Genomic DNA, 53,297 nt, shown 5'->3' on the forward strand with positions numbered 1-53,297 from the left:
GCCCTGAGCGGGCCCGGGTGGAGGGGGGCCAGATCGTGGTGGAGCCCTGGGCTAGAAGGTGAGGCCTCCGGTTTCCGCCCCGTAGCGCTTCAAAACCAGGTAGATGACCCAGCCCGTGAGGGCCACGTAGAGCCAGATGGGCACCAGGACCCTGGCCCAGCGCTTGTGGAGGACGAACTCCCCGCGAAGGGCCCGCCAGATCACGTAAAGGGCCAGGGGCCCGTTGAGGGCGGCGAGGAGGGTGTGGCTGAAGAGCACGAAGTAGTACACCCCCCGCCAGGCCTCGGGGCCCCCGTAGGCCGTGGTGCCGTAGAGCCCCCACTTGGCCAGGTAGAAGACCAAAAAGAGGGCGGCCAGACCCGTAGCGGTGAGCATGGCCCGGTGGTGCCCCACCCGGTTCCCTCTCCGGATAAGGGCCACGCCCCCGAGCAAGGCCAAACCCGAGAGCACGATGGACCAGACCGCCAAAAGCCCCAATAGCTCCTTCATACCCTTTCTCCCTGTTTCCTTCGCCCTACCGGCTCGGGGAAGCCCGCCTAGGGGCCCCCATGCTGGCCCAAGCCAGCATGGGGTGGTATCACTCTCCCCCCGGGGTCCCGGCCATCCGCTCGGCCATGAGCCGCACCGCCTCCACCCGGGCGGTGCGGGCGTAGCTATACCCCCTCAGGTAGTCCTCCTCTTTCCCTAAGGCCTGGTAAAGGCGCAGGTAGGCCACCGCCAATAGCCCGTCCCGCTCCCGGGAAGGCGGCAGGCGGTGCAGGAGCTTGACGATCTCCCGGAGCTTGGAAGAGGCCTCCCGGTGGGCGGGCGTCTCTCTCAAAGCCCGGGCCAGATGGGCCAGGGTCTCGCCGGCATCCGGCATACCGAGGGCAGTGTACCACGGGGATCAGGGAAGGCGGCGGGAGGAGCGGTTCCCGGCGGCGTCCACCGCCACCAAGACGGCCCCTCGAGGCGCCTCCACCGAGAAGGAAACCCTCGGCCCCTTGGGCAGGGATAGGGGGGTAAACCGCCCTCCCACCTGGAGGGTCACCCGGTCCACCCCCACGTTGTCCTCCACCCAACCGTAGACCCAGACCTGGTTCCCCTGCCCCTCCACCCGCTCTACCACGATCCGCGGGGGGGAGGCGTCTAGGACCAAGGGAAACCGCTTTTCCACCCGGTTGCCCCGGGTATCCTCCGCCTCCAAGCGCACCTCCACCTGCCCCGAGGCGGGAGCCCGCAGGCGGAAGCGAAAGCGGACCAGCTTCTTGCCCCTCTCCCCTTCCGGCAGAACCTCCTGGCCTCCCGCCCGCACGCTCGCCACCCCCGAGGGGTCAAAGGCGTAGCCCTCCACCAGGAGGTCCCGCCCGGGGGCCAGGCCCCCCCCGCTGGGCTCCACCAGGCCAAGCTCTGGGGGAGCCGTGTCGGGCCGGGCACAGGCGGCAAGCAAAAAGACAAGGAGGGGAAGCCAGCGCATCCCCTCCATGTTAGCGCACGCTCACCTAACGGAAGATCACCCCCACCCGACCAGCAAAGTCTGGATAGAATCCTAATAACGACAGAGTACCCAGCCCCACGGTGACACCCAAATTCAGCTCCCCATAGGCGCTAAAGGGCATTCCCGGGAAGCGGTACTCCACCCCCGCAAGCCCATGGGGAAACAGGGTAAAGCCCCCGGAGCCATAGAAGACCCACACCCCTACCCCGACACCAACCCCGTAGTACCAGTCCAAAGAAACCCCTTGCTCCGCAGGAACGGCACTCTTAGCCAAGATAAGCCCGGCATCCCCTGCCAGTCCAAAGGACCCCAACCCCGCACCAAGGCGGAGATTGCCCGTCTGGAACTGCAGGCCCAAATAAGTGGGCCAACCCGAATACACCCCGTAACCCGGGGACTGCGCCAAGGCAACAGAGGAAAAAACGGCGGCCAAGAGGAATACTACCCACAACCGTTTCATCATTTCTACCCCCTTTCACCACCCAGGATACACCCTTTTCCTCCTCAAGGGAAGCGGGATAAACTTCCCGCCACGCCCTCGCCCGCTAGGTGGTGTAAAGGGCGTTAATCCGCACGTACCCCTCGGTCAGGTCGCACCCCCAGGCCACGCCCTCCCCCTGGCCTTCCTGGAGGTCCACCAGAACCTCCACCTCCTCGGCCCGCATGGCCCGGCTCGCCCCCTCCCGGTCAAAGGGAAGGGCCCCGCCCTCGTAAAGGGGAATCCCCTGGAGAAGGATCCGTACCCGGAGGGGGTCAAACCGGGCCCCCGAGTTGCCCAAGGCGGCCAGGACCCTCCCCCAGTTAGGGTCGTTGCCGTAGAGGGCGCTTTTCCAGAGGGCGCTTCCCGCAATGGCCCGGGCCGCCCGCCTCGCCTCCTCCGCCGTGGCCGCCCCCACCACCCGTACGGTCATGAGCTTGGTGGCCCCCTCCCCATCGCGGGCGATCTTGCGGGCAAGCTCCCGGGCCACGGCCTCCACTCCTTCCCAGAAGGCCCCTAAGGGCACCTCCCCATAGGCCCCGTTGGCCATGAGGAGGGCTAGGTCGTTGGTGGAGGTGTCCCCGTCCACAGTGACCTGGTTGAAGGTCCGGTCCACCACCCCTCGCCAGGCCTCCCTTAGGGCCTCCTGGGGCACCTTGGCGTCCGTCACCAGGAAGGCCAGCATGGTGGCCATGTTGGGGTGGATCATGCCGCTTCCCTTGGCCACGCCCACGATCCTCGCTCCCCCCACCTCGGCCTCGGCCACCTTGGCCACCAGGTCCGTGGTGAGGATGGCCTCGGCGAAGGCCTCGGCGAAGGGGGTGAGCTCCACTTGGGGCAGGCCCGCCTCTATCCGCTCCACGGGAAGGGGCACCCCGATGACCCCGGTGGAGGCGGTGAGGACCTCCTCCGGAGCAAGGCCCAGGCGGAGGGCCGCTGCCTCGGCCATGCGCCGGTCGTCCCGGAAGCCCCTTTCCCCGGTGGCGCAGTTGGCGTTCCCGGCGTTCACCACCACCGCCTTCAGGGGCTTGCCGGAAGCGTAAAGCGCCCTTCCCCGGTGGATGGAGGGCGCGGCCGCCCGGTTCTGCGTGGCGGCGTAGGCCCAGGAAGCGGGGAGGCCCGAGACCAAAAGGGCGAGGTCGGGCTTGCCCGAGGGCTTGATCCCTGCCCGGGTGGCCCCGGCGCGGAAACCTAGGGGAAGCCTCACGGCCATATCCCCTCCTTGGGCAGCGCCGTCTCCTCGGGAAAGCCCATCATGAGGTTGAAGTTCTGCACCGCCTGCCCGGCCATGCCCTTGACCAGGTTGTCCAAGGCAGCGAAGACCAGGACCTTACCCGTTCTCTCCTCGTAGAGGGGCCTGAGGTCCACCCGGTTGCTCCCCAGGGTGCCCTTGGTCTGGGGAAGGCCTTCCAAGACCCTCACGAAAGCCTCTCCCGCGTAAAAGTCCCGGTACAGCTCGTCCAGGGACTCCTGGCTCCACGCTCCTTGCACCTCCGCCTCCGCGGTGAGGAGAATGCCCCGGGTCATGGGCACCAGGTGGGGGGTGAAGGAGAGGCGGACCTCCTCCCGGGCCCCGTGGGTGCGGACCGGCCTACCCTGGGCCAAGGCCCTCCCCAGGTTCTGCTCCATCTCGGGGATGTGCCGGTGGGCGCCCCCCGCCCTGTAGGGCTTGAGGTTCTCGTTCACCTCGGCGAAGGCGGTGCCCTCGGCCTCCCGCCCCGCCCCCGAGACGCCGCTTAGACCCACGAGGAAGCCCCCCCTGAGGACCCCCTCCGCCGCCAAAGGAGCCAGGGCCAGGGTGGCGGCGGTGACGTAACACCCGGGGTTGGCCACGAGCCTCGCCCCCCCAAGCTCCTCCCGGTGGAGCTCGGGGAGGCCGTAGACCGCTTCCCGGTAGAGGTCAGGGCTCTTGTGGGGGATGCGGTACCAGGCCTCGTAGACCCCAGGAGGCAGGCGAAAGTCCCCGGAGAGGTCCACCACCCGCTTCCCCGCCCTCAAGGCCCCGGGGACGATCTCCATGGCGAGGCCGTTGGGAAGGGCCAGGAAGACCACCTCTGCCCGCTCCAGGACCTCCTCCTGGGCGGCGAAGGGGCGCCCGTCCCAAAGCTGAGGCCAGGCGGAGGAAAGGGGTTCGCCCTCGTACTTGCGGCTGGAAAACCCCACCAGCTCCACCCCGGGGTGGGCCTTGAGGAGCCTTAGGAGCTCCGCCCCCCCGTACCCCGAGGCCCCGAGGATCCCTACCCTCACCACGGGGCCTCCAGGCTGGCCTCGGGGAAGGCCAGGGGCACCACCTTCTCCCCGGGTTTTACCCAGATCTGCTCCCGGTAGTGGTCTTCCTCCGGGGTGCGGAAGAGGAGGAGCCTTCCTCCCAGGAGGTCCTGCACCCAGACCTCCGGCACCCCGGCCTTGGCGTAGAGGGGGACCTTTTTGGTGAGGTCGTAGTCCAAGGACGCGTCCGCCACCTCCACCACAAGGAAAACGTCTTCCGGGCGGGGCAGGCGCTCGCGGTAGTCCCCCGGCCGAAGCAGGGCGAGGTCCGGTTCCAGGTAGGTGTCCGGGGGTAGGGCCAGGGGTCCCTGCACCTGGACGAAGACTTCGGGAAGACTAGAAAAAATCCGGTTCCAGCGGTTTACGGCGTAGGCGTGCCCAGGACCTATGGGCGCCATCTGGTAGACCTCCCCCTCGAGGAGCTCCACCCCCCTCTCCGGCAGGGGGAGCTTCAGGAACTCCTCCAGGCGGAAGCGGTAGGGCCGGACCATACCCCTACTTTAGCAGGGCAAGGAGCACGGCCTTGGCGGTATGGAGACGGTTTTCCGCCTGGTCAAAGACCCGGCTCCGCGGCCCGTGGACCGCCTCCTCCGTGGTCTCCTCCCCGTAGTGGGCGGGGAGGCAGTGGAGGAAGACGCCCTCCGGGTGGAGGAGCTTGAGCAGTTCCCCGTTCACCTGGAAACCCTGGAAGTCCCGAAGGCGCTTCTCCCTCTCCGCCTCCTGGCCCATGCTGGTCCAGACGTCGGTGTAGAGGGCGTGGGCGCCCAGGGCGGCCTCCCTGGGGTCGTGGGTGAGGTGGGCGCGGGCCCGGGCAAGAAGCCCCGGGTCGGGCTCGTAGCCCTTGGGGGTGGCCACCCGCACCCTGAGGCCCACCAGGGGGGCCACCTCCAGGAGGGAGTTTAGGACGTTGTTCCCGTCTCCCACCCAGGCCACCTCGAGGCCCGCAAGCCCGCCAAAGGCCTCCCTCAGGGTGAGGAGGTCGGCCAGGGCCTGCAGGGGGTGGGCCCGGTCGGAGAGGGCGTTCACCACCGGCACGCGGGCGTGGCGGGCCAAGGCCTCCACGGTCTCGTGCCGAAAGACCCGGGCGGCGATCCCCTCCACGAAGCGCTCCAGGTTCTTGGCGATGTCCCTCACGGGCTCCCTCTCCCCTATCCCCACCTGCTTCTGGTCCAGGTAGACCGCGTGCCCCCCCAGGTGGAGCATGGCCACCTCCAGGGTCGTCCTGGTGCGCAGGGAGGGCTTCTCAAAGAGGAGGGCGAGGACCTTCCCCTTGAGGTCCTCCCCCCGGTAGCCCTCCTCCTTCAGCCCAGCGGCCAGAGCCAGGAGGCGGGCCAAGTCCTCGGGGCCAAAGCCGGAAAAGTCCAGTAGGTCCTTGGGCCGGGTCAGGGCGTCTCCCGCCATGAGGCTTATAGGATAGCCCAGGGCTGCAAACTTATGCAAGGGGCGAGGCCGGGACAGGGTGGGGTAAAATGCCCTCGCCTCCGAGCCCGGAAGACCCTAGGGGCCTTCTGGGCCGGGCCTTCGGGCCCCGGGGTGGCGGGGGCGACCCCGCCGCCTGCCGCGGTCGCAAAGGAGGTGGCATGAGAAGGGCAAGCCTTTTGGTCCTCTTCCTCTTGGGTTCGGGTCTGGCACAGACGGTACGGGTGGTGGCGGCCTCAGACCTGCAGTACGCCCTCCAGGAGGTAGCGCAGGCCTTTACGGCGAAAAACCCGGGGGTAAAGGTGGAGCTCCTCTTCGGCTCCTCGGGCAAGTTCTACACCCAGCTCACCCAGGGCCTCGAGGCTGACCTCTTTTTCTCCGCCGAGAAGACCTACCCGGAACTCCTGGAACAAAGGGGCCTGGCCGAGCCCGGGACCCGCAGGCCCTACGCCCTGGGGCGCATGGTCCTCTGGGTGGACAAAAGCCTCGGCCTAAAGCCCGGCCCCCAGGCCCTCCTGGACCCCAGGGTGACCCGGGTGGCCCTGGCCAACCCGGTCCACGCCCCCTACGGCCGGGCCGCCGTCACCCTCCTGGAGCACCTGGGGCTCCTCAAGCGCCGCCCCATCCTCCTCCCAGGGCTCGCCAAGCCCTTCTCCCGGCTTTCCTGGGAGGAGATCCCCTGGGAAAGGCTCACCGGGGGAGTGGAGGCCTACTGGGACGCTGGCCCCTTAAGCCGGGGCAAGAGGGACTTCGCCTTCGTTTACGGGGAGAACATCGCCCAAACGGCCCAGCTCGCCCTCACCGCCACGCGGGTAGGGGTTTTGGCCCTCTCCCTGGCCGTCCACCCGAGCCTCTCGGGGCCCGGGGAGTACTGGCTCGCCCCCCTGGGAAGCCACCTCCCCCTGGAGCAGGACTACGTGGTCCTCAAAGGGCGCGGGCGTCCCGAGGTCATGGCCTTCTACGCCTTCATAGGAAGCCCGGAGGCCCGGGCCGTCTTCCGGCGCTACGGCTTCCTCCTGCCGGGGGAGTGAGGTGGACCCCCTCTTCTGGACCACCCTTAAGCTCTCCCTGAAGGTGGCCCTCTGGACCTCGGGCCTCCTCCTCCTCCTGGGGGTGCCCCTGGCCTGGGGCCTGGCCTTCCGCTCCTTCCCGGGGAAAGCCCTCCTGGAAGCGGTCTTCCTCCTGCCCCTGGTCCTTCCCCCCACGGTCTTGGGCTTTTACCTCCTGCTCTTCCTGGGGCCGGAGGGCCCCTGGTCCCGCATCACGGGGCTCTCCTGGGCCTTCCGCCTGGAAGGCCTCGTCTTCGCCAGCGTCCTCTTCAGCCTGCCCTTCGCCCTCACCGCCTACCGGGAGGCCTTCTTGGCCCTGGATCGGAACCTCCTGGAGGTGGCCCGCACCCTAGGGGTCCCCCGGTGGCGGGTCTGGACCCGGGTGGTCCTGCCCCTCACCTGGCCCGGCCTCCTCTCGGGGACCCTCCTCGCCTTCGCCCACACCCTGGGGGAGTTCGGGGTGGTGCTCATGGTGGGGGGCTCCATCCCCGGGAAGACGCAGATGGTGAGCATCTACCTCTACGACCTGGTCCAGGCCCTGCGCTTCCGCGAGGCGGCGGAGGCCGCCCTGGTCCTCCTCCTCTTAAGCTTTCTCCTCCTGGCGCTGGCGCGCCTTCTGGAAACCAAAGGACGGACATGGAAGTCCACTACCGCATAAGGAAGCCCATCCGCCTCGAGGCCCGCTTCCACCTAAAGGGGTTCACCGTCCTCCTGGGGGAAAGCGGGGTGGGCAAGACCACCTTGCTCAAGGCCTTGGCGGGCCTCCTCCCCGCCGAGGGGGAGCCCTTCTCGGGGCTTCCCCCCGAGAGAAGGCCCATAGGCTACCTGCCCCAGGACCCCGCCCTCTTCCCCCACATGACCGCCTGGGAAAACGTGGCCTTCCCCCTGAGGGGGCCAAACCGCAAGGAGAGGGCCCTGGCCCTCCTCCAGCGGGTGGGGCTTCTGGAACACGCCCACAAAAGGCCGGGCCAGCTCTCCGGCGGGCAGAAGCAGCGGGTGGCCCTGGCCCGGGCCCTGGCCCGGGAGCCTAAGCTCCTCCTCCTGGACGAGCCCACCAGCGCCCTGGACCCCCTGACCCGGGGGCAGGTGCTCTCGGAGCTCGCCGACCTCCTCCGCCGGGAAGGCCTCCCCGCCCTGGCGGTGAGCCACGACCCGGTCCTGGCGGGCATGGCCGACTGGCTGGCGGTGATGGGCCGGGAGGGCATCCTCCAGGAGGGGCCTCCCGAGGCCGTCTGGGCGGCCCCTGCCCGGGTGGAGGTGGCGAGGCTTTTGGGGTACGAGAACCTCTTCCCCGTGCGGGTGCGGGAGGGCGGGGTGGAGGCGGGAGGGGCCTTCCTCCGCCTCCCCCTCCCCCCATGGGCCAGGCCGGGAGGGGAGGCCTGGCTCGGGGTGCGGGCGGCGGAGGTCTTGGTGGTGCGCCAGGACCGCCCCCCACCCCCGGAAAACGTCCTGGAAGGCCGCCTAGAACGCCTGTACCCGGAGGGCCTGGCCTACCGGGCCCTCTTCCGCGGGCCCCTTTCCCTGGAAATCCTCCTGCCCCGGCACGTCCAGGAAAGGCTCCGCCTCCAGCCAGGCCAAGCCCTCCGCGTGGCCCTCAAGCCCCGCTACCTGCACCTGATGCCGGGCGAGGCGGAGGAGTAGCCCCAGGGGAAGCCCGAACTTGTTCCACACCCCCTTGAGGAAGAAGCGGGCCTGGGAGCGCTCCACCTCCAGGTACCGGGCGAGGCTTTTGGGCTCGGGGGGCACCCCCCGGCCCAGGGCCAGGAGGACCGCCACCTCCCCGGGAAGAAGCCGGGCACCGAAACGCCCCCTTAGGCCCCCGGGAAGGGTTTTGGGGTCGTCCTTCCGGGTGAGGAAGGCGTAGGCCCTAAGGTCATAGCCCCGAAGCCCCCTGGGGGTGAGCCAGAGGACCCCCTGGCCCTGCTCCAGCCGGTCCAGCCCCGAAAGGGGCAGGCCCGCACCCTGGTTCCAGGAAAGGGAGAAGCCCTGGGGAACAAGGGCCCGGTACGCCTGGGCGTAAAGGGCCAGATCATGGGTAAAGAGCACCACCTGCAACGCCGTACCTCCTTTCGCCAAAGGACCTTGGGCCGAAAGACCCCTCAGGCCAAGGCGAAAGGAGGGGCCCTGGGAACCAGGGCCTGGGGAAGGAGGAGGCGGTGCCCGGAAAGGGGGGCGGGGCGCTGGGGAAGGGTCTCGAGGGGACGGGGCGGCGCGGGGGCCGCCACCGGAGGGAGGCCCGGGGCCACCTGGAGGCCGCAGAAGAGGGAGTGCTCCAGGGGGCGCTCCTCCCCGGGGGCCTGGCAGAGGTCGGCCCGCAGACCGGGGTTCTGCACCCGCATGAGGTACATCTGCAGGGCCACCCCGGTGGAGGCCGCCAGGGTGAGGAGGAGGTAGAGGGCCACCCAAAGCCCCCTCTGGCGCATGCCTCCACCATAGGGCAGACCTCCCCCGGGCGCAAGGGGTTGTGTAGAGTGGAGGGGTATGGCTGTCCGGGGCACCAAGGACCTCTTCGGCCGGGAGCTCAGGCTCCACCAGCGCATCGTGGCCACCGCCAGGAAGGTCTTGGAGGCGGCGGGGGCCATGGAGCTCCTCACCCCCCTCTTTGAGGAGACCCAGGTCTTTGAAAAGGGGGTGGGGGCCTCCACGGACATCGTGCGCAAGGAGATGTTCACCTTCCAGGACCGGGGAGGCCGCTCCCTCACCCTGCGCCCCGAGGGCACCGCCGCCATGGTGCGGGCCTACCTGGAGCACGGGATGAAGGTCTGGCCCCAGCCCGTGAGGCTCTGGATGGCCGGGCCCATGTTCCGGGCCGAGCGCCCCCAAAAAGGGCGGTACCGCCAGTTCCACCAGGTGAACTACGAGGCCTTGGGCTCGGAAAACCCCATCCTGGACGCGGAGGCCATCGTCCTCCTCTACGAGAGCCTGAGGGAGCTTGGGCTCAAGGGGCTTTCGGTGAAGCTTTCCTCCGTGGGCGACCCCGAGGACCGGGCCCGGTACAACGCCTACCTCCAGGAGGTCCTCACCCCCCACCGGGAGGCCCTCTCCCAGGACTCCAAGGAGCGCCTTTCCCTCAACCCCATGCGCATCCTGGACTCCAAGGACGAGAAGGACCAGGCCCTTCTCCGGGAGCTTGGGGTAAGGCCCATGCTGGACTTCCTGGGGAAGGCGGCCAGGGCCCACCTCCAAGGGGTGGAGCGCCACCTGGAGAGGCTTTCCGTCCCCTACGAGCTGGAGCCCGCCTTGGTGCGGGGCCTGGACTACTACGTGCGCACCGCCTTTGAGGTGCACCACGCCGAGATCGGCGCCCAGTCGGCCCTGGGGGGCGGGGGGCGGTACGACGGCCTCTCCGAGCTCCTCGGGGGGCCCCGGGTCCCGGGGGTGGGCTTCGCCTTCGGGGTGGAGCGGGTGGCCCTGGCCCTGGAGGCCGAGGGCCTCGCCCCCCCGGAGGAAAGGGGCCCCGACCTCTACCTGGTTCCCCTCTTGGAAAGGGCGGTGGAGGAGGCCTTCTACCTGGCCGAGACCCTGAGGCCGAGGCTTCGGGTGGAGTACGCCCTCTCCCCCAAAAAGCCCGGCAAGGGGGTGGAGGAGGCCCTGAAGCGGGGGGCGGCCTTCGTGGGGTTTTTGGGGGAGGAGGAGCTGAGGGCAGGCGAGGTCACCCTAAAGCGCCTGGCCACCGGGGAGCAGGTGCGCCTGCCCTACGCCGAGGTGGCGGGCTTTCTCCTGTCCGGCCTGGCATGAGAATCCGGTAAGCTTTAGGGGATTATGCGCCGCACCCACTACGCTGGAAGCCTCAGGGAAGAACACGTGGGCCAGGAGGTGGTCCTCGAGGGCTGGGTGAACCGCCGTCGCCACCTCGGGGGGCTCCTCTTCCTGGACCTCAGGGACCGGGAGGGCCTGGTGCAGCTGGTGGCCCATCCCGATAGCCCGGCCTACGCCGTGGCGGAACGGGTGCGCTCGGAATGGGTGGTGCGGGCGAGAGGCCTGGTGCGCCTTCGCCCGGAGCCCAACCCCCGTCTGGCCACGGGCAAGGTGGAGGTGGAGCTCTCCTCCCTGGAAATCCTCGCCGAGGCCAAGACCCCTCCCTTCCCCGTGGACGCGGGCTGGCGCGGGGAGGAGGAAAAGGAAGCGGGCGAGGAACTCCGCCTCAAGTACCGCTACCTGGACCTCCGCAGGCGGCGCATGCAGGAGAACCTGCGCCTGCGCCACCGGGTCATCAAGGCCATCTGGGACTTCCTGGACGGGGAGGGCTTCGTCCAGGTGGAAACCCCCCTCCTCACCAAGAGCACCCCGGAGGGGGCCCGGGACTTCCTGGTGCCCTACCGCCAGGAGCCTGGCCTCTTCTACGCCCTGCCCCAGTCCCCCCAGCTCTTCAAGCAGATGCTGATGGTGGCGGGGCTGGACCGTTACTTCCAGATCGCCCGCTGTTTCCGGGACGAGGACCTAAGGGCCGACCGCCAGCCCGACTTCACCCAGATGGACCTGGAGATGAGCTTCGTGGAGGTGGAGGACGTGCTGGAGCTGAACGAGCGCCTCATGGCCCACGTGTTCCGGGAGGCCCTGGGGGTGGAGCTTCCCCTCCCCTTCCCCAGGCTTTCCTACGCGGAGGCCATGGAGCGCTATGGCTCCGACAAGCCCGACCTCCGCTTCGGCCTGGAGCTTAAGGAGGTGGGCCCCCTCTTCCGGGAAAGCGAGTTCAGGGTCTTCCGGGAAGCGGAGCGGGTGAAGGCCCTCGCCGTCCCCAAGGCCCTCTCCCGCAAGGAGATGGGGGAGCTGGAGGAGGAGGCCAAGCGGCACAGGGCCCAGGGCCTCGCCTGGGCCCGGGTGGAGGAAGGGGGCTTCTCGGGAGGGGTGGCGAGGTTCCTCGAGCCCGTGCGGGAAGCCCTCCTTAAGGCCACGGGGGCGAGGCCGGGGGACACCCTCCTCTTCGTGGCGGGGGCCTTTAGGGTGGCGGCGGAGGCCCTGGGGGCGGTGCGGCTCAGGCTCGCGGACCTGCTCGGCCTAAGGGAGGAGGGGTTTCGCTTCCTCTGGGTGGTGGACTTTCCCTTGCTGGAGTGGGACGAGGAGCGGGGGGGGTGGACCTACATGCACCACCCCTTCACCAGCCCCCACCCCGAGGACCTCCCCCTTCTGGAAGAGGACCCCGGGCGGGTGCGGGCCCTGGCCTACGACCTGGTCTTAAACGGCGTGGAGGTGGGCGGGGGGTCCATCCGCATCCACGACCCCGGGCTCCAGGCCCGGATGTTCCGGCTTCTGGGCATCGGGGAGGAGGAACAGCGGGAGAAGTTCGGCTTTTTCCTGGAGGCTCTCCAGTACGGCGCCCCGCCCCACGGCGGGATCGCCTGGGGGCTGGACCGGCTCCTGGCCCTCATGACGGGAAGCCCCTCCATCCGCGAGGTCATCGCCTTCCCCAAGAACAAGGAGGGCAAAGACCCCCTCACCGGGGCCCCAAGCCCCGTGTCCGAAGAGCAGTTTCGGGAGCTTGGGCTTCAGGTGATCCGCCATGGCTAAGATCCCCTACATCCTCGTGGACGCCTTCGCCCCCGCCCCGGGAGCGGGCAACCGGGTGGCCATCGTGCTGGACGCCCGGGGGATGGGCCTGGAGGAGATGCAGGCCCTTGCCCGGCGCCTGGGGGAGGCGGAAACGGCCTTCCTCACCGAGAGGAGGGAGACGGTCTTCGGGGTACGCTTCTTCACCCCCAAGGAGGAGGTGGAGTTCTCCGGCCACGCGGCGGTGGCCCTGGGCTTGAGCCTGGTGCGCCTGGGCCTGGCCCCCGAGGGGATAGGGCGGCTTTACCTCCACACCCCCACGGAGGCTCTTCCCGTGGAGATCGTCTACGAGGGAGGGGCGCCCGTGAAGGCCCTGGTGCGGGGCCCCTCCCCCCGCTTCCGCGACCTCCCCCCTTTTGAGGCCTTGCGGGCGGCCCTCGAGGCCCTGGGCACCAACGAGCGCTACCTCCACCGGGGCCTGCCCTATGGCATCGCCTACACTGGGCTCTGGAGCCTCTTCGTGCCCCTCATCGCCCCGGGGGTGGTGGACGCCCTGGAGCCGGAAACGCCCGCCCTTTTGGAGGTTTCCCGGAGGCTGGAGGTGGCCACGGTCCACGCCTACGCCCCCATGGGCCCAAGGAGCTTCTACGCCCGGGACTTCGCCCCCATCCTGGGCATCCCCGAGGACCCGGTGACGGGCTCGGCCAACGCCGCCCTAGGAGCCCTCCTCGCCCGGGCCGGGGTGGTGCCCAAGCGGGAAGGCAGGGTGCAGCTCACCGTCTACCAGGGCCACCGCCTGGGCAACCCCGGGGTGGTGGAGGTCTTGGTGGAGTACAGCCCCCAGGGCCAGCCCTACGCAGTGCAGATCGGCGGGGAGGCGGCCATCGTGGCCTCGGGGGAGCTCTAACCCATGGCAACGCGCTTGGTCTTCGTAGACGTGGACGGCACCCTGGTGGGCAGGGACGGGGTGCCCCCCTGCGTCTGGCCCAAGGCGGAGGCCCTCCGGGGCAAGGGGGTGCGCTTCGCCCTCGTCACCGGCCGTCCGGGCCGGGGGGAGACCCTGGGGTACGCCCAAAGGCTGGACCCCCAGGGCCTCCACATCTTCGAGTCGGGGGCCGTGGTCCTGGCCCTTTCCCAGGACGCCCACACCCCCCTTAAGGTGGAGGCCCTGCCGGAAGAGGCGGCCAGGGAGGCCGTTCGCCTGGCGCGCAGGCTCGGTCTGCCCCTGGAGGGGTACACCGCCGAGGGCGGCTTCTACGTGGAGGGGGAAAGCCCCCTCCTCCAGGACCACCAGCGGCTTCTGGGCCTTCAGGCGGAAGGGGCGGACCTCCTAGGCCTTCCCTCCCCCCTGGTGCGCCTCCAGGTCCTGGCAGGGCTCGAGGCCCCCCTGGGGGCGCTTTTGGACGGGCTTCCCCCGGGGCTTCAGGCCCACGTGGCGGAAAGCCCCAAGATGCCGGGGGTGCGCTTCGTCTCCCTCACCCGGCAAGGGGTGAGCAAGCTCACCGCCGCCCGGTTCGTGGCCGAGGCCTACGGCCTTTCCCTGGAAGAGGCGGCCATGGTGGGGGACGGGGAGAACGACCTGGAACTGATCCGGGCCGTGGGGCTGGGCATCGCCATGGGAAACGCCTCCCCTTCCGTGAAACGGGCCGCCAGGAGGGTGGTGGCCCCGGTGGAGGCCTGCGGCCTGGCGGAGGCCCTGGACCTCTTGGGGTAGACTACCCAGGGTATGCGGGTCTTCATAGAGGAGATCGCCCACCACCTGGACCAGGAGGTGGAGCTCAGGGGCTGGGTTTACCAGAAGCGCTCCAAGGGCAGGATCCACTTCCTCATCCTCCGGGACGGCACGGGCTTCCTCCAGGCCACGGTGGTCCAGGGGGAGGTGCCGGAGGAGGTCTTCCGGGAAGCGGACCACCTGCCCCAGGAAACCGCCCTTAAGGTATGGGGCCGGGTGCGGGAGGACCGGAGGGCCCCCGGAGGGTTTGAGCTTGCCGTGAGGGGCCTCGAGGTGGTGAGCCGCCCCCAAGGGGAATACCCCATCGGCCCCAAGGAGCACGGCATTGACTTCCTCATGGACCACCGCCACCTCTGGCTCCGCCACCGGAGGCCCTTCGCTGTGATGCGCATCCGGGACGAGCTGGAAAGGGCCATCCACGAGTTTTTCGGGGAAAGGGGCTTCCTCCGCTTTGACGCCCCCATCCTCACCCCTAGCGCCGTGGAGGGCACCACCGACCTCTTTGAGGTGGACCTCTTTGATGGGGAGAGGGCCTACCTCTCCCAGTCGGGGCAGCTCTACGCCGAGGCCGGGGCCTTGGCCTTCGCCAAGGTCTACACCTTCGGCCCCACCTTCCGGGCGGAGCGCTCCAAGACCAGGCGCCACCTCCTGGAGTTCTGGATGGTGGAGCCCGAGGTGGCCTTCATGACCCACGAGGAGAACATGGCCCTCCAGGAGGAGCTCGTGCGCTTCCTGGTGGCCCGGGTGCTGGAAAAGCGCTCTAAGGAGCTGGAGATGCTCTCCCGGGACCCCAAGGCCTTGGAGCCCGCCGCGGAAGGGAACTACCCCCGCCTCACCTACAAGGAGGCGGTGGCCCTGGTGAACCGGCTTGCCGAGAAGGACCCCGAGGTGCCCCCCCTCCCCTACGGGGAGGACTTCGGCGCCCCCCACGAGGCCGCCCTAAGCCGCCAGTTTGACCGGCCCCTCTTCGTGGAGCGCTACCCCGCCCGCATCAAGGCCTTCTACATGGAGCCGGACCCCTCGGACCCCGAGCTCGTCCTGAACGATGACCTCCTCGCCCCCGAGGGCTACGGGGAGATCATCGGGGGAAGCCAGAGGGTCCACGACCTGGAGCTCCTAAGGCGCAAGATCCGGGAGTTCGGCCTTCCCGAGGAGGTCTACGGGTGGTACCTGGACCTCCGCCGCTTCGGGAGCGTGCCCCACTCGGGCTTCGGCCTGGGGCTCGAGCGCACGGTGGCCTGGATCGCGGGCCTCGCCCACGTGCGGGAGGCCATTCCCTTCCCGAGGATGTACACGAGGATGCGGCCCTAGACCCCGGCGAGCTCCAGGAAGTAGCGGTGGAGGCGGGGGTCCTCCGTGAGCTCGGGGTGGAAGCTGCTGGCGAGGACCTTCCCCTGGCGGACCAGGACGGGAAGGTCCCCAAGCCTGGCCAGCATCTCCACCCCCTCCCCCAGCCTCCGGAAGACCGGGGCCCGGATGAAGACCCCGTGGAAGGGGCCGAGGCCCTTCACCTCCAGGTCTTCCTCAAAGCTTTCCACCTGCCGCCCGAAGGCGTTCCGCTCCACGGCGGCGTCCAAAACGCCAAGACGGGGCTGGTCGGGATAGCCCAGGATCTCCTTGGCGAGCCAGATGGCCCCGGCGCAGGTGCCGAAAAGGGCCAAGGAACCCTCCTCCACCCGCCTGCGCACCGCCTCCTCCAGCCCGTACTCCCGGGCGAGCTTGCCGATGGTGGTGGACTCGCCCCCGGGGACGATGAGGGCCTTAAGCCCCTCCAGGTGCTCGGGCTTCCGCACCTCCTTGGCCTCCACCCCAAGCCGCCTGAGGGCCTCCTTGTGCTCGCGGAAATCTCCCTGTAGCGCCAGTACGCCGACCACGCTCCCCATGCTGGACCCAGGACGAGGGCCTGTCAAGGGAGCGGGGCCCGAAGGAGGCGTAGGCTGTTGAAGGTAACCAGGAGCAGGGCCCCGCTATCCGAGAGCACCGAGGGCCAAAGTCCCGTGAGGCCGAGGAGGGTGGTGAGGAGGAAAAGCCCCTTGAGCCCAAGGGCGAAGAAAACGTTCTGCCAGACCACGGCCAGGGCCTTCCGGCTCAGGGCAAAAGCCCGGGGCAGGGCCTCCAGGGAAAGAAGGCCCACGTCCGCCGCCCGAAGGGCGGCCTCCGTCCCCTCGGCCACCGCCAGGCCCACCGTGGCCCGGGCCAGGGCGGGGGCATCGTTCACCCCGTCCCCCACCATGGCCACCCCGCCCTCCTCCGCCAGGGCCGCCACCCGCCTAAGCTTGTCCTCGGGGGAAAGCCCCGCCCCCACCTCGCCCGCCTCGAGGCCCAAGGCCCGGGCGAGGGCCAAGGCCGCCTCCTCACGGTCCCCGGTGAGAAGGTGAAGCCTAAGGCCCATTCCCCTCAGGGCCTGAAGGGCGGCCCTCGCCTCCTCCCGGGGCTCGTCCCGGAAGGCGAGGAGGGCGAGAGGCCTTTCCCCTTCCCAAAGGAGGGAGAGGGTGTGGCCCTCCTTCTCCAGGCGGGCCACCGCCTCCCCCACCCCCTGGAGCAGGGGGAGGGCCTCCGGGCGCAAAAGGCCCACCTCCTTCTCCCCCACCCGGGCGAAGGCGCCCTGGCCCGGGACCTCCCGGTGGTCCCTGGCCTCCCTGACGGGGCCTTCCGCCTCCCGCACCGCCCGGGCCAGGGGGTGGGCCGAGCCCTGGGCCACCCCCTTGGCGAGGGCCAGGGCCTCCTCCTCCCTCACCCCGAAGGGAACCACGGCCACGAGCCTGGGACGGCCCAGGGTAAGGGTTCCCGTCTTGTCCAGGGCCAGGTGGCGCACCCTCCCCAAGCGCTCCAGGGCCGCCCCGCTTCGGAAGAGGATCCCCGCCCTCGCCCCCCGGGCCACCCCGCTGGCGATGGCCGCAGGCACCGAGACCACCAAAGCGCAGGGGCAGGCGATGAGGAGGAGGGCGAGGGCCTTGTAGAGGTGGCCCCGGAAGTCCCCCCAAAAGAGGGGAAGCACGAAGGCCACGAGGCCCGCAAGAAAGAGGACCAGGGGCGTGTAGCGGCGGCTGAAGGCGTCTATGAGCCTTTCCACCTCCGCCTTCTTCAGGAGGGCCTCCTCCGCAAGGCGGGCCATCTCGGCGAGGAAGCCCTCCCTGGGGAGCCTCTCCACCCGCACGAGGAGGCTTCCCCCCTCCACCAGGCTTCCCCCATAGACCCGGTCCCCCTCGGCCTTGGCCTTGGGCAGGGGCTCCCCGGTGAAGGCCGCCTCCTCCACCCAGGCCGTCCCCGAAACCACCCTCCCGTCCGCCGGCACCCTTTCCCCCTGGGGCACACGCACCAGGTCCCCCACCCGGAGGGCGGAAAGGGGCACCTCCTCCACCCCCTCTCCCCTCACCCGGAAGGCCCGCCTCGGGAGAAGACTCCCCAGGGAAAAGAGGGCCTTCCGGGCCTGGGCCGTGGCCTGGGCCTCGAGGACCTCCCCCACCAGGAAGAGGAAGACCACCACCGCCGCCTCCGCCGCCGCGCCGATGGCCAAGGCCCCGAAGGTGGCGAGGCTCACCAGGACCTGGATGCTGAAGGGGTTCTTGCGGAAGCCGCGAAGCCCCTTCAGGGCCAGGGGAAGGACGCCCAAGGAAGCGGCAAGGGCGTAGGGCCAAGGGCCCAAGGGGAAGAGGCGGTCCAGGAGGAAGGCGAGGAGGAGAAGCCCCCCGCTTCCGAGGGCCCAGGGCCAGGGCCCGGAAAGCCTCCCCTCCCCCTCCCCGTCAGGACGGAGCCGGTAGCCCAGGGGGGCGAGGCGGGCCTCGGCCCTCTCTACCGCCTCCTCCCTCTCCAGGGCCAGGTAGGCCTTGCCGCTGGCGTAGCTCACCTGGACCCCCACCACCCCCGGCACCTCCTTGAGGGCGGACTCCACCTTGCGGGCGCAATCGGCGCAGTCCATGCCCTCTACCCGGAAGACGCGCACCCTGGAGGCCTTCATGCCCCTAGGGTAGCATCATTTGAGCAAATGTTCAAGTGTTTTCTTCCGCGTGGGCCAGGGCCTCCTCCAAAAGGACGCCCACGTGCCCGTCGGCGAGGCGGTAGTAGACCTGCTTCCCCTCCCTCCGAAAGGCCACGAGCCTCGCCTGGCGGAGAAGCCGGAGCTGGTGGCTCACCGCCGAGACCGAGACCCCGGCGAGGAGGGCTAGGTCGCACACGCAAAGCTCCCCCGCCTCCTTCAGGGCCAGGAGGAGGCGCATCCTCGTGGGGTCGGCGAGGGCCTTGAGGAGGAGGGAGGCTTCCCGGAGCACCCCTTCTCCGGGAAGGGCGGCCCGGGCCTTCTCCACCCTTTCCGGGTGGGTCTCGTACACCCCGCAGACCGCCCTACCAGCCCCGCTTGGCAAGCCTTTCCTCTTCCCTAAGCTGGTCCAGGTTGATGCCCACCATGGGCTCGCCCAGGTCCTCGCTCACCTCGGCCAGGACCTCGGGATCGTTGTAGTGGGTTACGGCCCGCACGATGGCCCGGGCCCTTTTCTTGGGGTCCCCGGACTTGAAGATGCCGCTGCCCACGAAGACCCCGTCCATCCCCAGGTGCATCATGAGGGCAGCGTCGGCCGGGGTGGCGATGCCGCCGGCGGCGAAGTTCACCACGGGCAGGCGGCCGTGCTCGTGAACCCACTTGACGAGCTCCAGGGGCGCCCCCATCTGCTTAGCGTAGGCCATGAGCTCGTCCTCCCTGAGGGACTGGAGGTAGCGGATCTCCTTCCACATGGTGCGGGCGTGGCGCACCGCCTCCACCACGTTGCCCGTCCCCGCCTCCCCCTTGGTGCGGATCATGGCCGCCCCCTCGGCGATGCGCCTAAGGGCCTCCCCCAGGTCCCGGGCCCCGTTCACGAAGGGCACCTTGAACTTCCACTTGTCAATGTGGTGCTCCTCGTCGGCGGGGGTCAGGACCTCGGACTCGTCGATGAAGTCCACCCCGATGGCCTCGAGGATCATGGCCTCCACGAAGTGGCCGATCCGCACCTTGGCCATCACCGGGATGGAGACCGCCGCCATGATCTCCTTGATCCGCTTGGGGTCGGACATGCGGGCCACCCCGCCTTGGGCCCGGATATCCGCGGGGACCCGCTCCAGGGCCATCACCGCCACCGCCCCCGCCTCCTCGGCGATCACCGCCTGCTCGGGGGTGGTCACGTCCATGATCACCCCGCCCTTGAACATCTCGGCAAAGCCCGTCTTGATGTGGAAGGTTCCCTTCTCCATCCCGCCCTCCATCCTCTAGCTTACGCCCCCCAGGGTCAAGGGCCCTGGGGCACAAAGCCGAGGGCACCGGGAAAGCCTCCCCCGGGGGCTCAAGGCAGGTAGGCCAGGGGGTTCCGGGCCACCCCGCCCACCCGCACCTCAAAGTGGAGATGGGGTCCCGTGGACCAGCCCGTGGAGCCCACGTAGCCGATCACCTGCCCCGCCTCCACCCACTGTCCCGCCCGCACGGCGATGCGGGACATGTGGGCGTAAAGGGTTTCCACCCCACCCCCGTGGTCCAGAATCACGTGGAAGCCGTAGCCCACCGAGCTCCAGCCCGCCACCTCCACCTGGCCCGCCTTGGCGGCCACGATGGGGGTGCCGTAGGGGGCGGCGAGGTCAATCCCGGTGTGGAAGCGCTGGAAAGCCCCCCGCTGGCCGAAGTAGGTGGTGATCTGGAAGCTCGAAAGAGGCCAGCGCATCCCGCCCTCCTGGTAGCTCACCCGGCGGACCTGGGGCTTGGGAGCCTGGGCCTGGCGAAGCCGGACCTGCCTCTCTGCCTCCTGCCGACGCCTCTCCTCGGCCAGCCGCCTAAGCTCCTCCTGGCGCCTGCGCTCGGCCTCGAGGCGGGCCTGACGCTCCTCCTCCTGCTTGGCCAGAAGCCGCTGGTAGGTGGTCTTGGCCTGGATCCCGGGTAGGAGGACAAGGTCCCCAGGCCTAAGCTCCGTGGGGTCCTTCACCCCGTTGGCCTGGGCCACCTTCACCGGGGAAAGGCCGAAGCGGCCCGCCAGGTCCACCAAGGTCTCCCCTTCGGGAAGGGACACGAGAAGCCCCTTGACCCCTTTGGGGATGTAGATCACGCTCCCCGCCACCAGCCGGTCCAGGCTCTCCAGAGAGGGGTTGGCCGAGACCAGGTCCAAGGGGGAAAGGCCGAAACGCTGGGACAAGGAGGCCAGGGTATCCCCCGGGCGCACCCGGTAGACCTCCACCCCGGGGGGCACGCGGGGTTCCCGCTCCTCGGCGGCCACCAGGGGGATGCGGAGCTCCTGGCCCACCTGGAGGCGGTCGTCCTTAAGGCCGCTGGACCACTGGATGTGCCTAGGGTCCACGCCAAAGCGGGCGGCGATCCCCACCAGGGTGTCCCCCGGCTTTACCCGGTAAAGGACCCAGCCCTTCCTAGGGGCCTGCCCCACCTCCACCGTGGCCTCCGGCAGGGGGATGCGGCTTAAAAAGAGGGGAAGGGGGCTGGCTTGCGCCCAAGCGAGGGCCACTGCGAGAAAATACGCGCCTTTGAATGCCCGCAACGATCACCTCCAACAAGGAGACCTCAAACTCTGGGGGATTATACCAGGCCCACCCGGTCCAAGGGCAAGGGGCAAAGGACCGGGGAAAGCACCCCGCCGCGACCCCCGCCCCCGGCCGGCTTCGCCCTGGCGTACTCCCCATGCTGGTTTGGGCCAGCATGGGGGCCCCAAGGAAAGGGTATTACCGGGCCGCCAAAGAGGCCAAAAACTCCTTGTTGCTCTTGGTGCGGGCCAGCCGGGCGAGGAGCATCTCCATGGCCTCGGCGGGGTCCATGTCCGCCAGGACCTTGCGCAGAAGCCACATCTTGTGGACCACCTCCTCGCCGAGAAGAAGCTCCTCCCGCCTCGTGCCGGACTTTAGGATGTCGATGGCCGGGAAGATGCGGCGCTCCTCCAGGCGGCGGGAGAGGTGGAGCTCCATGTTGCCCGTCCCCTTGAACTCCTCAAAGATCACGTCGTCCATGCGGCTTCCCGTCTCCACCAGGGCGGTGGCCAAAATGGTGAGGCTCCCCCCTCCCCGGATGTTCCGGGCCGCCCCCAGGAAGCGCTTGGGGAAGTAGAGGGCGGCCGAGTCCAAGCCGCCCGAGAGGGTGCGCCCCGTGGGCGGGGTCACCAGGTTGTTGGCCCGGGCCAGGCGGGTGATGGAATCCAGGAGGATCATCACGTGCCCCCCCTCCTCCACGATGCGCTTGGCCCGCTCGTGGACGAACTCCGCCACCCGGATGTGGTTCTGGGGCGGCTCGTCAAAGGTGCTGGCGATGACCTCGGCCCCCTGGACGCTTTCCCGGAAGTCCGTGACCTCCTCGGGGCGCTCGTCGATGAGGAGGACGATGACCTTGATGTCGGGCTCGTTCTTGAGGACGGCGTTGGCGATCTTCTTGAGGAGGGTGGTCTTCCCCGCCTTGGGGGGGGCCACGATGAGCCCCCTCTGGCCCCTCCCGATGGGGGCGAGGAGGTCGATGACCCGGGTGGAGAGCTCGTCCGGGGTGGTCTCCAGCTTGATCTGCCGGTCGGGGAACTGGGGGATGAGCTCGTCAAAGCGGGGGCGGTTCTTGGCGGTCTCGGGGTCCAGGTCGTTCACCGCCTCCACCTTTAGGAGGGTGCCGTAGCGCTCGTTCTCCCGGGGTGGACGCACCCGGCCCACGATGTAGTCCCCGCTCCTCAAGGCGTACTGGCGGATGAGCCCGGCGGAGACGATGGCCACCCGGGACTCCAGGTTGTAAAGGCTCTCCGTCAGGAAGCCGTACCCGTCGGGGCTGATCTCCAGATAGCCCCTGACCAGCTGTAGGCCCTCCCCCTGGGTCTGGCGCTCCAGGAGGGCCATGATGAGCTGGTCCTTCTTCATGCGCTTGTAGCCTTCAATGCCGGCTTCCTGGGCCAGGAGGTGCAGCTCGGGCAGGATCTTGGCCGAAAGCTCCTGGTAGGAAAGAGGGGCTTCTTGGATTTCCGCTCTCCGCTTCATGGCTTGACCTTCTCCCAGTCCTCCATGAACCGCTTGAGGCCGATGTCCGTGAGGGGGTGCTTGAGGAGCTGTTTAAACACCGCGTAGGGCATGGTGGCGATATCCGCCCCCAAAAGGGCGGCCTCGGTGACGTGCCGGGGGTGGCGGATGGAGGCGGCGATGACCCGCACCGGGAGGTCTTGCACCTGGAGAAGCTCCACGATCTCCCTGAGAAGCTCCCCCCCGTCCCAAGAGATGTCGTCCACCCGGCCGAGAAAAGGGCTCACATAAGCCGCTCCGGCCCTGGCCGCCAAAAGGGCCTGGTTGGCGGAGAAGATGAGGGTCATGTTGACCTTGATCCCCTCGGCGGAAAGCCTCTTGCAGGCCTTCAGGCCCTCCTCGGTGGTGGGGAGCTTGACCACGATATGGGGATGGACCTCCGCCAGGCGCCTCCCCTCGGCCACCATGGCGGGGGCCTCGAGGGCCGTCACCTCGGCGGAAACGGGCCCCCCTGCCGCCTCGCAAATGGCCCTGAGGTGCGCCCGAAGCCCTTCCCAGGTAAGCCTCTCCCCCCTTGCGGCAAACTCCTTGGCCACCAAGGTGGGGTTGGTGGTGACCCCGGAGAGCACGCCCCAACCGGCGATCTCCCGTATTTCCTCCAAGTTAGCTGTATCCAAGTAAAGCTCCATGCTGGGCTCCTTTTGACGGGAAGGGGACCGGCTTAGCCTGAGTCTAGCAGACCTTGCGGGGTGGTTGTCAAGGGAGGGGAAGGGCTGCTAGCATGGCCTTAGCCGCCAACGGGGGATTCTACCCCAGGGGGCACAGGTTGTAAAGGCGAGGATGGGGAGAGTACCCCTTCCCAAGAGCCCAAGAGCGAGCCGGGGAGGGTGGAAGCCCGGCGGTGAGGGAAGGCGGGAAGATCACCCCGGAGCCGCGGGAGGAAAGGGCCAGCCCCGAGTAATGCCCGCCGGGTGCGCCCGTCATAGCGCCAAAGAGGGCCTGGGGACCTTCCCCAGGAAGCGCGGTGGTACCGCGGAAGCGCAAGCTTTCGTCCGCGCCTTAGGGCGCGGGCGTCTTGCTTAGGAGGTGAGGGATGTTCAAGGAGGTCGGCGAGCCCAACTTTCCCCAGATGGAGGAAGAGGTCTTGGCCTTCTGGAAGCGGGAGAGGATCTTCCAGAAGAGCGTGGAAAGCCGCAAGGGCGGCCCCCGCTACACCGTCTACGAGGGGCCCCCCACGGCCAACGGCCTCCCCCACGTGGGCCACGCCCAGGCCCGGAGCTACAAGGACCTCTTTCCCCGCTACAAGACCATGCGGGGCTATTACGTGCCCCGGAGGGCGGGCTGGGACACCCACGGGCTTCCCGTGGAGCTGGAGGTGGAGAAGAAGCTCGGGCTCAAGAGCAAAAAGGAGATTGAGGCCTACGGCATTGAGCGCTTCAACCAGGCCTGCCGGGAGTCCGTCTTCACCTACGAGAAGGAGTGGGAGGCCTTCACCGAGCGCCTCGCCTACTGGGTGGACCTGGAAAACGCCTACGCCACCCTCGAGCCCTCCTACATCGAGAGCATCTGGTGGAGCCTGAAGCACCTCTTTGACCGGGGGCTCCTCTACCGGGACCACAAGGTGGTGCCCTACTGCCCCCGTTGCGGCACCCCCCTCTCCTCCCACGAGCTGGCCCTGGGCTACAAGGAGATCACCGACCCCTCGGTCTACGTGCGCCTGCCCCTCCGGGAGCCCGGGAAGCTCGGCCTAAGGAAGGCGAGCCTCCTCATCTGGACCACCACCCCCTGGACCCTGCCCGGGAACGTGGCGGCGGCGGTGCACCCCGGGTACACCTACGCCGCCTTCCAGGTGGGGGAAGAGGTCCTCGTCCTGGAGGAAGGGCTCGGGAAGAAGATTCTGGGAGAGGAAACCCCCGTCCTCAGGACCTTCCCGGGAAAGGCCCTGGAAGGCCTCGCCTACGCGCCCCCTTACCCCCAGGAGGTGGAGAAGGGGTACTTCGTGGTCCTGGCCGAGTACGTGAGCCGGGAGGACGGTACGGGCATCGTCCACCAAGCCCCCGCCTTCGGCGCCGAGGACCTGGAGACCGCCAGGGCCTACGGCCTTCCCATGCTGAAGACGGTGGACGAGGAGGGAAAGCTCCTGGTGGAGCCCTTTAGGGGCCTCTTTTTCCGCGAGGCCAACCGGGCCATCCTTAAGGACCTCAAGGAGCGGGGCCTCCTCTTCAAGGAGGAGACCTACCTCCACAGCTACCCCCACTGCTGGCGGTGCTCCACCCCCCTCATATACTACGCCACGGAGACCTGGTTCCTCCAGAACACCCGCTTCAAGGACGAGCTCATCCGCAAGAACCAGGAGATCCACTGGGTGCCCTCCCACATCAAGGAGGGGCGCTACGGGGAGTGGCTTAGGAACCTGGTGGACTGGGCCTTGAGCCGCAACCGCTACTGGGGGACGCCCCTGCCCATCTGGGTCTGCCAGGCATGCGGCAAGGAGGAGGCCATGGGGAGCTTCCAGGAGCTCAAGGCGAGGGCCACAAGCCCCCTCCCCGAGCCCTTTGACCCCCACCGCCCCTACGTGGACCAGGTGGAGCTCACTTGCGCCTGCGGCGGGACCATGCGCCGGGTGCCCTACGTGATCAACGTCTGGTACGACTCGGGGGCCATGCCCTTTGCCTCCCTGCACTACCCCTTTGAGAACCAGGAAGAGTTCCGGGAAAGTTTCCCCGCCGACTTCATCTCCGAGGGCATTGACCAGACCCGGGGCTGGTTCAACTCCCTGCACCAGCTTGGGGTCATGCTCTTCGGCTCCATCGCCTTCAAGAACGTCATCTGCCACGGCCTCATCCTGGACGAGAAGGGGCAGAAGATGTCCAAGTCCAAGGGGAACGTGGTGGACCCCTGGGACATCCTGCGGGAGTTCGGGGCGGACGCCTTGAGGTGGTACATCTACATCTCCGCCCCCCCCGAGGCCGACCGGCGCTTCGGGCCCAACCTGGTGCGCGAGGCGGTGCGGGACTACTTCCTAACCCTCTGGAACGTCTACAGCTTCTTCGTGACCTACGCCAACCTGGACCGGCCCGACCTCAAAAACCCTCCCGCCCCCAAGGAACGGCCCGAGCTGGACCGCTGGCTTCTGGCCCGGATGCAGGACCTCATCCAGAGGGTGACGGAGGCCCTGGAGGCCTACGACCCCACCACCTCTAGCCGCGCCCTGCGCGATTTCGTGGTGGAGGACCTCTCCCAGTGGTACGTGCGCCGGGGGAGGAGGCGGTACTGGAAGAACGAGGATGCCCTGGACCGGGAGTCCGCCTACGCCACCCTCTACGAGGCCCTGGTCTTGGTGGCCAAGCTCTCCGCCCCCTTCACGCCCTTTCTGGCCGAGGTGCTCTGGCAGAACCTGGTGCGAAGCCTTCACCCCGAGGCTAAGGAAAGCGTCCACCTGGCCGACTGGCCAGAAGTGGACCCCGCTTTGGCGGACGAGGCCTTGGTGGCCAAGATGCGGGCGGTGCTCAAGGTGGTGGACCTGGCCCGCTCGGCCCGGGCGAAAAGCGGGGTGAAGACCCGCACGCCCCTCCCCCTCCTCCTGGTCACCGCCCCCACCCCCTTGGAGCGGGAAGGCCTAAGGCACTTCGCCCCGGAGATCGCCGAGGAGCTGAACGTGAAGGAGGTGCGGGTCCTGGAGCCGGGGGAAGGGATCCTCTCCTATAGGGTCCTCCCCAACCTCAAGCTCCTCGGGAAGAAGCACGGGAAGCTCGTCCCCGAGATCCGGGAGGCCCTGGAGAGGGAGAGGGAGCGGGTTTCCGCCCTGGCCCTCAGGGGCGAGGCCATCCCCCTGGAGGTGGGGGGCGGGACCCTCGTCCTCCGCCCGGAGGAGGTCCTCCTCGAGGCCCAGGCCCCCGAGGGGTACCAGGCCCTGGAAAAGGACGGGTACGTGGCCGCCCTAAAGGTGGAGGTCATGGAGGACCTCCGCCTGGAGGGGCTGGCCCGGGACCTCCTCCGCCTCCTGCAACAGGCCCGCAAGGAGATGGGGCTAAGGGTCTCCGACCGCATCCGGGTGGGCTACCGGGCGGAAGGCGCCTACCTGGAGGCCCTGAAGCGCCACGGGCGCTGGATCGCCGAGGAGGCCTTGGCCCGGGCCTTCGAGGAGGGGCTCTTCGGGGGGTTTGAGGTGCGGGTGGAGGACGAGGAAGGGAAAGCGGTCTTCCACCTGGCCCGGCTGGAGTAGGGCCCGGGCCGGGCCCTTTACCTGGGGGCGGGCCCCGGGGTATAGTGCCCCCGTGCTTGCGCCCAAGGACCTCCTGGAGCCCCTGGCCCTGGACGCCCTCCTCGTCACCCGGCCGGAGAACGTCCGCTACCTCTCGGGCTTTCCCCACCCCGAGGACGCCCAGGTCCTGGTCACGGGGGAGGGGGCCTTCCTCCTCACCGACCCCCGCTACCCCGAGGCGGAAGGGGAAAGCCAAATCCCCGCCAAGGTCTTAAGGCGGGAGGAGCGGGAGGAACTCTACCGAAGGCTTTCCGGCCGCGTGGGCTTTGAGGCGGAGCACCTGCCCTACGCCGCCTTGGAGCGCCTCCGGGAGGCCTCCCCGGCGGAGTGGGTGCCCACCCGGGGGGTGGTGGAAAGGCTCAGGCTCAGGAAAACCTCGGGGGAGGTGGAAAGGATCCGCAAGGCCCAGGCCCTGGCAGAAGAGGCCCTGGCCCACGTCCTCCCTCTCCTGAAGCCCGGGGTGGAGGAGCGGGAGGTCGCCTTGGAGATTGAGTTCTTCCTCAAAAGGCGGGGGGCCGAGGGGGTGGCCTTTCCTCCCATCGTGGCCTCGGGGGAAAGGGGCGCCCTCCCTCACGCCCGGGCCTCGGAAAAGCGCCTTAGGGAAGGGGAGCTCGTCACCCTGGACCTGGGGGCCAGGGTGGAGGGGTACCACTCGGACATGACCCGCACCTTTGCCCTGGGCCGGGTGGACGGGGAGTGGCGCAGGGTGTTCCAGGCGGTCTTGGAGGCCCTCGAGGCCGCCCTCTCCGCCCTCGCCCCCGGGAAGAGCGCCAAGGAAGTGGACGCCCTGGCCCGGCAGGTCCTCCAAGGCCATGGCCTGGACCGCTACTTCGTCCACTCCCTGGGCCACGGGGTGGGCCTCGCCGTGCACGAGGGACCGGGGCTTTCCCCCTACGCGGAGGACGTCCTGGAGCCCGGCATGGTGGTCACCGTGGAGCCCGGGGTCTACCTCCCGGGGCTTGGCGGGGTGCGGATAGAGGAGCTCGTCCTCCTCACGGAAGACGGCGTGGAACTCCTCTCCCGCTTTCCCAGGGGCTGGCAGGAGGTCTAGGTGCGCCCCTTTATCCTCCCCTTCCTCCTTTCCCTGGCCCTGGCCCAGACCTACACCGTGAAAAAGGGGGACACCCTCTATGGCATCGCCAAGGCCCACGGCCTGAGCGTGAGGGAACTCATGCGCCTCAACGGTCTCACGGGGGAACGCATCTACCCGGGACAAGTCCTCCGGGTAGGGCGGGGGGAGGCTTCCTCGAGGCCGGGCCGCTTCCTCCAGGAAGGCCTGGCCGTCTGGTACGGCCCGGGCTTCCACGGCAGAAGGACGGCCAGCGGAGAGGTCTACGACATGCACGCCCTCACCGCCGCCCACCCCTCTTTGCCCTTCGGCACCCGGGTGCGGGTGACCAACCTGAAAAACGGAAAGAGCGTGGTGGTGCGCATCAACGACCGGGGCCCCTTCGGGGGAGGGTACATCATAGACCTCTCCTACGCCGCCGCCAAGGCCATCGGGGCCCTCTCGGCCACCCCGGTGCGCCTGGAGCGGGAGGAGTAATGGTCCGTTACGGCTTCCACCTCTCCATCGCCGGAAAGAAGGGCGTGGCGGGTGCGGTGGAAGAGGCCCTGCGCCTGGGCCTTTCCGCCTTCCAGATCTTCGCCAAAAGCCCGAGGGGCTGGAAGACGCGCGCCCTATCCCCCGCGGAAATAGAGGCCTTCCGCGCCCTGAGGGAGACGGCAGGGGAGCTCCCCGGGGTCATCCACGCCTCCTACCTCGTGAACCTGGGGGCCGAAGGGGAGCTTTGGGAAAAGAGCGTCATGAGCCTCGCCGACGACCTGGAAAAGGCCCGCCTCCTCGGCCTGGAGTACGTGGTGGTCCACCCGGGCTCGGGAAGCCCCGAGAGGGTGCGGGAAGGGGCCCTCAAGGCCCTCCGCCTCGCCGGGGTGCGAGAAAGACCCCGCCTCCTCCTGGAAAACACCGCAGGCGGGGGGAAAAGGTGGGGGCCCGCTTTGAGGAACTGGCCTGGCTCATCGCCGACACCCCCATGGGGGTCTGCCTGGACACCTGCCACGCCTTCGCCGCCGGGTACGACGTGAGGGGTGCCCCCTCCCAGGTCCTAAATGCCCTAGACCGGGCCGTGGGCCTGGAGAGGGTGCCCGTGGTCCACCTCAACGACTCCGTGGGGGGGCTGGGAAGCCGCATAGACCACCACGCCCACCTGCGCCAAGGCCAGATCGGGGAAGGGCTCAAGGGGGTCCTCCTGGACCCCAGGCTGCGGGGACGGGTCTTCATCCTGGAAACCCCGAGGAGCCCGGAGGAGGACGCCTGGAACCTCCGGGTCCTCCGGGGCTGGCTAGAGGAGACCGCCCCCCAGCAGTAGGCGCAAGGCGGCCACCCCAAGGACCAGAAGCCCGAGCTTCCAGGCCCTCTCCTCCCCAAAAAGCACCCCCAGACCCGCCCCCAGCAGGGCCAGGGGGATCACCAACCAGTTGAGCCAGCCCAGAAGGGGAAGGAGGGCAGGAAGGAGAAGCAAAAGGGCGAGGACCGAGAAAAGAAGGCTCAAGGAGCGCATGGAGCCATTCTAGCCGAAAAACACGCCGAAGAAGACCCGCCGGGCGAAGGCCAACACCTCCTGGATGGGCCCCCGGAGCACGGTGACGATGAGGAGGAAGGAGAGCCAGGCGTACTGCTCCAGCCGCCAAAGGAAGGGCTGCCAGGAGAAGGGCAGGAGGCTTTGCAGGATCTTGGAACCGTCCAAAGGGGGGATGGGCAGGAGGTTGAACACCGCCAGGACCAGGTTGAGGCTGCTGGCGTAGAAGAGGCCCAGGGCCAAGACCCCGGTGGCCGTCTGGGCCTCCCCCCGGAAGGTCTGGACCACGCCCCAAGGGTCCAAGGCGAAAAGCCCCCGCACGCAAAGGGCAAAGAGCACGGCCAGGGCCAGGTTGACGGCGATGCCAGCCACGGACACCACGAAAAGCCCCAAGCGGTAGCGGCGGAAGGCCCCGGGGTTCACGGGCACGGGCCTGGCCCAGCCGAAGCCCACCAGGAGGAGGAGGACCGTGCCCAAAGGGTCCAGGTGTCGGAGAGGGTTTAGGGTGAGGCGGCCCAAGCGCCGGGCGGTGGGGTCCCCGAAGCGGAAGGCGGCGTAGGCGTGGCCCCACTCGTGAAGGCTCAGGCTCAAGAGGAGGGCGGAGAAGGCGAGGGCGAAGGCCAGAGGGTCCTGCTGGAGAAGGCCGATCATGCCCACCCTCACGGGGCTCACAGGCCCAGGGCCCGGTACAAGGCCCCAAGAAGCCCCGCAAGCCCCTGGACCACGGAGCCCGTCACCCCGGTGTAGGAGAGGAGGAGGAAGATGAGGAGGAAGCCCAAGGGACCGTAGGAGGCCAACCGGTCCAGGAAGCGGCGGGTCTCGTACCCGCCCAGGGCGTAAAGGGCCTTAGCCCCGTCCAAGGGCGGCACGGGGAAGAGGTAGATGGCCGCGTGGAGGAGCATAAGCCTATGGGCCACGAAAAGGCCCTCGCCAAAGGGGTAGGGCAGAAAGCGGGCGAGAAGGCCAAAGAGGAAGGCGGCCACGAAAAACCCCACGGGACCCATGAGGGCCACAAAGGCTCCCTTGCGCCCGGGAAGGTTCGTGGGCACGAAGCGGGGCCAGCCGAAGCCCAAAAGGAGGAGGAGCAAAAGCCCCAAGGGCTCCAGGTGCACCCTCAGGTCCAAGGAAAGAAAGCCGTAGCGCCTGGGGGCCGTCTCCCCGTAACGGTCGGCCAGCCAGGCCTGGAAGAGGTTATGGAGGATGAGGCCTAGGACGGCCAAGGCGAAGGCCACCAGGAAGACCGGGGGGTCATTGAGGAGGGGGAAGAGTCCCATCGCCCACCAGTTTACGGGCTAAGGCCAGCTCTTCCTCAAAGGTGCGCACCTCTCCCCGGGCCCGGGCCTCGGCCACCCTTCGCAGGACCTCCCCCACCTTGGGGCCCGGGGAGAGGCCCATCTCCAAGAGGTCCCGCCCCCGGAGGACCCGCCGCTTTTCCCTAAGCCAGGCCTCCCGCTCGGGGAACAGGGCCAAGAAAACGCTTCGCAAGGGCTCCTTGTCCAGGGCCTCCCTGGGTACCTCCTCTCCCTTCTGAGCCTGCAACAGGAGGGCCAGGTCCTCCTGGAGGCGCCTGGGCACGGCCAGGGCCTGGGCTCGGGCCAGGGGGTCTTCCTGGAAGAAAAGCAGGAGCAAAAGCCTGGCCTCTTTTACCCCCACCCAGGCCCCTCCCAGGGCGTCCTCGGGAAGGCGCAGGCGGGCGAAGGGGGCCCTCCCGGGAAGGGAGAGGCCATAGAGGGGCTTTAGGGCCCCTAGCTCCTCCAGAAGGGCCAGGGCCTCGTAGAAGGTGTCCTCCTCGAGGGTCAGAAGGAGCTCATCGCGGAGGCGGCTCTTGCTGGCCGTGCGCAACACCTCGGGCAGGAGGGCGGGAGGGAGGATGCGCAAGGCCTCCTCGGCGAAGCGGAAGGCGAGCCGGGCCGCCAGGCGGGCCCCCCGGACGATGCGGCTGGGATCCTCCACGAAGGAAAGGGGGTGGAGGGGCCTCAAGAGGCGGGCTTCCAGGTCCTTGAGCCCCCCGTAGGGGTCCAGAAGCTCTAGGGTCGCCAGGGAAAGGGCCATGGCGTTCACCGTGTAGTCCCGCCTCTCCAGGTCCTTGGCGATGGGGGCCGGGCGCACCTGGGGCAGGGCCCCGGGGTAGGGGTAGACCTCCTCCCGGCTTTCCGCCAGGTCCACGGAAAGGCCGAAGGGGAGGCGCACCCGCCCGGTGCCGAAGGCGTAGTGGAGGGCGTAGCTTCCCCCGAAGCGCTCCGAAAGAAAGCGGGCCACCTCCCCCACCCGCACCCCCGGCTCCAGCACCAGGTCCAGGTCCGGCCCCGAGCGGGAGAGCAGGGCGTCCCGCACCGCCCCCCCTACCAGGTAAACCCCCTGGGGGAAGGCCTCCTTCAGGGCCAGGACCACCTGCCTCGCTCCCTCGGGCAGGGCCTCCAGGATCCTCTCCCCCAAGGTGGGCCTCGAGGCGGACCGCTTGCGGTAAAGGTCCGTGCGGGTAAAGATGCCCAAAAGCCGCCACCCCTCCCCCACCGCCTCCCCCACTAGGACCCGGCCTCCCCCCTCCTTCAGCCGGGCCTCGGCCTGGGAGAGCGGGGTATCCGGGGGAAGGATCACCGCCCGGGCCAAGAACCCCTCCACCGGGTGGTGGACCAGGCCCAGGCGCTCCGCCTTCCTGAGGTCCCGCCGCCGGGCCAGCCCCAAGACCCGCACCCCTCCCCCCTCCAGGGGCACCACCACGGGCATGGCCCCGTAGCCCCGTTCTTCCAGCCTGCGCAGGGCCTCCCCCACCGTGGTGGGGGAAAGGGTCTCCACCGGGGAGGTCATGGCCTCCCCCAAGGTGGGCTCGGGGTCCAGGAAGAGGGAGAGGCTGGAAAGGAGTCTATGCAAGGCGCCCCGCACCCCCCTTACCCGGGCGAAGGCCGCCCGGGGATGCCCCCCGCCTCCCACCTGGGCGAGCCAGCGGGCCACGTCCAAGCGCGCCTTGCTCCGGGCGATGAGGAGGACCTCTTTGCCCAGCCGGAGCACCAAGAGCACCCCGTCCGCCTCGTGCAGGTCCAAAAGGGTGTGGGCCAGGGGGGCCAGAGCGGGCACGTACCCTTCCTCCTTGGCCCGGGCCAGGAGGAGGCGGAAGCCCTCCACCTCCACCACCCGGGCGGTCTTTAGAAGCTCCTTAAGGACGCTCCGGGCCTCCTCCCCCAGATGGGGGCGCACCCAGGCCCTGACCCGGGGGATCTCCGCCCCCATGAGGGCCAGGTGGTGGGCGGCCTCGAGGTCCAAGGGGGTGGTGGAGGGGAAGCTGAACCCCCCGGTGTCCTCCCAAACCCCGGCGTAGGCCAGGGTGGCCTCCAGGGGGGTGAGGGCGAGGCCCCGCTCCTTGAGGAAGGGAAGGAGCAGGCTCACCGTGGCCCCCACCTCCTGAACCCTCCCCCCCACGGCGGGCACGTCCCCGGGCGCCCGCGGATGGTGGTCAAAGACCCAGAAGGGCACCCGGCCCACCAGGACTTTAAAGGGCCCTATGCGCTCGGGACGGGCGTTATCCACCAAGATCACCTCGGAAACCTTGCCCAAGGGGATCTCCGAGGCGGGAACCAGGTCCAAACGGTCCTCCAGAAGGGGGGCGATCTCCTTGAGGGGGCCCTCGAGGCCTCCCACCAGGGCGAGCAGGCTCCCCGGGAAAAGCCTCCCTGCCAGCACCATGGAACCCAGAGCGTCAAAGTCCAGGTTCTCGTGGGCCACCACTACCCGCACGGTTTTTAGCTTACTTGACGGATGGAAGCCCCCTTGCTAGACTCAGGCTTGGCACGTGGAGAGGTGCCCGAGCGGCTGAAGGGACACGACTGGAAATCGTGTAGGCGGGCTTAAACCTGCCTCGCGGGTTCGAATCCCGCCCTCTCCGCCAACCCCCCAGCCTCAAGGCTGGGGTTTTCCTTCGGGCCCCCCTTCCGCCTCCACCACCCGCCCCTCCTTGCGGGCCCTCTCGGCCAAGAAGACCAGGCGGTAGTGCCAGTGCCCCACGGGCTCCAGGTGCTGCACCGAAACCACCTCCCCGATGACCCCCTCCCCCAGCAAGGCCTTGAGCCTCCGGGCATAGGGAGTGTAGCGCAGCACGTGGGCCACCGGCACCGGCTTCCCTCCCGTGGGCAAAAAGCGCCCCCCACGCCGCCGTGGGGGGAGGAGGGCAGGCCTCACCTGGTGGAGCGGCGGGGATTTGAACCCCGGACCTCCCGCTTGCAAGGCGGGTGCTCTCCCTCTGAGCTACCGCCCCAAGCCTCCGGCAGTATAGCCCAAGAGGGGGGCTTACGCAAAGGACCCTTCCCCTCTATAATCGGAGAGGTGTGCCGCACCAGCCCTCGGGCAGGGGAAGGTCCCGCGGGAAGGAGGGCGGCACACGGGAAACGCCAAGCCCAACCTTCCCCGATGGGAGGAATATGCCTGTAAACATCAGCGTGAAGGAGCTCCTGGAAGCCGGGGTTCACTTTGGCCACGAGCGCAAGCGTTGGAACCCCAAGTTCGGCCGCTACATCTACGCGGAGCGCAACGGCATCCACATCATTGACCTGCAGAAGACCATGGTGGAGCTGGAGCGCACCTTCCGCTTCCTCGAGGACCTGGCCATGCGCGGGGGGACGGTGCTCTTCGTGGGCACCAAGAAGCAGGCCCAGGACATCGTGCGCATGGAAGCGGACCGCGCGGGCATGCCCTACGTGAACCAACGCTGGTTGGGCGGGATGCTCACCAACTTCAAGACCATCTCCCAGCGGGTGCACCGCTTGGAGGAGCTGGAAAACCTCTTCGCCTCCGAGGACATCCACGAGCGCCCCAAGAAGGAGCAGGTGCGTCTGAAGCACGAGCTAGAGCGCCTGCAGAAGTACCTCTCCGGCTTCCGGCGGCTGAAGCGGCTTCCCGATGCCGTCTTCGTGGTGGACCCCACCAAGGAGGCCATCGCCGTGCGGGAGGCCAGGAAGCTCTTCATCCCCGTGGTGGCCCTGGCAGACACCGACTCCGACCCCGACCTGGTGGACTACATCATCCCCGGCAACGACGACGCCATCCGCTCCATCCAGCTCATCCTCTCCCGGGCGGCGGACCTCATCATTGAGGCCCGGGGCGGGGTGGTGGAGCCCTCCCCCTCCTACGCCCTGGTGGAGGAGGCCGAGCGGGCCGAGGCCCGCGGGGCCCTGGACGAGGGCCTGGAAGGCGAGGACGAGGTGGAAGCATGAGCCAGATGGAACTCATCAAGAAGCTTCGCGAGGCCACGGGGGCCGGGATGATGGACGTGAAGAAGGCCCTCGAGGACGCCGGCTGGGACGAGGACAAGGCCGTCCAGCTCCTGAGGGAGCGGGGGGCCATGAAGGCCGCCAAGAAGGCGGAGCGGGAGGCCCGGGAAGGCCTCATCGGCCACTACATCCACCACAACCAGCGGGTGGGGGTGATCCTGGAGCTCAACTGCGAGACCGACTTCGTGGCCAGGAACGAGATCTTCCAGAACCTGGCCAAGGACTTGGCCATGCACATCGCCATGATGAACCCCCGCTACGTCTCCGCCGAGGAGATCCCCGCCGAGGAGCTGGAGAAGGAGCGGCAGATCTACATCCAGGCCGCCCTCAACGAGGGGAAGCCCAAGGAGATCGCCGAGAAGATCGCCGAGGGCCGCCTGAAGAAGTACCTGGAGGAGGTGGTCCTCCTGGAGCAGCCCTTCGTCAAGGACGACAAGGTAAGGGTGAAGGAGCTTCTGCAGCAGGCCATCGCCAAGACCGGGGAGAACATCGTGGTGCGGCGCTTCTGCCGCCTGGAAGTGGGAGCGTAGGCCATGGGAACCGCCGGGGCCCCTACCCAAGCGGGCCCCGGTTTTTCTTAGAGCCATGAAGTACAAGCGCGTCCTCCTCAAGCTTTCCGGCGAGTTTCTGACGCAAAACGGCTTTGGCATAGAGCCCGAGGCCACCCGGGCCCTGGCCCAGGAGATCAAGGCCGCCTACGACACCGGGGTCCAGCTGGCCATCGTCATCGGGGCCGGGAACCTCTGGCGGGGGGCCCGTCAGGGGGTGGGGATGGACCGGGCCACCGCCGACTACATCGGGATGCTGGCCACCATCATGAACGCCCTGGCCCTCCAGGACGCCCTCGAGGCCCTCTCCATCCCCACCCGGGTCCAGACTGCCCTCACCATCCCCCAGGTGGCCGAGCCCTACATAAGGAGGCGGGCCCTGCGGCACCTGGAGAAGGAGCGCATCGTCATCTTCGGCGGGGGGACCGGCAACCCCTTCTTCTCCACGGACACCGCCGCCGCCCTCAGGGCCCTGGAGGTGGGAGCGGAGGTGGTCCTCATGGCCAAGAACAAGGTGGACGGGGTCTACTCCGACGACCCCCGCAAAAACCCCAAGGCCCAGCGCTTTGACGAGCTCACCTACCTGGAGGTCCTAAACCGCGGCCTCCAGGTCATGGACACCACCGCCATCACCCTCTGCATGGAGGCGGGCGTGCCCATCGTGGTCTTTGACATCTTTAAGCCGGGAGCCCTGGTGGGTATTATCCAGGGGGAAAAGGTGGGCACCCTGATCCACTCGTAGAAAGGAGGGACCATGACCCTGAAGGAGCTCTACGCGGAAACCCGAAGCCACATGCAAAAGAGCCTCGAGGCCCTGGAGCACAACCTGGCGGGCCTGCGCACCGGGCGGGCCAACCCCGCCCTTCTCCTCCACCTCAAGGTGGAGTACTACGGCACCCACGTCCCCCTCAACCAGATCGCCACCGTCACCGCCCCCGACGCCCGCACCCTGGTGGTCCAGTCCTGGGACCAGAACGCCCTCAAGGCCATTGAAAAGGCCATCCGCGACTCCGACCTGGGCCTGAACCCCGCCAACAAGGGGGACGCCCTCTACATCAACATCCCGCCCCTCACCGAGGAAAGGCGCAAGGAGCTGGTCAAGACCGCCCGGCACCTGGCCGAGGAGGGACGCATCGCCATCCGCAACGTCCGCCGGGAGGCCCTGGAAAAGCTCAAGAAGCTGTCCAAGGAGCTCCACCTCTCCGAGGACGACACCAAGCGGGCCGAGGGAGAGATCCAGAAGATCACCGATGAGTTCATCGCCAAGGTGGACGAGATGGCGGAGAAGAAGGAACAGGAGATCCTCCACTAACCACGGCCCTGGGGGCGGAGGAGCCCGGCCATGAGCACCCCCAGCGCCAGGCCTTGCGGCCTCGGAGGAGGCCAAGGGTGAGGGACGACCTTCCCACCCGCGCCCTCTCCGCCCTCATCGGAGCGGGCCTCCTCCTCCTGGTGCTCTGGGCGGGGACCCCCCTGATCCTCCCCACCCTTGGCTTCGTCCTCTGGCTGGGAGGCCTGGAGCTTAAGGGCATGCTGGCCCGCCGAGGGGTGGCCCTCCCCCTGCCCCTCTTTCTCCTCGGGGGGGTCCTCCTCGGCCTCTTCTCCCTGCCTTCCCTCTCCTGGCACTTTCCCCAGGTGCCCTGGCGGGAGGTGGCCCTGGGCCTCTTCCTCATGGCGGCCTTCAGCTACGAGCTCCTGAAGGGGGCCGACCTCACCCGCCTGGCCTTCACCCTCCTGGCCTTCCTCTACCTGCCCTGGAACCTGAGCTACGTCCTCCTTCTGCGGGAAATCCCCGATGGGACCCTGGGGCTTTGGACCTTAAGCCTCCCCATCGTGGCCAGCTTCGCCACCGACATCGGGGCCTACTTCGCAGGCCGCCTCTTCGGCCGGAAGAAGCTGGCCCCCGAGATCAGCCCCGGGAAAACCGTGGAGGGGTCCATGGGAGGCATCGCCTTCAGCTTCCTGGTCCTCTTGGTCTACACGGGGCTGGTGCGGGAGGTGTTTCCCTTCGGGCTTCTGGAGCTCTGGCTCTTAAGCCTCCTCCTCTCCCTGGCGGCCCAGCTTGGGGACCTGGCGGAGTCCATGCTCAAGCGCTACTGCGGGGTGAAGGACTCCGGGCACTTCCTCCCGGGGCACGGGGGGCTTTTGGACCGCATAGACAGCCTCCTCTTCACCTTTCCCCTAACCTACTACCTGGTGGTGCTCTTCACATGAAACGGGTGGTGGTCCTCGGCTCCACGGGTTCCATCGGAAGGCAGGCCCTCGAGGTCTGCCGCTGGCGGGGCTTCCGGGTGGTGGGTCTGGCCGCCGGGAAGAACCTGGAGACCCTCGCCCAGCAGATCGCCTTCTGGAAGCCCCTCCTGGTGGCGGCGGAAGAGGGCCTCCACGCCGAGCTAAAGGAGCGCTTTCCCGGGCTTAAGCTGGCCACGGCGGAGGAGGTGGCGGCCCTGGAGGCCGAGGTGGCCGTGGCCGCCATCCCGGGCCTGGCGGGGCTTTCCCCCACCCGGGTAGCGGTGCGGACGGGCAAGCGGGTAGCCCTGGCCAACAAGGAGGCCATGGTGGCGGCGGGCCCCCTCCTCTGGCAGGAGGCGGAGGCCTCGGGGGCGGAGATCCTCCCCGTGGACTCGGAGCACTCCGCCCTCTTCCAGGCCCTCCTGGGGGAGAGGCGGGAGGACGTGGCCGAGCTCATCCTCACCGCCAGCGGTGGGCCCTTCCTGAGGGGCCCCGAGGACCTCTCCCAGGTGACCCCGGAGATGGCCCTCCGCCACCCCCGCTGGCGGATGGGGCCCAAGGTCACCGTGGACTCGGCCACCCTCTTCAACAAGGGGCTGGAGGTCCTCGAGGCCAAGGAGCTTTTCCGCTTTCCCCTGGAGAGGATCAAGGTCCTCATCCACCCCCAGGCCTACGTCCACGGCCTGGTGCGCTTTGTGGACGGGAACCTGAAGGCCCAGCTTGGCCCCACGGACATGCGCCTTTTCATCCAGTACGCCCTCACCTACCCCGAGCGGGCGGAAACCCCCTTAAAGGACCTCCCCCTGCCCGGGGCCCTGGAGTTCTTGGAGCCAGACCTAAAGCGCTTCCCCGCCCTGGCCCTGGCCTACGAGGCGGGAAGGCGGGGGGGCTTGGCCCAGGTGGCCGTCTCCGCCGCCGACGAGGTGGCGGTGGAGGCCTTCCTCCGGGGAAAGATCCCCTTCCCCCGCATCCCCGAGATCCTGGCCCGGGTGCTGGAAGCCACCCCCCAGGACCCCCTAACATGGGAGAGCCTCTTCGCCGTGGACGCCTGGGCCCGGGAGGAGGCCAAGAGGTGGGCATGAGCCTGATCTGGTTTCTGGTCATCATCGGCATCAGCATCTTCGTGCACGAGCTGGGCCACTACCTGGCGGCCCGCCTCCAGGGGGTGAGGGTCAAGGCCTTCAGCCTGGGCTTTGGCCCGGTCCTCTGGCGCCGCCAGGCCTGGGGCACGGAGTGGCGGCTTTCCGCCATCCCCTTGGGGGGGTACGCCGACATAGAAGGCCTCCTGCCTGAGGAAAGGGGGCGGGGCTACGACGCCCTCCCCTTCCCGGGCAAGCTTCTGGTGCTCCTCTCCGGGGTGGTCATGAACGTCCTCCTGGCCTGGGGCCTTTTAGGCTACCTCTTCAGCGCCCAGGGCGTGCCCGAGGCCACGGGCCGGGCGGTGATCCTGGAGGTCCTTCCGGGGAGCCCGGCCGAGGAGGTGGGCCTAAGGCCCAAGGACCTCCTCCTCGCCGTGGACGGGAAGCCCCTCTCCCGGCCCCAGGAGATTGAAAGGCTCAAGACCCCAGGCACCCACACCCTCACCCTCTTGCGGGAGGGCCAGGAGGTGGTCCTCCGCCTCACCTGGCGGGAGGGCATGGAAAAGCTGGGGGTGGTCTACCAGCCCGAGGTGCGCTTCCGGCGGGTGAGCTTCCCGGAGGGGCTCCTCCTGGCGGTGGGGCGCACCCTATCCTTCGGGCCGGAGATGGTGCGGGCCCTTTTAGGGGGTCTTCTCGGGGTCCTCTCCGGCAACCCCAATAGCGGGGTGGTGGGGCCCTTGGGCATCGTGGCGGAAACGGGCAGGGCGGCCCAGGAAGGCGCCTTCCGGCTTCTTGAGCTCATGGTGTCCATCAACCTTTCCCTGGCCCTTTTCAACCTCCTCCCCATCCCCGCCCTGGACGGCGGAAGGATCCTCCTCCTCTTCTTCTCCCGCTTCCTGCGCATCCCCCCGGAGCGGGAGGCCATGGTGCACTACCTGGGCTTCCTCTTCCTCATCCTCTTGGTGATCCTGGTGACCTTCCAGGACCTGAGGAGGCTTCTCGGAGGCTGATGACGGCCACGGTCCTCATCCCCGCCTACAACGAGGAGGCCACCATCGCCAAGGTGGTGCGGGTGGCCAAGGAAGCGGGCTTCCCCGTGGTGGTGGCGGACGACGGCTCAAAGGACCGCACCGCCCAGGAGGCGGAGAGGGCGGGGGCGAAGGTGGTGCGCCTGGGGGAGAACCGGGGCAAGGGGGGGGCCATCGCCGAAGGGCTTAAGGCGGTGGCCACGCCCCTGGTTCTCCTCCTGGATGCCGACCTTCTGGGCCTGAAGCCCGAGCACCTCCACGCCCTCCTGGCCCCGGTGGCCCGGGGAGAGGCCGAGATGACCGTGGGGGTTTTCCGAGGGGGGCGGCTCTCCACGGACCTGGCCATGCGCCTCACCCCCTTCCTCTCGGGGCAACGGGCCCTGGCCACAGAGGCCCTCAAAGGGGTGCCCGGCCTGACGGGTGCCCGCTACGATCTGGAACTCCTCCTCACCCGGCACGCCCGGGCCCGGGGCTGGCGGGTGCGCTACCTTCCCCTTCCCGGGGTGAGCCAGGTGATGAAGGAGGAAAAGCGCGGCCTCCTCAAGGGCTTCCTCCACCGGTTGCGCATGTACTGGGAGATCCTGCGCTACCGCCTCAAGGCGGGCTAAAGCGCAAAAGCTCCACCCAGGCCTCCCCCGCCCGGTAGGCCACCACCCCCAGGCCCGGCACCAGGTAAAGCTCCTTGAGATCGGTTCCCCCCCTCTCCGTGGTATAGGCCACCCGCACCCGGTAGGCGTTGAAGGCCCCGGCTTTGACCCTCACCCCCTCCCACCCCTCCACCCGGGCGGAAAGGGCCACCCGCTGGCCGCGGAAGCGGGCGCTCCCCCCCCAGGCCGACCCCAGCTCCAGGCGGGCCGGGTAGAGGAGAAGGGGAGGTTCAAAGGGGAAGTAGCCCTCCGGGAGCCCCACCCCTAAAAGGTAAAGCCCTTCCGGGGAGGCCCGCAGGCGGTCCTCCCGGAGGAGCCTGCCCTCCTTGTGGTAGCGCAGGCGGAAGCCCTCCGAGGTGGGCCTCAGCTCCTGGAGGGTACCGTCCGTGTAGGCGTAAACCCCCCCTTCCTTGGGGAAGACCTGGGCCGAGGCCAGGGCGAGGAGGCCCAGGGCCAGCCAGGAAAGGCGCCGCCTCATTCCACCTCCCCCAGCTCATGCCCCCGGCGGGTGGCGGCCTCCACCGCCTCGTAGAAGGCGGCCCGGAGGGCCCGGGCCTCGAGGGCGTGGAGGCCGTGGATGGTGGTGCCCCCGGGGCTCGCCACCTCGTCCTTCAGGGTGGCGGGGTGGCGGGTCTTGAGGAGTTCCCCCGTGGCCGCCAGGGCGTCCGCCGCCAGGCGCAGGGCCAGGGCCCGGGGCATGCCCATCTTCACCCCGGCGTCCGCCAGGGCCTCGGCCACCACCGCCAGGTAGGCGGGCGCCGAGGCCGACATGGCGGTGAAGGGGTCAAAGAGGTGCTCGGGGATCTCGTACACGTCCCCCACCGTGGCGAAAAGGGCCCGGGCGAAGTCCAGGTCCCCCGCCTCCTGGGCCTCCTTTAAGGCGGTGAGGGCGGTGGAGCTCTCCCCGATCATGGCCGCCAGGTTGGGCATGGCCCGCACCACCCGCCGGGTGTCCAGCCTGCGGGCCAGCACGGCCGTGGAGACCCCCGCCATGATGGAGAGGAAGCCTATCCCGGCCCGAGGGATCTCCGGGGCCAGCTGGGGGAAGTCCCGTGGCTGAACGGCGAGAAGCACCCGCTCGGCCTCCGCCAGGTCCTTCAGGGTGAGGGGGCGGATGCCGAAGGGCTCGGCCAGGACCCGGGCCCGCTCCGGGGTGCGCCCCACCACCCCCACCTCCTCTCGGCGCAGAAAACCCCGCTCCAAAGCCCCTTTGAGGATGCTCCGGCCCATCTTGCCAAGGCCCAAGAAGGCGAGCTTCATGCCCTTGAGTCTACCTTCCGGAGGCGAAGGTAATAAAACCCGTCCAGGCCCCCCTCGGGGGCCACGTAGACCCCAAGCCCCTGCCGAAGAAGGGGCAAGGGGCAGGAGAAGGGCTCCGGGCGGAACTCGGGGTGCCTCGCCAGAAAGGCCCGGGCCACCCCTTCCCCTTCCTCCTCGGTGAGGGAGCAGACCGCGTAGACCAAAAGCCCCCCCTCCTCCGTGGCCCGGGCGGCGGTTTCCAAAAGCTCTAGCTGCAAAAGGGCCATCTCCTTGGGGTCCTTGGGGGCCAGGCGGTAGCGAAGCTCGGGGTGGGTGCGGAAGGTGCCCGTACCGGTGCAAGGGGCATCCAGGAGCACCTTTTTAGCCCTTTCGGGAAGGGGTTCCCGCAGGTCCTGGGTGCGGTAGGCCACCTTTAGGCCGAGGCGCCTGGCCGTTTTCGCCCCCGCCTCCTGGCGCCTGGCGTTGAGGTCGTAGGAGACCACCTCCGCCCCCTTGGCCGCCAGGTAAAAGGCCTTGAGCCCGGCCCCGCCGCAAAGGTCCAGCACCTTCTCCCCGGGGGCTGGCTCCAGGAGTTGGGCGGCGAAGAGGGAGGCGGGGTTTTGCGGCTGGAGGCCCAAAGCGGGGAAATCGGTCTTGGGGCCCTCAAAGAGGTAGCTCCCGGGGACGGGGCCCGGCCTCAGGTCCACCTCCCGGTAGGCGGTGACGAAGAGGGGGGCGGGCTCGTTGAAGGCCTCGGCGAAGCCCACCTCCCCGAAGAAGTCCCGCCAGGCCTGGCAGAGCCAGTCGGGAAGGGAAAGGCGCACGCACTCCGGGGCCTCCCGCGGGCGCAGGCGGCGCAGCACGGCGTTCACCAAGCCCGCAAACCCCGGGTAACGGCGCTTCGTCTCCTCCACCCAGGGGCTCACCCGGGCGTGGTCGGGCTTCCCCGCAAGCCACTCCCAGGCCCCCAGGCGCAGGGCCCAGCGCACCTCCTTGGGAAGCCTCCCGGGGGCCTTAAGGTGGGGCTCCAGGAGAAAGTCCAGAAGCCTCAGGCGGCGCAAGGCCCCGTAGACCAGGTGGGTGGCGTAGGCCTTATCCCGCTCGGGCCAGTCCACCCGGTCCAGGGCCCGGTCCAAAAGGTGCTGGGCCCGACCCCCTTCCTCCACCCGAAGGAGGATGGCCAGGGCCAGGCCCCTCGGCGTGTGGGCCCTCAAGACTCCAGGGGATGGGCCTTGATGCTAAACTTCAGGGCGGTCCGCTCCTCGTTCTCCAGGTCCAGCTTGACGAAGGCGGGCTTGACCACCAGGTCCAGGTTGTCGGGGGCGATGTAGCCACGGGCGATGGCGATGGCCTTTACCGCCTGGTTCACCGCCTGGGGCCCGATGGCCTGCACCTCCACCTCCCCCTTGGTGCGCAGGAGCGCCGCGATGGCGCCGGCCACGGAGTTGGGGCGGGACTTGGAAGAGACGCGCAACGTTTCCACTTTGACCTCCTGAAAACCCTTGGGCCACCCCTCGGGAAAGACATGGGCGGCTCAAGGCCCATGCTAGAGCAAGCGGGGCCCTTTGGCAACTAGCCGGCCAGGACCCTTTCCTCCAGGCCCTTCAGGAGGCTTTCCACGTTTTCCTGCATGAGCCTTTGCACCAACTTCTGCAAAAGTCCTCCAAAGATGGGGATGGTGAGCTCGTAGTCCAGGGTGAGGACCACCCGGGTGCCCTCGCCCTCGGGCTGGAAGACCCAGGTGCCCTCGTAGCGGTCAAAATCCCCCTCCGGGGAAAAGAAGCGGTTCCTCAGGCGGGCGTCGTCCCACTCCTCCTCCTCCAGCCAGCGGACCTTCTTGCCCATGGCCACCGCCACCCACTGGCTCCGGGTGCGGTTGCCCTCCCGGGAAAGCACCTTTAGGCTTTCCACCTCCTTGAGGTAAGGCTTCAGGCCCTCCAGGTCCTTGGCCAGGGCGTAGACCTTTTCCGGCGGGGCGGGGATATAGCGCTCGGCGCGCACCTCGGGCATGGGCTCTTTTTACCCTTTTTCCTCCTCCTTGGCAAGCTCGTAGGCCCGGAAGGCCAGGGAGAGGGGGAAGCCCCGCCCCACCAAAAACCGCACCGCCTTGGCCTTGTCCCGGCGCCGGGGGTAGCGGCGGAGGGCCTTAAGGGCGGCCTCGAGGGCCTCCTCCTCCCCCAACGCCCCCAGGACCACATCCACCACCTCCTCCCCCACCCCCTGGGCCCGCAAGAGGTGGCGGAGCTTCAGGGGACCGTACTTGCGCCGGGCCGCCACGAAGGTCTCCGCAAAGGCCCGGTCGTCCAGGTAGCCCAAGGCCAGGAGGCGCTCCAGGGCCCGGGCCACCTCGGCCTCGGGAAAGCGGGCCAGGAGCTTCTCCCTAAGGCGGGCCTGACTCATGGCCCGCCGGGCGAGGAGGCGCAGGGCGTAGGCAAAGGCCTCGTCCATAGGTTTAGGGTACGCTATGGCCCATGCGGGTCTTCGCCATCGCCGACCCCCACCTCTCCCGCGTCCACCCCAAGCCCATGACCGTCTTCGGCCCTGGCTGGCAAGGCCACCCCGAGGCCTTTTTCCGCGGCTGGCGGGAGGTGGTGGGGCCCTCGGACCTGGTGATCGTGGCCGGGGACATCTCCTGGGCCATGCGCCTCGCCGAGGCCATCCCCGACCTTCTGGACCTGGCGGCGCTCCCGGGGAAGAAGGTGCTCCTCAAGGGCAACCACGACTACTGGTGGCCCTCCATCTCCAGGCTCCGCGCCGTCCTTCCCCCGGTGATGTACGCCCTGCAAAACGATGCCCTGGTCCTGGACGGGGTGGCGGTGGCGGGCACCCGGGGCTGGCAGTATCCTCCCGAGACGCCCGAGGACGAAAGGGTCCTGGCCCGGGAGGTGGAAAGGCTCAAGCTTTCCCTGAGGGCCCTGGAGGGGAGGCCCTACCGCCACCTCCTGGTGGCCTTCCACTTCCCCCCCTTCGGGCCCGGCGGGGAGGCCACCCCCTTGCTGGAGCTGGCCGCCCAGGCCAGCCCGAAGGCGGTGGTCTACGGCCACCTGCACGGGGCCGACCCCGCCAGGCTTCCCCAGAGCTACCAGGGCATCCCCCTCCACCTGGTGGCGGCGGACGCCCTCCGCTTCCGGCCCAAGCTGGTGCTGGAAGCGAACTAAGGATATACTCAGTATATGCTTTGGAAACCCGTAGGGGAAAGCGTGGGGGCCCTTTACCTCACCACCCCCGTGGGACGGTGGGTGGGGTACGGGGTTTACGTCTACCGGTACCGGGGCCTCCTGGTAGACACGGGCCCCCCCAAGGCCCGGCCCTTCACCCCCAGGGCCGAGGCCGCCCTCCTCACCCACGCCCACGAGGACCACGCCGGAGGAGCCCCGCGCCTCGGCCTCCCCATCTACGGTGGGAGGGAGACGGCTGCCCTCCTCTCCGCCCCCAAGCCCCTCCGCCTCTACCGCCGCCTGGTCTGGGGAAACCCCCGCCCCGTGCGGGTGGAGGTGGCGCAGCGAGTGGGCCCCCTCCACCTCCTTCCCACCCCGGGACACGCCCCCGACCACGTGGCCCTCTACGACCCCGAAGAGGGCCTCTTCTTCGGGGGCGACCTCTTCCTGGGGGTGAAGGCCAGCCTGGCCACCCCAGGGTTTGACCTCTCTGCCCTCCTGCAAAGCCTACGGACGGCGCTGGCCCTGAAGCCCCGGGCTTTCTACTGCGCCCACGCCGGGCCTGTGGAAGCCCCCCTGAAGGCCCTCCAGGCCAAGCTGGACTTCCTGGAGCGCAAGCGGGAGGAGGCCCAAAGGCTTAAGGCCCAGGGCCTCACCCCCAAGGAGGTCCTCAAGCGCCTCTTCGGCGGGGAAAGCCCCCTGGCGTACCTCTCGGGAGGGGAGATGAGCCGCCTCGCCTTCGTGAAGGCCCTTATGATGGAAGGGTGATCACCGCCTTCGTTCTCATCCGCGCCCGGGGGAACCGCATCCAGGCCCTGGGGGAAGCCATAGCCGAGCTGCCGCAGGTGGCGGAGGTCTACTCCGTCACCGGGCCCTTTGACCTGGTGGCCCTCCTGCGCTTAAAGGACCTCGAGGAGCTGGACGAGGCCGTAACCCAAGGGATCCTGGGCCTGGAGGGGGTGGAGCGCACGGAAACCCTCCTGGCCTTCCGGGCCTACCCCAGGAAGCTCCTGGACCAGGGCTTCTCCCTAGGGCAGGAGTAGTGCCCAGGCCCTTCCACCTTCTCCTTCTCCTGCAGGGGGGGCTCCTCCTCCTGGGGGGAGGGGGAATGCTCCTTGGGGGCTTTCCCATGGTGGGGAAGCACCCCTTTGGGGAAGGGGTTCTGGGGCTTTTCCTCCTCTTGGGCCTGGGGGGCCTCGAGGTCCTTTTCCGCCACCTCTTCCCCCAATCCTTCCAGGAGGCGGAGCGCCTCCACCGGGAGCTGGGCCTGGCCCTGCGCCAGGCGGGGGCAGGCCCCCCCTTCCTCCTCCTCCTGGCCTTCCTCTCGGGCCTGGCCGAGGAGGTCTTCTTCCGGGGCTTTGTGCAAAGCCTCCTCACCCTGAAGCTGGGCCCCTGGGCGGTGCTCCTCCAGGCCCTCCTCTTCGCCCTCCTCCACCCCGCCCCCAAGGGGGCCTTGGCCTACACCCTCTACACCGGGGCGGCGGGCCTCCTCCTGGGCCTCGCCTACCTCCTCACGGAAAGCCTCCTGCCCGGGGTCCTGGCCCACTTCCTCCACAACGCCCGGGGCTTCTACGAGTTCGGGCGCTGAAGAGGCGCCCAGAAACCTTCGCCGGAGGCGGGCCCAACCCCTTAGGTTGCCCCGCCTTTCCCCTCCCGGCCAGGGCCGAGGCCACATTTTCCCTCCCGGGCCTGGTATAATGGGCCTGTAGCTATCCAAAGCGGTGCCCGGCCCTATGAAGGAGGGTCTCCATGAGCGAGCTGGAGCGCATCCGCCGTCTTCAGGACCTCGAGGCCTACCGGGCCCTTAGCTGGGAGGGTTCCTTCGCCGACTACCTCCGCCTCCTTAAGGAGGACCCGAGGCCCTTAAGGACCAGCTTCCAAAGGGTTTACGACATGATCCTCGCCCAGGGGGTGGAGGAGTACACCCTCTTCAAGGAGAGGCTCCTCCACTACCGCTTCTTTGACGACCCCTTTGAGGGGGGCAAGGACGCCATCTTCGGCCTGGACAAGCCCCTCATGCGCCTGGTGGCCACCTTGAAGGCGGCGGCCCACCGGCTGGGCCCCGAGCGGCGCATCCTCCTCCTCCACGGCCCCGTGGGCTCGGCCAAGAGCACCATCGCCAGGCTCCTCAAGAAGGGCCTCGAGGCCTACAGCCGCGCCGAGGAGGGGAGGCTTTTCACCTTCTATTGGCACACGGAGGAGGGCCCCCTCCCCTGCCCCATGCACGAGGAGCCCCTCCACCTCCTGCCCCCGGAGATCCGGGCAGACTTCCTGGCCGAGCTCTCGGCCCTCCACCCGGACTACCCCTACCCCCTGGAGGCGGAAGGGGACCTCTGCCCCGTCTGCCGCTTCCAGATGCGGGAGGCCCTAAGGAAGCACGGGGGGGACCTGGCGGCGGTCCTGGAAAAGGAGGTGAGGGTAAAGCGCCTGGTCCTCTCGGAGAAGGACCGCATCGGCATCGGCACCTTCCAGCCCAAGGACGAGAAGAACCAGGACGCCACCGAGCTCACCGGGGACATCAACTACCGCAAGGTGGCCCTTTACGGCTCCGACTCCGACCCCCGGGCCTTCAACTTTGACGGGGAGCTCAACATCGCCAACCGGGGCCTGGTGGAGTTCATCAGAGATCCTCAAGCTGGACGTGGCCTTCCTCTACGACCTCCTCACGGCGAGCCAGGAGCACAAGATCAAGTCCAAGAAGTTCGCCCAGACGGACATAGACGAAATCATCCTAGGCCACAGCGTGGCAGGGTGGACCCCCATCCTCTACCGGCACCGGGGGAGGCTCGGCTGGACCACGCTGGAGGGGCTTTACGAGCGCTTTGGCAAGGACCCTGAGGGTCTGGAGGTGCTGGCCTACGACACCGAAGGCAAGGAGGTCCGCTGGACCAAGGTCTTGGGCCTCTACCGCCACCCCTTCCACGGGGAACTCCTCACCTCGGCCCAGAAGTGGGGGGTAGTGGAAACCACCCCCAACCACTCGCTCTACGACCGGGAAGGGCGGGTCTTCTACCCCGAGGAGGGACGGGAGATGCTGGGCCTAAGGCACCTGCCCACCCCTCTTGTCCCTCCGCCCCGGATGGTGGACGTGGTGGAGGGTATACCGGGCTTTGCCGCGGAGGAGGAGCTCGCCCTGGCCCTGGCCGCCCGCCGGTTCACCCGTCCCATCCCCCCGGGGTATGCCCGGCTGGCCCTTCCCCGCCACGCCACCGCCCTGAAGGCCCGCTACCACCTGCCCCAGGACGAGGAGGACTTGAAAGCCCTCCTCACCGTCCTCATCTGGTACGCCACCGAAGGGCACGGCAACGCCCGCAACGGGGGCATCGTCATCTCCTCGGCCAACCGGGAGGAGCTGGAGCGGGTCAAGGCCGCCTACGAGCGGATCTCCGACGCCAAGGGCTACATCCACTCGGGCTCCAAGCGAGACTCCGCCTGGCGGCTTTACCTGGGAGCCGAAGCTATCCGGGTCTTGGCCGAGCATCACTGCGGCAAGGGGGCAGCGCAAAAACGCCTCCCCGACTTTCTCTTCGCCCTTCCTCGCCCCTACCTGGAACACGCTTGGGAAGAACTCCTTAAAATCGATGGCTCCCGGCGGCTGAGCAAAGAGCAACAGAAGGGCTCCGAGGACTACCGGCGGCTTTATGGGGAGTTCAAGACCATTTCCCCCATGCTGGCCGCCCAGGTGGGGGTGCTCCTGAGCCTACTGGGGCACGACTACAGCGTCTATTTCTACCCCAGGCCCGGAAAAGCCCCCGCCTACCGGATCCGCTATGTTTCCGGGGAGGGCAAGCCGGGGGGCCGGCACAAGCGGTACACCCACCGCCTCTTCCACCGCCCCGCCGGGGGCGAATGGGTCTACGACATCGCTTGCGAGGGCCTCCACAACTTCATCTGCGGCGTGGGGAGCATTGTCTGCCACAACACCAACGAACCCGAGTACCGCAAGCTCCAGGCCAACGAGTACATGGAGGCCCTCCGGGACCGCACCATCAAGATAGACGTCCCTTACATCCTCCGCGTGTCCGACGAGGTGAAGATCTACCAGAGGGACTTCGCCAAGGCGCGGGCCAAGCACATCGCCCCCCACACCCTGGAGATGGCCGCCACCTGGGCCGTGCTCACCCGGCTGGAGCCCCCGAGGCGGGCGGGCCTCACCCTCATGCAGAAGCTCAAGCTCTACGACGGCAAGCTCCTCCCCGGCTGGACGGAGGAGGCGGTGCGGGAGCTCATGGGGGAGGCCAAGCGGGAAGGCCTGGAGGGGATCAGCCCCCGCTACATCCAGGACAAGATCTCTAACGTCCTCGTCACCAGCGAGGAGCCCTGCATCAACCCCTTCATGGTGATGAACGAGCTGGAGGAGGGCCTCAAGCACCACTCCCTCATCGCCGAGGAGAAGACAAGGGAGCGCTACCGGGCCCTTCTCCAGGAAGTGAAGGCCGAGTACGCCGAGATCGTCAAGAACGAGGTGCAAAGGGCCATCGCCGCCGACGAGGAGGCCCTAAACCGCCTCTTCCACAACTACATTGACCACGTGAAGGCCTACGTCCTGGGGGAGAAGGTGAAAAACCCCTACACCGGGGCCCCCGAGCCCCCCAACGAGCGCCTCATGCGCTCCGTAGAGGAAAGGATTGACATCCCCGAGTCCCGCAAGGACGACTTCCGCCGGGAGATCATGAACTACATTGGGGCCCTGGCCCTGGAGGGGCGGCAGTTCACCTACAAGGACAACGACCGCCTGCGCCGTGCCCTGGAGCTCAAGCTCTTTGACGACCAGAAGGACACCATAAGGCTCTCCGCTCTGGTCTCGGGGGTGGTGGACCCGGAGACCCAGGCCAAGATTGACGTGGTGAAGGCCCGGCTCATCCGCGACCACGGCTACTGCGAGCACTGCGCCAGCGGCGTCTTGGAGTTCGCCGCCTCCCTCTTCGCCCGGAGCGAAAAATGAGGCCCATAGAGCGCGACCTGCTGCGCTTCAAGGAGATCGTCCGGGGGGAGGTGAAAAAGCGGGCCCGGGAGTTCCTGACCCGGGAGGAGTTTTTCGGCCAGGTGGAGGGACGGGTGGTCTCCATCCCCCTGCCCCAGCTGGAGGTTCCCAAGATCGTCTACGGGGAGCCCCTGGGGGAAGGCCTGGGCCTGGGGGGGCCCGGGGAGGAGGCCTTGGGCCCCGGGGGGCACATCCCGGTGGCCGAGCTGGAGCTGGAGGAGTTCTTGGACCTCATGGGAGAGGCCTTGAGGCTTCCCCGCCTCAGGCCCAAGGGGGAGGGGGAGGTCACGGAGGAGGCCCTCCGCCACACCACCATCGCCCGCAAGGGGCCAAGGGGCCTCCGCCACGTGCGCCGCACCCTTAGAGAGAGCCTGAAAAGGGCCCTGCAAAGCGGGGAGTACCGGCCGGAGGACCCGCTCTTGGTGCCCGAGCGGGAGGACCTGCGCTACAAGGCCCCCAGGCACAAGCCCGTCCCCCACGCCCAGGCAGTGGTGGTCTTCGCCCTGGACGTCTCCGGGAGCATGCGGGAGGAGGAGCTTAAGCTCGTCAAGACCCTCTCCTTCTGGATCACCCTCTGGATCAAGCGGCACTTCCCCCGGCTGGAAAGGCGCTACCTCCTCCACGACGCCGAGGCCTGGGAGGTCCCCGAGGAGGAGTTCTTCAAGGCCCGGGAGGGCGGGGGGACCAGGCTTTCCAGCGCCCTCCTCTTGGCGGAAGAGATCCTCAAGCGCTACCCCGAGGCCTTCTACAACCGCTACCTCTACCACTTCTCCGACGGGGAGAACTGGCAAGGGGACACGCCCTTGGCCCTCGAGGCCCTAAGCCGCCTCCTCCCCTCCCTCGCCCTCTACGGCTACGCCCAGGTCCAGGGCCCCTACGGCCAGGGGCGGTTCTTAGAGGAGGTGCAGGAGGCCCTGGGGGGGCGGGAGGGGCTGGCCCTCACGGAGGTCCGGGGACGGGAGGACCTGCCCCTCGCCTTAAGGCGGCTTCTGGGAGGGTAGGGTGCAGAGGGAGCTACGCCGCTGGGCCAAGTTGCTGAAGGAGCGGGCGGAGGCCGAGGGGCTGAGCTTTGCCCCGGTGCTCTTTGAGGAGGTGGGACCCGAGGAGATGGCCATGCTGGCCGCCTACGGGGGGTTCCCCCGCCGCTACCCCCACTGGCGGTGGGGGAGCGAGTACCTGCGCCAGCGGGAGCTTTACCGCTATGGCCTTGGGCGCATCTACGAGCTGGTGGTGAACACCGTCCCCGTCCAGGCGTACCTCTTGAAGGGCAACACCCTCTTGGCCCAGAAGCTGGTCATGGCCCACGTCTACGCCCACGCCGACTTCTTCCACAACAACCTGGCCTTCAAGCCCATCCCCAAGGACATGCTCTCGGAGATGGCCCACCACGCCGCCTATGTGGAAAGGGCCATGGAGCGCCACGGGGCGAGGAGCGTGGAGGAGTTCTTGGACATGGCCCTCTCCCTAGAGAACCTCATTGACCCCCACGCCCCCTACATCCAAAGGCCCCTGGAGGAAGAGGAGGGGGCGGAACCCCAAAGGCGCCTTCCCGTACGCCCCTACCTGGACCCCTATGTGAACCCGCCCCCCGAGCCCCCCAAGGAAGCGGAGGAAGGGGCAAGCCCCAAACCCCTGCCCCCCAAGCCCACCCGGGACATCCTGGGCTTCCTGGCCCGGCACGCCCCCCTGGCCCCCTGGCAGAAAGGCATCTTGGAGATCCTGCGGGAGGAAAGCCTGTACTACGTGCCCCAGGGGGCCACCAAGATCCTCAACGAGGGCTGGGCCACCTACTGGCACACGAGGCTCCTCCTCCCCCTCCTCACCCCCGAGGAGGCCCTGGAGTTCGCCGAGATGCAGGCAGGCCTCCTCGCCCCTCACGGCCTGAACCCCTACCGCCTGGGCTACCTCCTCCTCCAGGAGGTGGAGGAGCGCTGGGACAAGGGGCGCTTTGGCCCCGAGTACGAGGCCCTCCCCCTGGGGGAAAGGCTCCGCTACGAGAAGCCCACGGGGGAGGGGCGGCGGAAGCTCTTCCAGGTGCGCACGGTCTACACCGACCTGAGCTTCCTGGAGGAGTTCCTGGCGCCGGAGTTCGCCCTAAGGCGCGGCCTCCTTTCCCCCGAGGACCTACCCCGCTTTGAGGAGGCCAAGAGGGCCCTCCTCTTCCGCCTCACCAACCTGGGCTACCCCCTGGTGGAGCTGGTGGACGCCAACTACCAAAACCGCGGGGAGCTCCTTTTGGTCCACGCCTACGAGGGGGTGGGGCTGGACCTCAAGCGGACCCAGGCGGTCCTGGAAAACCTCCACCGCCTCTGGGGCCGCCCCGTGCACCTGAAGACCCTGGTGGAAGGGAAGGAGACCCTGCTTTCCGCCAGCGCCTAGCGGAGGGCCCGGAGGTAGCCCAGAAGGAGGGCCTCGGAAAGCTCCCCCAGGTGCCGGGCCACCAGCCTCCCCTCCCCGTCAAAGAAGAAGGTGGTGGGTAGCCCCTGGATGCCCAGGGCCTGGGAGAGACGGGTCTCAGGGTCCAGGAGGACCCACTGGACCTCGAGGCCCCTCTCCTGCAGAAACTGCCGCACCACCAATGGGCCTTCCCCCTGGCTCACGAAGAGGAAGTGGACCCCGGGGTTCTCCTGGGCGAGGCGGGCCATCATGGGCAACTCCCTCCGGCAGGGCGGGCACCAGGTGGCCCAGGCGTTGAGGACCACGGGCCTCCCCCGGAAGCTCTCCAGGTTCACCTCCGTCCCGCCCAGGGTGGACAGGATCAGGGCGGGAAGGCGCCCCTCCTCCACCCTCCCCTGACGGGTGAAGAGGACCCCCGCCACCAGCCCCGCCGCCAGGGCCGCCCCCAGGGCGTACCGCCAAAGGTGTCTGGGCAAGGTCATGAGCGTATACCCCCCTCCTGCCAAAATACCCCACCAGGGGTCAAACCCCCCTTGCCAGAAGTAGAAGACCGAAAGGGGGTCCCTGGCGTAAACGGAAGCATTTTCCAGAACGAAACCAAGCCGCGCCCCCAAAAGCCCCACCAGAACGGCACCCTGGGCCCAGGGGGAAAGCCTTTTGTCCACCCGCCGGGCCAGGACCTCCGCCACCCCCACCAGGAGGAGAAGGGCCAGGGCCACCTGCACCCTGGCCCAGGGCAGGGCGAAGGGCCCCACCTGAAGCGCGTCCATCACCGGACCAAGGGGTACCCCGCCCGCTCTATGGCCAGCACCCCGCCCTCCACGTTGTAGAGGTTGGTGTAGCCCTTGTTCTTCAGGTACTCCGCCGCCTTTTGGCTGCGGTTTCCGCTACGGCAGTAGAGGTAGACGGGGCGGTCCTTGGGCAGGGTGTCGGCCCACTGGGCCACGGCCTCTAAAGGCAGGTTCACCGCCCCGGGGACGTGCCCCTGGGCGAACTCCTCCGGGGTCCTCACGTCCACCACCACCGCCCCGGACCCCAGGGCCCGGTAAAGCTCCTCCGGGGCCACGTTCTGGTACCTCCCCTTGGGCCCGCAGGCGGCGAGGACCAAGGGGAGGGCGAGGATCAGCGAAGCTACCTTGAAGCCAAGAAGGGCGCGGCGGGTCATGCTAGGCCTTCACCCCCACGGCCTTACGGATGGCCTGGAGGAACTGGGAAAGGGGCTGGGCCCCGAGAATGCGCTCCTTGCCGTGGTTGATGACCGTGTCCGGCACCCCGTGGATGTGGTAGCGGTTGGAAAGCTCGGGGAACTCGTTGGCCTCAATCATCTCGCCCCACACCTTGGGGGAGGCGTAGGCCATGCGGTGGGCGGTGCGCACCGCCTGCGGGCAGTAGGGGCAGGTGGGGGTGACGAAGACCTGGAGGACCACCTCCTCGGGGAGGTTGTTGAGCTCCTGGACCACGTTCTCGGGCAGGCCGTGGCCGTCCCGGCCCAGCATCTCAATGTCCTCCAGGAGGCTTGCGAACTCGTAGCCCGCAGGGATCCCCCGGTAGCGGAGGTTGAGGGCCTCCGAGCCCTTCTCCCGGAGGATCAGGGTGGGGGCGGCCTCCACCTTGTAGGCCTGGGCTATCTCCCTCCCCTCCGGGGTGGCCAGGTCGTAGACCACCAGGTGGAGCTTATCGGAGAGGGCAGAAAGCTCCTCCATAAGCTGCTTGGTCTCCTTGCAGTACATGCAGGGCTCCCTGCCCGGGGCGATGAGGGTGGAGGTGTCGGTGAAGAGCACCAGCTCCACGTCCCGGGTGAGGTTAGCGAGCCGCTCGCGCACGATTTCCTGTTCCTTGGGTCCTAGTAGCGCCATGTTTCCTCCCGGATACCCCCGTAGGGGTAGGTCCTTCAAACACTATAGCAGGGGTGGCCGTCAACGTACAGGGGCCCGGGAGACTTTGGGGGCGGTTGACACCCATTACCCCCGTGGGGTATATTTGGGCCGTAGGGACAAAGGTCCCATCTAGGAGGTAAAGCCATG

At 68.5% G+C, this 53,297-nt stretch carries 57 protein-coding genes, 2 tRNA genes, 2 pseudogenes and 1 riboswitch (2 of these 62 running past the window's edge); of the genes and pseudogenes, 31 read left to right on the plus strand and 30 right to left on the minus strand.

The window, feature by feature from the left end:
• On the plus strand, positions 1 to 62 hold the 3' portion of the coding sequence (locus ACZ5RK_RS09475) for a septum site-determining protein MinC (RefSeq protein ID WP_464908962.1). The gene continues 466 nt to the left of window position 1, outside the view; only the last 62 of its 528 coding nucleotides appear in the window; the start codon falls outside the window, past its left edge; it ends in the stop codon at positions 60 to 62.
• On the opposite strand, the gene ACZ5RK_RS09480 is transcribed toward ACZ5RK_RS09475, so the two are convergent.
• From ACZ5RK_RS09480 to argF, 7 genes are all read right to left on the minus strand, one after another.
• Positions 52 to 489: a DUF420 domain-containing protein gene (locus ACZ5RK_RS09480; RefSeq protein WP_464908963.1), complete on the minus strand. Its 438-nt coding sequence runs from the start codon at positions 487 to 489 to the stop codon at positions 52 to 54. The genes ACZ5RK_RS09475 and ACZ5RK_RS09480 overlap by 11 nt on opposite strands.
• Positions 490 to 577: 88 nt before the next feature.
• Positions 578 to 862: a hypothetical protein gene (locus ACZ5RK_RS09485; protein ID WP_054647727.1), complete on the minus strand. Its 285-nt coding sequence runs from the start codon at positions 860 to 862 to the stop codon at positions 578 to 580.
• 24 nt (positions 863 to 886) lie between these two features.
• A complete protein-coding gene (locus ACZ5RK_RS09490; protein WP_464908964.1) occupies positions 887 to 1,456 on the minus strand; it encodes a hypothetical protein in 570 nt (189 codons plus the stop codon).
• A 566-nt stretch (positions 1,457 to 2,022) separates the two neighbouring features.
• A complete protein-coding gene (gene argJ / locus ACZ5RK_RS09495) occupies positions 2,023 to 3,168 on the minus strand; it encodes a bifunctional glutamate N-acetyltransferase/amino-acid acetyltransferase ArgJ (RefSeq protein ID WP_464908965.1) in 1,146 nt (381 codons plus the stop codon).
• A complete protein-coding gene (argC, locus tag ACZ5RK_RS09500; RefSeq protein WP_464908966.1) occupies positions 3,159 to 4,205 on the minus strand; it encodes an N-acetyl-gamma-glutamyl-phosphate reductase in 1,047 nt (348 codons plus the stop codon). Before argC ends, argJ begins: the two co-directional genes overlap by 10 nt.
• Positions 4,199 to 4,714 (minus strand): Uma2 family endonuclease, encoded by a 516-nt coding sequence (locus ACZ5RK_RS09505; RefSeq protein ID WP_464908967.1) that lies wholly within the window; start codon positions 4,712 to 4,714, stop codon positions 4,199 to 4,201. The genes argC and ACZ5RK_RS09505 overlap by 7 nt, the downstream gene beginning before the upstream one ends.
• Positions 4,715 to 4,718: 4 nt before the next feature.
• On the minus strand, positions 4,719 to 5,624 hold the full coding sequence (gene argF, locus ACZ5RK_RS09510) for an ornithine carbamoyltransferase (protein ID WP_464908968.1): 906 nt from the start codon (positions 5,622 to 5,624) through the stop codon (positions 4,719 to 4,721).
• A 66-nt stretch (positions 5,625 to 5,690) separates the two neighbouring features.
• Positions 5,691 to 5,811, plus strand: a riboswitch (molybdenum cofactor riboswitch).
• Between argF and modA the strand changes: the two genes are divergently transcribed.
• From modA to ACZ5RK_RS09525, 3 genes are all read left to right on the plus strand, one after another.
• Positions 5,804 to 6,673, plus strand: a complete 870-nt coding sequence (gene modA / locus ACZ5RK_RS09515) for a molybdate ABC transporter substrate-binding protein (RefSeq protein ID WP_464908969.1) — start codon at positions 5,804 to 5,806, stop codon at positions 6,671 to 6,673. It overlaps the preceding riboswitch by 8 nt.
• Position 6,674: 1 nt before the next feature.
• Positions 6,675 to 7,349 (plus strand): molybdate ABC transporter permease subunit, encoded by a 675-nt coding sequence (gene modB / locus ACZ5RK_RS09520; protein WP_464908970.1) that lies wholly within the window; start codon positions 6,675 to 6,677, stop codon positions 7,347 to 7,349.
• Entirely contained in the window at positions 7,328 to 8,332 is a 1,005-nt protein-coding gene (locus tag ACZ5RK_RS09525) for an ABC transporter ATP-binding protein (RefSeq protein ID WP_464908971.1), read from the plus strand. Before modB ends, ACZ5RK_RS09525 begins: the two co-directional genes overlap by 22 nt.
• A gap of 458 nt (positions 8,333 to 8,790) precedes the next feature.
• On the opposite strand, the gene ACZ5RK_RS09530 is transcribed toward ACZ5RK_RS09525, so the two are convergent.
• On the minus strand, positions 8,791 to 9,114 hold the full coding sequence (locus ACZ5RK_RS09530; RefSeq protein ID WP_464908972.1) for a hypothetical protein: 324 nt from the start codon (positions 9,112 to 9,114) through the stop codon (positions 8,791 to 8,793).
• Positions 9,115 to 9,172: 58 nt separating this feature from the next.
• Between ACZ5RK_RS09530 and hisS the strand changes: the two genes are divergently transcribed.
• The 5 genes from hisS to asnS are packed head-to-tail and all read left to right on the plus strand — an operon-like array spanning position 9,173 to position 15,221.
• Positions 9,173 to 10,429: a histidine--tRNA ligase gene (gene hisS, locus ACZ5RK_RS09535; RefSeq protein ID WP_464908973.1), complete on the plus strand. Its 1,257-nt coding sequence runs from the start codon at positions 9,173 to 9,175 to the stop codon at positions 10,427 to 10,429.
• A gap of 24 nt (positions 10,430 to 10,453) precedes the next feature.
• On the plus strand, positions 10,454 to 12,199 hold the full coding sequence (gene aspS / locus ACZ5RK_RS09540; RefSeq protein WP_464908974.1) for an aspartate--tRNA ligase: 1,746 nt from the start codon (positions 10,454 to 10,456) through the stop codon (positions 12,197 to 12,199).
• Entirely contained in the window at positions 12,192 to 13,085 is an 894-nt protein-coding gene (locus ACZ5RK_RS09545; protein WP_464908975.1) for a PhzF family phenazine biosynthesis protein, read from the plus strand. The genes aspS and ACZ5RK_RS09545 overlap by 8 nt, the downstream gene beginning before the upstream one ends.
• 3 nt (positions 13,086 to 13,088) lie before the next feature.
• Positions 13,089 to 13,892, plus strand: a complete 804-nt coding sequence (locus tag ACZ5RK_RS09550) for an HAD family hydrolase (protein WP_464908976.1) — start codon at positions 13,089 to 13,091, stop codon at positions 13,890 to 13,892.
• A 12-nt stretch (positions 13,893 to 13,904) separates the two neighbouring features.
• Positions 13,905 to 15,221, plus strand: a complete 1,317-nt coding sequence (gene asnS / locus ACZ5RK_RS09555; protein ID WP_464908977.1) for an asparagine--tRNA ligase — start codon at positions 13,905 to 13,907, stop codon at positions 15,219 to 15,221.
• Here asnS and pdxT read toward each other — a convergent pair.
• The 7 genes from pdxT to fsa all read right to left on the minus strand — a co-directional run bounded on the left by pdxT (position 15,218) and on the right by fsa (position 22,546).
• Positions 15,218 to 15,793 (minus strand): pyridoxal 5'-phosphate synthase glutaminase subunit PdxT, encoded by a 576-nt coding sequence (pdxT, locus tag ACZ5RK_RS09560; RefSeq protein WP_054647370.1) that lies wholly within the window; start codon positions 15,791 to 15,793, stop codon positions 15,218 to 15,220. The genes asnS and pdxT overlap by 4 nt on opposite strands.
• 23 nt (positions 15,794 to 15,816) lie before the next feature.
• The gene (locus ACZ5RK_RS09565) at positions 15,817 to 17,868 is read right to left on the minus strand and encodes a heavy metal translocating P-type ATPase (protein ID WP_464908978.1); all 2,052 of its coding nucleotides are present in this window, start codon (positions 17,866 to 17,868) and stop codon (positions 15,817 to 15,819) included.
• Positions 17,869 to 17,899: 31 nt separating this feature from the next.
• A complete protein-coding gene (locus tag ACZ5RK_RS09570; protein WP_054647210.1) occupies positions 17,900 to 18,271 on the minus strand; it encodes an ArsR/SmtB family transcription factor in 372 nt (123 codons plus the stop codon).
• Positions 18,252 to 19,133: a pyridoxal 5'-phosphate synthase lyase subunit PdxS gene (gene pdxS, locus ACZ5RK_RS09575; RefSeq protein ID WP_464908979.1), complete on the minus strand. Its 882-nt coding sequence runs from the start codon at positions 19,131 to 19,133 to the stop codon at positions 18,252 to 18,254. The genes ACZ5RK_RS09570 and pdxS overlap by 20 nt, the downstream gene beginning before the upstream one ends.
• A gap of 89 nt (positions 19,134 to 19,222) precedes the next feature.
• On the minus strand, positions 19,223 to 20,383 hold the full coding sequence (locus tag ACZ5RK_RS09580; protein WP_464908980.1) for a peptidoglycan DD-metalloendopeptidase family protein: 1,161 nt from the start codon (positions 20,381 to 20,383) through the stop codon (positions 19,223 to 19,225).
• Between the two features lie 214 nt (positions 20,384 to 20,597).
• Positions 20,598 to 21,878, minus strand: a complete 1,281-nt coding sequence (gene rho / locus ACZ5RK_RS09585; RefSeq protein ID WP_464908981.1) for a transcription termination factor Rho — start codon at positions 21,876 to 21,878, stop codon at positions 20,598 to 20,600.
• Positions 21,875 to 22,546, minus strand: a complete 672-nt coding sequence (gene fsa / locus ACZ5RK_RS09590) for a fructose-6-phosphate aldolase (protein WP_464908982.1) — start codon at positions 22,544 to 22,546, stop codon at positions 21,875 to 21,877. Before fsa ends, rho begins: the two co-directional genes overlap by 4 nt.
• A 404-nt stretch (positions 22,547 to 22,950) precedes the next feature.
• On the opposite strand from fsa, the gene ileS reads away from it, so the two are divergent.
• The 4 genes and pseudogenes from ileS to nfo all read left to right on the plus strand — a co-directional run bounded on the left by ileS (position 22,951) and on the right by nfo (position 28,490).
• A complete protein-coding gene (gene ileS, locus ACZ5RK_RS09595) occupies positions 22,951 to 26,082 on the plus strand; it encodes an isoleucine--tRNA ligase (RefSeq protein WP_464908983.1) in 3,132 nt (1,043 codons plus the stop codon).
• Between the two features lie 52 nt (positions 26,083 to 26,134).
• Positions 26,135 to 27,172: a M24 family metallopeptidase gene (locus tag ACZ5RK_RS09600; protein WP_054647385.1), complete on the plus strand. Its 1,038-nt coding sequence runs from the start codon at positions 26,135 to 26,137 to the stop codon at positions 27,170 to 27,172.
• A complete protein-coding gene (locus tag ACZ5RK_RS09605; protein ID WP_464908984.1) occupies positions 27,173 to 27,667 on the plus strand; it encodes a septal ring lytic transglycosylase RlpA family protein in 495 nt (164 codons plus the stop codon).
• Positions 27,667 to 28,490: pseudogene (gene nfo / locus ACZ5RK_RS09610) on the plus strand (endonuclease IV). Before ACZ5RK_RS09605 ends, nfo begins: the two are co-directional and overlap by 1 nt.
• Here the strand turns inward: nfo and ACZ5RK_RS09615 are convergent.
• Genes ACZ5RK_RS09615 through ACZ5RK_RS09630 form a run of 4 tightly spaced genes read right to left on the minus strand, consistent with a single transcriptional unit; the run spans position 28,464 to position 32,432 of the window.
• Positions 28,464 to 28,682 (minus strand): hypothetical protein, encoded by a 219-nt coding sequence (locus tag ACZ5RK_RS09615; RefSeq protein ID WP_093005376.1) that lies wholly within the window; start codon positions 28,680 to 28,682, stop codon positions 28,464 to 28,466. The pseudogene nfo and the gene ACZ5RK_RS09615 sit on opposite strands and share 27 nt — an antisense overlap.
• 9 nt (positions 28,683 to 28,691) lie before the next feature.
• Entirely contained in the window at positions 28,692 to 29,351 is a 660-nt protein-coding gene (locus ACZ5RK_RS09620; RefSeq protein ID WP_464908985.1) for a site-2 protease family protein, read from the minus strand.
• Positions 29,352 to 29,368: 17 nt separating this feature from the next.
• Positions 29,369 to 29,974, minus strand: coding sequence for a zinc metalloprotease (locus tag ACZ5RK_RS09625; protein WP_464908986.1), 606 nt, complete (start codon positions 29,972 to 29,974; stop codon positions 29,369 to 29,371).
• Complete coding sequence (locus tag ACZ5RK_RS09630) at positions 29,949 to 32,432, minus strand: CBS domain-containing protein (protein WP_464908987.1); 2,484 nt, start codon at positions 32,430 to 32,432, stop codon at positions 29,949 to 29,951. Before ACZ5RK_RS09630 ends, ACZ5RK_RS09625 begins: the two co-directional genes overlap by 26 nt.
• Before the next feature lie 57 nt (positions 32,433 to 32,489).
• On the opposite strand from ACZ5RK_RS09630, the gene ACZ5RK_RS09635 reads away from it, so the two are divergent.
• Positions 32,490 to 32,583: transfer RNA gene (locus ACZ5RK_RS09635), tRNA-Ser, on the plus strand.
• Positions 32,584 to 32,594: 11 nt separating this feature from the next.
• Here the strand turns inward: ACZ5RK_RS09635 and ACZ5RK_RS09640 are convergent.
• Entirely contained in the window at positions 32,595 to 32,807 is a 213-nt protein-coding gene (locus ACZ5RK_RS09640; protein ID WP_464908988.1) for a hypothetical protein, read from the minus strand.
• A 67-nt stretch (positions 32,808 to 32,874) separates the two neighbouring features.
• Positions 32,875 to 32,949: transfer RNA gene (locus ACZ5RK_RS09645), tRNA-Ala, on the minus strand.
• Between the two features lie 163 nt (positions 32,950 to 33,112).
• Between ACZ5RK_RS09645 and rpsB the strand changes: the two genes are divergently transcribed.
• The 8 genes from rpsB to ACZ5RK_RS09685 all read left to right on the plus strand — a co-directional run bounded on the left by rpsB (position 33,113) and on the right by ACZ5RK_RS09685 (position 39,456).
• Entirely contained in the window at positions 33,113 to 33,904 is a 792-nt protein-coding gene (gene rpsB, locus ACZ5RK_RS09650) for a 30S ribosomal protein S2 (RefSeq protein ID WP_464908989.1), read from the plus strand.
• The gene (gene tsf / locus ACZ5RK_RS09655) at positions 33,901 to 34,491 is read left to right on the plus strand and encodes a translation elongation factor Ts (RefSeq protein ID WP_054647421.1); all 591 of its coding nucleotides are present in this window, start codon (positions 33,901 to 33,903) and stop codon (positions 34,489 to 34,491) included. The genes rpsB and tsf overlap by 4 nt, the downstream gene beginning before the upstream one ends.
• A 55-nt stretch (positions 34,492 to 34,546) precedes the next feature.
• The gene (gene pyrH, locus ACZ5RK_RS09660) at positions 34,547 to 35,251 is read left to right on the plus strand and encodes a UMP kinase (protein ID WP_464908990.1); all 705 of its coding nucleotides are present in this window, start codon (positions 34,547 to 34,549) and stop codon (positions 35,249 to 35,251) included.
• 12 nt (positions 35,252 to 35,263) lie between these two features.
• Entirely contained in the window at positions 35,264 to 35,821 is a 558-nt protein-coding gene (gene frr, locus ACZ5RK_RS09665; protein ID WP_054647422.1) for a ribosome recycling factor, read from the plus strand.
• Between the two features lie 77 nt (positions 35,822 to 35,898).
• Positions 35,899 to 36,723, plus strand: coding sequence for a phosphatidate cytidylyltransferase (locus ACZ5RK_RS09670; RefSeq protein ID WP_464908991.1), 825 nt, complete (start codon positions 35,899 to 35,901; stop codon positions 36,721 to 36,723).
• Positions 36,720 to 37,823, plus strand: coding sequence for a 1-deoxy-D-xylulose-5-phosphate reductoisomerase (dxr, locus tag ACZ5RK_RS09675; protein ID WP_464908992.1), 1,104 nt, complete (start codon positions 36,720 to 36,722; stop codon positions 37,821 to 37,823). The genes ACZ5RK_RS09670 and dxr overlap by 4 nt, the downstream gene beginning before the upstream one ends.
• The gene (locus tag ACZ5RK_RS09680; protein ID WP_464908993.1) at positions 37,820 to 38,830 is read left to right on the plus strand and encodes a M50 family metallopeptidase; all 1,011 of its coding nucleotides are present in this window, start codon (positions 37,820 to 37,822) and stop codon (positions 38,828 to 38,830) included. The genes dxr and ACZ5RK_RS09680 overlap by 4 nt, the downstream gene beginning before the upstream one ends.
• Positions 38,830 to 39,456, plus strand: a complete 627-nt coding sequence (locus ACZ5RK_RS09685) for a glycosyltransferase family 2 protein (RefSeq protein ID WP_464908994.1) — start codon at positions 38,830 to 38,832, stop codon at positions 39,454 to 39,456. Before ACZ5RK_RS09680 ends, ACZ5RK_RS09685 begins: the two co-directional genes overlap by 1 nt.
• Here the strand turns inward: ACZ5RK_RS09685 and ACZ5RK_RS09690 are convergent.
• From ACZ5RK_RS09690 to ACZ5RK_RS09715, 6 genes are all read right to left on the minus strand, one after another.
• Positions 39,443 to 39,973, minus strand: a complete 531-nt coding sequence (locus tag ACZ5RK_RS09690) for a hypothetical protein (protein ID WP_464908995.1) — start codon at positions 39,971 to 39,973, stop codon at positions 39,443 to 39,445. The two genes, ACZ5RK_RS09685 and ACZ5RK_RS09690, sit on opposite strands and share 14 nt — an antisense overlap.
• Positions 39,970 to 40,755 carry a pyrroline-5-carboxylate reductase gene (gene proC / locus ACZ5RK_RS09695; protein WP_464908996.1) on the minus strand — a complete coding sequence of 262 codons (786 nt, stop codon included), beginning with the start codon at positions 40,753 to 40,755 and terminating at the stop codon, positions 39,970 to 39,972. Before proC ends, ACZ5RK_RS09690 begins: the two co-directional genes overlap by 4 nt.
• Positions 40,752 to 41,948 (minus strand): RsmB/NOP family class I SAM-dependent RNA methyltransferase, encoded by a 1,197-nt coding sequence (locus tag ACZ5RK_RS09700; RefSeq protein WP_464908997.1) that lies wholly within the window; start codon positions 41,946 to 41,948, stop codon positions 40,752 to 40,754. Before ACZ5RK_RS09700 ends, proC begins: the two co-directional genes overlap by 4 nt.
• On the minus strand, positions 41,945 to 42,217 hold the full coding sequence (locus ACZ5RK_RS09705; protein WP_014515944.1) for a stage V sporulation protein S: 273 nt from the start codon (positions 42,215 to 42,217) through the stop codon (positions 41,945 to 41,947). The genes ACZ5RK_RS09700 and ACZ5RK_RS09705 overlap by 4 nt, the downstream gene beginning before the upstream one ends.
• Positions 42,218 to 42,306: 89 nt before the next feature.
• Positions 42,307 to 42,744, minus strand: coding sequence for a type II toxin-antitoxin system RatA family toxin (locus tag ACZ5RK_RS09710; RefSeq protein ID WP_054647689.1), 438 nt, complete (start codon positions 42,742 to 42,744; stop codon positions 42,307 to 42,309).
• A 9-nt stretch (positions 42,745 to 42,753) separates the two neighbouring features.
• A complete protein-coding gene (locus ACZ5RK_RS09715; RefSeq protein WP_464908998.1) occupies positions 42,754 to 43,182 on the minus strand; it encodes a regulatory protein RecX in 429 nt (142 codons plus the stop codon).
• A gap of 23 nt (positions 43,183 to 43,205) precedes the next feature.
• On the opposite strand from ACZ5RK_RS09715, the gene ACZ5RK_RS09720 reads away from it, so the two are divergent.
• From ACZ5RK_RS09720 to ACZ5RK_RS09755, 8 genes and pseudogenes are all read left to right on the plus strand, one after another.
• On the plus strand, positions 43,206 to 43,892 hold the full coding sequence (locus tag ACZ5RK_RS09720; RefSeq protein WP_464908999.1) for a metallophosphoesterase: 687 nt from the start codon (positions 43,206 to 43,208) through the stop codon (positions 43,890 to 43,892).
• Positions 43,893 to 43,907: 15 nt separating this feature from the next.
• Positions 43,908 to 44,660, plus strand: a complete 753-nt coding sequence (locus ACZ5RK_RS09725) for an MBL fold metallo-hydrolase (protein WP_464909000.1) — start codon at positions 43,908 to 43,910, stop codon at positions 44,658 to 44,660.
• Positions 44,657 to 44,935: an Lrp/AsnC family transcriptional regulator gene (locus ACZ5RK_RS09730; RefSeq protein WP_054647395.1), complete on the plus strand. Its 279-nt coding sequence runs from the start codon at positions 44,657 to 44,659 to the stop codon at positions 44,933 to 44,935. The genes ACZ5RK_RS09725 and ACZ5RK_RS09730 overlap by 4 nt, the downstream gene beginning before the upstream one ends.
• Entirely contained in the window at positions 44,935 to 45,480 is a 546-nt protein-coding gene (locus tag ACZ5RK_RS09735) for a CPBP family glutamic-type intramembrane protease (RefSeq protein WP_464909001.1), read from the plus strand. The genes ACZ5RK_RS09730 and ACZ5RK_RS09735 overlap by 1 nt, the downstream gene beginning before the upstream one ends.
• Before the next feature lie 161 nt (positions 45,481 to 45,641).
• Positions 45,642 to 46,454: pseudogene (locus ACZ5RK_RS09740) on the plus strand (PrkA family serine protein kinase); the annotation flags it as partial.
• Positions 46,455 to 46,533: 79 nt separating this feature from the next.
• Complete coding sequence (locus ACZ5RK_RS09745) at positions 46,534 to 48,837, plus strand: serine/threonine protein kinase (protein WP_464909002.1); 2,304 nt, start codon at positions 46,534 to 46,536, stop codon at positions 48,835 to 48,837.
• Positions 48,834 to 49,877: a DUF444 family protein gene (locus ACZ5RK_RS09750; RefSeq protein ID WP_464909003.1), complete on the plus strand. Its 1,044-nt coding sequence runs from the start codon at positions 48,834 to 48,836 to the stop codon at positions 49,875 to 49,877. Before ACZ5RK_RS09745 ends, ACZ5RK_RS09750 begins: the two co-directional genes overlap by 4 nt.
• Before the next feature lies 1 nt (position 49,878).
• A complete protein-coding gene (locus ACZ5RK_RS09755) occupies positions 49,879 to 51,255 on the plus strand; it encodes a SpoVR family protein (RefSeq protein ID WP_464909004.1) in 1,377 nt (458 codons plus the stop codon).
• On the opposite strand, the gene ACZ5RK_RS09760 is transcribed toward ACZ5RK_RS09755, so the two are convergent.
• Genes ACZ5RK_RS09760 through pdo form a run of 3 tightly spaced genes read right to left on the minus strand, consistent with a single transcriptional unit; the run spans position 51,252 to position 53,129 of the window.
• On the minus strand, positions 51,252 to 52,043 hold the full coding sequence (locus ACZ5RK_RS09760; RefSeq protein ID WP_464909005.1) for a TlpA family protein disulfide reductase: 792 nt from the start codon (positions 52,041 to 52,043) through the stop codon (positions 51,252 to 51,254). The genes ACZ5RK_RS09755 and ACZ5RK_RS09760 overlap by 4 nt on opposite strands.
• Complete coding sequence (locus tag ACZ5RK_RS09765; protein WP_054647359.1) at positions 52,043 to 52,438, minus strand: rhodanese-like domain-containing protein; 396 nt, start codon at positions 52,436 to 52,438, stop codon at positions 52,043 to 52,045. The genes ACZ5RK_RS09760 and ACZ5RK_RS09765 overlap by 1 nt, the downstream gene beginning before the upstream one ends.
• Position 52,439: 1 nt before the next feature.
• Positions 52,440 to 53,129 (minus strand): protein disulfide oxidoreductase, encoded by a 690-nt coding sequence (gene pdo / locus ACZ5RK_RS09770; protein WP_464909006.1) that lies wholly within the window; start codon positions 53,127 to 53,129, stop codon positions 52,440 to 52,442.
• Positions 53,130 to 53,294: 165 nt separating this feature from the next.
• Here pdo and ACZ5RK_RS09775 point away from each other — a divergent pair, with 165 nt between their 5' ends.
• Positions 53,295 to 53,297: the 5' end (the start) of an MBL fold metallo-hydrolase gene (locus tag ACZ5RK_RS09775; protein ID WP_464909007.1), read on the plus strand. The gene runs 1,434 nt beyond the window's last position; 3 of the gene's 1,437 nt are visible here — the first part of the coding sequence; its start codon is at positions 53,295 to 53,297; its stop codon lies off the right edge, out of view.

This window comes from Thermus kawarayensis JCM 12314 (assembly GCF_055393575.1).

What these genes read in the sequence shown, in the direction of transcription:
- ACZ5RK_RS09530 (WP_464908972.1), bottom strand. Translation starts at nt 9,114, where the DNA reads ATGCGCCAGAGGGGGCTTTGGGTGGCCCTCTACCTCCTCCTCACCCTG.
- ACZ5RK_RS09615 (WP_093005376.1), bottom strand. Translation starts at nt 28,682, where the DNA reads ATGCGCTCCTTGAGCCTTCTTTTCTCGGTCCTCGCCCTTTTGCTTCTC.
- ACZ5RK_RS09485 (WP_054647727.1), bottom strand. Translation starts at nt 862, where the DNA reads ATGCCGGATGCCGGCGAGACCCTGGCCCATCTGGCCCGGGCTTTGAGA.
- ACZ5RK_RS09525 (WP_464908971.1), top strand. Translation starts at nt 7,328, where the DNA reads ATGGAAGTCCACTACCGCATAAGGAAGCCCATCCGCCTCGAGGCCCGC.
- ACZ5RK_RS09490 (WP_464908964.1), bottom strand. Translation starts at nt 1,456, where the DNA reads ATGCGCTGGCTTCCCCTCCTTGTCTTTTTGCTTGCCGCCTGTGCCCGG.
- proC (WP_464908996.1), bottom strand. Translation starts at nt 40,755, where the DNA reads ATGAAGCTCGCCTTCTTGGGCCTTGGCAAGATGGGCCGGAGCATCCTC.
- argF (WP_464908968.1), bottom strand. Translation starts at nt 5,624, where the DNA reads ATGGCGGGAGACGCCCTGACCCGGCCCAAGGACCTACTGGACTTTTCC.
- tsf (WP_054647421.1), top strand. Translation starts at nt 33,901, where the DNA reads ATGAGCCAGATGGAACTCATCAAGAAGCTTCGCGAGGCCACGGGGGCC.
- ACZ5RK_RS09725 (WP_464909000.1), top strand. Translation starts at nt 43,908, where the DNA reads ATGCTTTGGAAACCCGTAGGGGAAAGCGTGGGGGCCCTTTACCTCACC.
- rpsB (WP_464908989.1), top strand. Translation starts at nt 33,113, where the DNA reads ATGCCTGTAAACATCAGCGTGAAGGAGCTCCTGGAAGCCGGGGTTCAC.
- ACZ5RK_RS09480 (WP_464908963.1), bottom strand. Translation starts at nt 489, where the DNA reads ATGAAGGAGCTATTGGGGCTTTTGGCGGTCTGGTCCATCGTGCTCTCG.
- pdo (WP_464909006.1), bottom strand. Translation starts at nt 53,129, where the DNA reads ATGGCGCTACTAGGACCCAAGGAACAGGAAATCGTGCGCGAGCGGCTC.
- ACZ5RK_RS09625 (WP_464908986.1), bottom strand. Translation starts at nt 29,974, where the DNA reads ATGGGACTCTTCCCCCTCCTCAATGACCCCCCGGTCTTCCTGGTGGCC.
- pyrH (WP_464908990.1), top strand. Translation starts at nt 34,547, where the DNA reads ATGAAGTACAAGCGCGTCCTCCTCAAGCTTTCCGGCGAGTTTCTGACG.
- ACZ5RK_RS09720 (WP_464908999.1), top strand. Translation starts at nt 43,206, where the DNA reads ATGCGGGTCTTCGCCATCGCCGACCCCCACCTCTCCCGCGTCCACCCC.
- ACZ5RK_RS09545 (WP_464908975.1), top strand. Translation starts at nt 12,192, where the DNA reads ATGGCTAAGATCCCCTACATCCTCGTGGACGCCTTCGCCCCCGCCCCG.
- argJ (WP_464908965.1), bottom strand. Translation starts at nt 3,168, where the DNA reads ATGGCCGTGAGGCTTCCCCTAGGTTTCCGCGCCGGGGCCACCCGGGCA.
- rho (WP_464908981.1), bottom strand. Translation starts at nt 21,878, where the DNA reads ATGAAGCGGAGAGCGGAAATCCAAGAAGCCCCTCTTTCCTACCAGGAG.
- asnS (WP_464908977.1), top strand. Translation starts at nt 13,905, where the DNA reads ATGCGGGTCTTCATAGAGGAGATCGCCCACCACCTGGACCAGGAGGTG.
- pdxS (WP_464908979.1), bottom strand. Translation starts at nt 19,133, where the DNA reads ATGGAGAAGGGAACCTTCCACATCAAGACGGGCTTTGCCGAGATGTTC.
- dxr (WP_464908992.1), top strand. Translation starts at nt 36,720, where the DNA reads ATGAAACGGGTGGTGGTCCTCGGCTCCACGGGTTCCATCGGAAGGCAG.
- fsa (WP_464908982.1), bottom strand. Translation starts at nt 22,546, where the DNA reads ATGGAGCTTTACTTGGATACAGCTAACTTGGAGGAAATACGGGAGATC.
- ACZ5RK_RS09760 (WP_464909005.1), bottom strand. Translation starts at nt 52,043, where the DNA reads ATGGACGCGCTTCAGGTGGGGCCCTTCGCCCTGCCCTGGGCCAGGGTG.
- ileS (WP_464908983.1), top strand. Translation starts at nt 22,951, where the DNA reads ATGTTCAAGGAGGTCGGCGAGCCCAACTTTCCCCAGATGGAGGAAGAG.
- frr (WP_054647422.1), top strand. Translation starts at nt 35,264, where the DNA reads ATGACCCTGAAGGAGCTCTACGCGGAAACCCGAAGCCACATGCAAAAG.
- ACZ5RK_RS09710 (WP_054647689.1), bottom strand. Translation starts at nt 42,744, where the DNA reads ATGCCCGAGGTGCGCGCCGAGCGCTATATCCCCGCCCCGCCGGAAAAG.
- modA (WP_464908969.1), top strand. Translation starts at nt 5,804, where the DNA reads ATGAGAAGGGCAAGCCTTTTGGTCCTCTTCCTCTTGGGTTCGGGTCTG.
- ACZ5RK_RS09750 (WP_464909003.1), top strand. Translation starts at nt 48,834, where the DNA reads ATGAGGCCCATAGAGCGCGACCTGCTGCGCTTCAAGGAGATCGTCCGG.
- ACZ5RK_RS09620 (WP_464908985.1), bottom strand. Translation starts at nt 29,351, where the DNA reads ATGATCGGCCTTCTCCAGCAGGACCCTCTGGCCTTCGCCCTCGCCTTC.
- aspS (WP_464908974.1), top strand. Translation starts at nt 10,454, where the DNA reads ATGCGCCGCACCCACTACGCTGGAAGCCTCAGGGAAGAACACGTGGGC.
- ACZ5RK_RS09765 (WP_054647359.1), bottom strand. Translation starts at nt 52,438, where the DNA reads ATGACCCGCCGCGCCCTTCTTGGCTTCAAGGTAGCTTCGCTGATCCTC.
- pdxT (WP_054647370.1), bottom strand. Translation starts at nt 15,793, where the DNA reads ATGGGGAGCGTGGTCGGCGTACTGGCGCTACAGGGAGATTTCCGCGAG.
- ACZ5RK_RS09715 (WP_464908998.1), bottom strand. Translation starts at nt 43,182, where the DNA reads ATGGACGAGGCCTTTGCCTACGCCCTGCGCCTCCTCGCCCGGCGGGCC.
- ACZ5RK_RS09680 (WP_464908993.1), top strand. Translation starts at nt 37,820, where the DNA reads ATGAGCCTGATCTGGTTTCTGGTCATCATCGGCATCAGCATCTTCGTG.
- ACZ5RK_RS09690 (WP_464908995.1), bottom strand. Translation starts at nt 39,973, where the DNA reads ATGAGGCGGCGCCTTTCCTGGCTGGCCCTGGGCCTCCTCGCCCTGGCC.
- hisS (WP_464908973.1), top strand. Translation starts at nt 9,173, where the DNA reads ATGGCTGTCCGGGGCACCAAGGACCTCTTCGGCCGGGAGCTCAGGCTC.
- ACZ5RK_RS09550 (WP_464908976.1), top strand. Translation starts at nt 13,089, where the DNA reads ATGGCAACGCGCTTGGTCTTCGTAGACGTGGACGGCACCCTGGTGGGC.
- ACZ5RK_RS09505 (WP_464908967.1), bottom strand. Translation starts at nt 4,714, where the DNA reads ATGGTCCGGCCCTACCGCTTCCGCCTGGAGGAGTTCCTGAAGCTCCCC.
- ACZ5RK_RS09565 (WP_464908978.1), bottom strand. Translation starts at nt 17,868, where the DNA reads ATGAAGGCCTCCAGGGTGCGCGTCTTCCGGGTAGAGGGCATGGACTGC.
- ACZ5RK_RS09685 (WP_464908994.1), top strand. Translation starts at nt 38,830, where the DNA reads ATGACGGCCACGGTCCTCATCCCCGCCTACAACGAGGAGGCCACCATC.